Annotated in this window: 54 protein-coding genes and 1 riboswitch (1 of these 55 running past the window's edge); of the genes, 37 read left to right on the forward strand and 17 right to left on the reverse strand. The window is 57.8% G+C overall.

Translation table 11 applies throughout. The annotated features are described in order from the left end of the window. The first annotated feature begins 232 nt into the window (after nucleotides 1-232). Nucleotides 233-1120 (forward strand): threonine/homoserine exporter RhtA, encoded by an 888-nt coding sequence (rhtA, locus tag K3169_RS20165; RefSeq protein ID WP_099267201.1) that lies wholly within the window; start codon nucleotides 233-235, stop codon nucleotides 1118-1120. Between the two features lie 177 nt (nucleotides 1121-1297). Next, nucleotides 1298-1597 (forward strand): hypothetical protein, encoded by a 300-nt coding sequence (locus tag K3169_RS20170; protein WP_099267202.1) that lies wholly within the window; start codon nucleotides 1298-1300, stop codon nucleotides 1595-1597. 47 nt (nucleotides 1598-1644) lie between these two features. On the opposite strand, the gene K3169_RS20175 is transcribed toward K3169_RS20170, so the two are convergent. Together K3169_RS20175 and K3169_RS20180 are read right to left on the reverse strand one after the other, a co-directional pair. Further along, nucleotides 1645-3453: an aminopeptidase P family protein gene (locus tag K3169_RS20175; protein WP_263267672.1), complete on the reverse strand. Its 1809-nt coding sequence runs from the start codon at nucleotides 3451-3453 to the stop codon at nucleotides 1645-1647. A gap of 57 nt (nucleotides 3454-3510) precedes the next feature. Further along, a complete protein-coding gene (locus K3169_RS20180) occupies nucleotides 3511-4689 on the reverse strand; it encodes an aminotransferase class V-fold PLP-dependent enzyme (protein ID WP_122805435.1) in 1179 nt (392 codons plus the stop codon). A gap of 884 nt (nucleotides 4690-5573) precedes the next feature. Here K3169_RS20180 and K3169_RS20185 point away from each other — a divergent pair. From K3169_RS20185 to ssuE, 17 genes are all read left to right on the forward strand, one after another. Next, on the forward strand, nucleotides 5574-6368 hold the full coding sequence (locus K3169_RS20185) for a hypothetical protein (protein WP_231676781.1): 795 nt from the start codon (nucleotides 5574-5576) through the stop codon (nucleotides 6366-6368). Nucleotides 6369-6401: 33 nt separating this feature from the next. Next, on the forward strand, nucleotides 6402-7523 hold the full coding sequence (locus K3169_RS20190; protein ID WP_231676780.1) for a DegT/DnrJ/EryC1/StrS family aminotransferase: 1122 nt from the start codon (nucleotides 6402-6404) through the stop codon (nucleotides 7521-7523). A gap of 5 nt (nucleotides 7524-7528) precedes the next feature. After that, the gene (locus tag K3169_RS20195) at nucleotides 7529-9043 is read left to right on the forward strand and encodes a lipopolysaccharide biosynthesis protein (protein ID WP_263267675.1); all 1515 of its coding nucleotides are present in this window, start codon (nucleotides 7529-7531) and stop codon (nucleotides 9041-9043) included. 3 nt (nucleotides 9044-9046) lie between these two features. Next, nucleotides 9047-9973: a glycosyltransferase family 2 protein gene (locus tag K3169_RS20200; protein WP_027899253.1), complete on the forward strand. Its 927-nt coding sequence runs from the start codon at nucleotides 9047-9049 to the stop codon at nucleotides 9971-9973. Further along, entirely contained in the window at nucleotides 9963-10412 is a 450-nt protein-coding gene (locus K3169_RS20205; RefSeq protein WP_255883446.1) for a low molecular weight protein-tyrosine-phosphatase, read from the forward strand. Before K3169_RS20200 ends, K3169_RS20205 begins: the two co-directional genes overlap by 11 nt. Then, complete coding sequence (locus K3169_RS20210; protein WP_263267679.1) at nucleotides 10413-12623, forward strand: polysaccharide biosynthesis tyrosine autokinase; 2211 nt, start codon at nucleotides 10413-10415, stop codon at nucleotides 12621-12623. A gap of 46 nt (nucleotides 12624-12669) precedes the next feature. Then, on the forward strand, nucleotides 12670-13470 hold the full coding sequence (locus K3169_RS20215) for a WbqC family protein (protein WP_263267680.1): 801 nt from the start codon (nucleotides 12670-12672) through the stop codon (nucleotides 13468-13470). A 5-nt stretch (nucleotides 13471-13475) separates the two neighbouring features. Next, nucleotides 13476-13988 (forward strand): transcription/translation regulatory transformer protein RfaH, encoded by a 513-nt coding sequence (gene rfaH / locus K3169_RS20220; protein WP_255878600.1) that lies wholly within the window; start codon nucleotides 13476-13478, stop codon nucleotides 13986-13988. Between the two features lie 264 nt (nucleotides 13989-14252). Next, nucleotides 14253-15254, forward strand: coding sequence for a glycosyltransferase (locus K3169_RS20225; RefSeq protein WP_263267681.1), 1002 nt, complete (start codon nucleotides 14253-14255; stop codon nucleotides 15252-15254). Beyond that, complete coding sequence (locus K3169_RS20230) at nucleotides 15251-16495, forward strand: glycosyltransferase family 4 protein (protein WP_263267683.1); 1245 nt, start codon at nucleotides 15251-15253, stop codon at nucleotides 16493-16495. The genes K3169_RS20225 and K3169_RS20230 overlap by 4 nt, the downstream gene beginning before the upstream one ends. A gap of 165 nt (nucleotides 16496-16660) precedes the next feature. Continuing rightward, a complete protein-coding gene (locus K3169_RS20235; protein WP_263267685.1) occupies nucleotides 16661-17857 on the forward strand; it encodes a hypothetical protein in 1197 nt (398 codons plus the stop codon). Between the two features lie 186 nt (nucleotides 17858-18043). Further along, nucleotides 18044-19156 (forward strand): glycosyltransferase family 4 protein, encoded by a 1113-nt coding sequence (locus K3169_RS20240; RefSeq protein WP_263267687.1) that lies wholly within the window; start codon nucleotides 18044-18046, stop codon nucleotides 19154-19156. A 1-nt stretch (nucleotide 19157) separates the two neighbouring features. Next, nucleotides 19158-20195, forward strand: a complete 1038-nt coding sequence (locus K3169_RS20245) for an acyltransferase family protein (RefSeq protein WP_263267688.1) — start codon at nucleotides 19158-19160, stop codon at nucleotides 20193-20195. 32 nt (nucleotides 20196-20227) lie between these two features. After that, nucleotides 20228-21445 (forward strand): glycosyltransferase family 4 protein, encoded by a 1218-nt coding sequence (locus tag K3169_RS20250; RefSeq protein WP_231676772.1) that lies wholly within the window; start codon nucleotides 20228-20230, stop codon nucleotides 21443-21445. 12 nt (nucleotides 21446-21457) lie between these two features. Then, a complete protein-coding gene (locus K3169_RS20255) occupies nucleotides 21458-22882 on the forward strand; it encodes an undecaprenyl-phosphate glucose phosphotransferase (RefSeq protein WP_231676771.1) in 1425 nt (474 codons plus the stop codon). Nucleotides 22883-23039: 157 nt separating this feature from the next. Continuing rightward, entirely contained in the window at nucleotides 23040-24128 is a 1089-nt protein-coding gene (locus K3169_RS20260; protein WP_231676770.1) for a polysaccharide biosynthesis/export family protein, read from the forward strand. Nucleotides 24129-24367: 239 nt separating this feature from the next. Next, a complete protein-coding gene (gene ssuE, locus K3169_RS20265; RefSeq protein WP_263267692.1) occupies nucleotides 24368-24949 on the forward strand; it encodes an NADPH-dependent FMN reductase in 582 nt (193 codons plus the stop codon). Nucleotides 24950-25075: 126 nt separating this feature from the next. On the opposite strand, the gene K3169_RS20270 is transcribed toward ssuE, so the two are convergent. From K3169_RS20270 to K3169_RS20295, 6 genes are all read right to left on the reverse strand, one after another. After that, nucleotides 25076-25681: a LysE family translocator gene (locus K3169_RS20270; protein ID WP_027899240.1), complete on the reverse strand. Its 606-nt coding sequence runs from the start codon at nucleotides 25679-25681 to the stop codon at nucleotides 25076-25078. A gap of 135 nt (nucleotides 25682-25816) precedes the next feature. Next, entirely contained in the window at nucleotides 25817-26092 is a 276-nt protein-coding gene (locus tag K3169_RS20275; protein WP_099267216.1) for a hypothetical protein, read from the reverse strand. Nucleotides 26093-26279: 187 nt separating this feature from the next. Further along, nucleotides 26280-27080 carry an IS3 family transposase gene (locus K3169_RS20280; protein WP_231678248.1) on the reverse strand — a complete coding sequence of 267 codons (801 nt, stop codon included), beginning with the start codon at nucleotides 27078-27080 and terminating at the stop codon, nucleotides 26280-26282. 38 nt (nucleotides 27081-27118) lie between these two features. Beyond that, nucleotides 27119-27427 carry a transposase gene (locus tag K3169_RS20285; RefSeq protein ID WP_027902288.1) on the reverse strand — a complete coding sequence of 103 codons (309 nt, stop codon included), beginning with the start codon at nucleotides 27425-27427 and terminating at the stop codon, nucleotides 27119-27121. 140 nt (nucleotides 27428-27567) lie between these two features. After that, nucleotides 27568-28287 carry a phosphatidylcholine synthase gene (gene pcsA / locus K3169_RS20290; RefSeq protein ID WP_027898053.1) on the reverse strand — a complete coding sequence of 240 codons (720 nt, stop codon included), beginning with the start codon at nucleotides 28285-28287 and terminating at the stop codon, nucleotides 27568-27570. A gap of 211 nt (nucleotides 28288-28498) precedes the next feature. Next, a riboswitch (cobalamin riboswitch) is annotated at nucleotides 28499-28694 on the forward strand. Then, nucleotides 28659-28898 carry a hypothetical protein gene (locus K3169_RS20295; RefSeq protein WP_263267701.1) on the reverse strand — a complete coding sequence of 80 codons (240 nt, stop codon included), beginning with the start codon at nucleotides 28896-28898 and terminating at the stop codon, nucleotides 28659-28661. Its footprint overlaps the riboswitch before it by 36 nt. Between K3169_RS20295 and K3169_RS20300 the strand changes: the two genes are divergently transcribed. From K3169_RS20300 to K3169_RS20310, 3 genes are read left to right on the forward strand one after another with little or no spacing between them, the layout of a single operon-like run. Then, nucleotides 28897-29937, forward strand: a complete 1041-nt coding sequence (locus K3169_RS20300; protein WP_231676767.1) for an ABC transporter substrate-binding protein — start codon at nucleotides 28897-28899, stop codon at nucleotides 29935-29937. The two genes, K3169_RS20295 and K3169_RS20300, sit on opposite strands and share 2 nt — an antisense overlap. After that, entirely contained in the window at nucleotides 29934-30977 is a 1044-nt protein-coding gene (locus K3169_RS20305) for a FecCD family ABC transporter permease (protein ID WP_049826706.1), read from the forward strand. Before K3169_RS20300 ends, K3169_RS20305 begins: the two co-directional genes overlap by 4 nt. Next, complete coding sequence (locus K3169_RS20310; RefSeq protein ID WP_263267704.1) at nucleotides 30974-31771, forward strand: ABC transporter ATP-binding protein; 798 nt, start codon at nucleotides 30974-30976, stop codon at nucleotides 31769-31771. Before K3169_RS20305 ends, K3169_RS20310 begins: the two co-directional genes overlap by 4 nt. A 327-nt stretch (nucleotides 31772-32098) precedes the next feature. On the opposite strand, the gene K3169_RS20315 is transcribed toward K3169_RS20310, so the two are convergent. The 3 genes from K3169_RS20315 to K3169_RS20325 all read right to left on the reverse strand — a co-directional run bounded on the left by K3169_RS20315 (nucleotide 32099) and on the right by K3169_RS20325 (nucleotide 35455). Then, nucleotides 32099-33246 (reverse strand): IS3 family transposase gene (locus K3169_RS20315; protein WP_263267706.1). Its coding sequence is split into 2 segments (ribosomal slippage): nucleotides 32099-32991 and nucleotides 32991-33246, totalling 1149 coding nucleotides; the frame shifts between segments, so codons are not numbered across the junction. A 782-nt stretch (nucleotides 33247-34028) separates the two neighbouring features. Further along, nucleotides 34029-34529, reverse strand: coding sequence for a GNAT family N-acetyltransferase (locus K3169_RS20320; protein WP_231676765.1), 501 nt, complete (start codon nucleotides 34527-34529; stop codon nucleotides 34029-34031). A 41-nt stretch (nucleotides 34530-34570) separates the two neighbouring features. Then, a complete protein-coding gene (locus K3169_RS20325; protein ID WP_263267708.1) occupies nucleotides 34571-35455 on the reverse strand; it encodes a LysR family transcriptional regulator in 885 nt (294 codons plus the stop codon). 232 nt (nucleotides 35456-35687) lie between these two features. On the opposite strand from K3169_RS20325, the gene K3169_RS20330 reads away from it, so the two are divergent. Continuing rightward, a complete protein-coding gene (locus K3169_RS20330; RefSeq protein WP_263267709.1) occupies nucleotides 35688-36158 on the forward strand; it encodes a multidrug/biocide efflux PACE transporter in 471 nt (156 codons plus the stop codon). Here K3169_RS20330 and K3169_RS20335 read toward each other — a convergent pair. Continuing rightward, nucleotides 36094-37029, reverse strand: coding sequence for a LysR substrate-binding domain-containing protein (locus tag K3169_RS20335; RefSeq protein ID WP_263267711.1), 936 nt, complete (start codon nucleotides 37027-37029; stop codon nucleotides 36094-36096). The genes K3169_RS20330 and K3169_RS20335 overlap by 65 nt on opposite strands. 178 nt (nucleotides 37030-37207) lie before the next feature. Between K3169_RS20335 and K3169_RS20340 the strand changes: the two genes are divergently transcribed. The 10 genes from K3169_RS20340 (at nucleotide 37208) to K3169_RS20385 (ending at nucleotide 47817) form a co-directional block, all read left to right on the forward strand. Next, nucleotides 37208-38728: an ABC transporter substrate-binding protein gene (locus K3169_RS20340; protein ID WP_263267713.1), complete on the forward strand. Its 1521-nt coding sequence runs from the start codon at nucleotides 37208-37210 to the stop codon at nucleotides 38726-38728. Between the two features lie 86 nt (nucleotides 38729-38814). Beyond that, a complete protein-coding gene (locus K3169_RS20345; protein WP_027902510.1) occupies nucleotides 38815-39732 on the forward strand; it encodes an ABC transporter permease in 918 nt (305 codons plus the stop codon). Nucleotides 39733-39941: 209 nt separating this feature from the next. Next, nucleotides 39942-40847 (forward strand): ABC transporter permease, encoded by a 906-nt coding sequence (locus K3169_RS20350; protein ID WP_099267225.1) that lies wholly within the window; start codon nucleotides 39942-39944, stop codon nucleotides 40845-40847. 16 nt (nucleotides 40848-40863) lie between these two features. After that, nucleotides 40864-41880, forward strand: a complete 1017-nt coding sequence (locus K3169_RS20355) for an ABC transporter ATP-binding protein (protein ID WP_263267716.1) — start codon at nucleotides 40864-40866, stop codon at nucleotides 41878-41880. After that, nucleotides 41877-42866, forward strand: coding sequence for an ABC transporter ATP-binding protein (locus K3169_RS20360; RefSeq protein ID WP_099267227.1), 990 nt, complete (start codon nucleotides 41877-41879; stop codon nucleotides 42864-42866). Before K3169_RS20355 ends, K3169_RS20360 begins: the two co-directional genes overlap by 4 nt. Continuing rightward, nucleotides 42863-44287 carry a M20 family metallopeptidase gene (locus K3169_RS20365; protein ID WP_122395956.1) on the forward strand — a complete coding sequence of 475 codons (1425 nt, stop codon included), beginning with the start codon at nucleotides 42863-42865 and terminating at the stop codon, nucleotides 44285-44287. The genes K3169_RS20360 and K3169_RS20365 overlap by 4 nt, the downstream gene beginning before the upstream one ends. After that, nucleotides 44284-45438 carry a M20 family metallopeptidase gene (locus tag K3169_RS20370; protein ID WP_122395957.1) on the forward strand — a complete coding sequence of 385 codons (1155 nt, stop codon included), beginning with the start codon at nucleotides 44284-44286 and terminating at the stop codon, nucleotides 45436-45438. The genes K3169_RS20365 and K3169_RS20370 overlap by 4 nt, the downstream gene beginning before the upstream one ends. 109 nt (nucleotides 45439-45547) lie before the next feature. Further along, entirely contained in the window at nucleotides 45548-45985 is a 438-nt protein-coding gene (locus tag K3169_RS20375) for a carboxymuconolactone decarboxylase family protein (protein ID WP_231667509.1), read from the forward strand. A 527-nt stretch (nucleotides 45986-46512) separates the two neighbouring features. Continuing rightward, nucleotides 46513-46761, forward strand: a complete 249-nt coding sequence (locus K3169_RS20380) for a hypothetical protein (RefSeq protein ID WP_027898370.1) — start codon at nucleotides 46513-46515, stop codon at nucleotides 46759-46761. A 222-nt stretch (nucleotides 46762-46983) separates the two neighbouring features. Then, a complete protein-coding gene (locus K3169_RS20385) occupies nucleotides 46984-47817 on the forward strand; it encodes a PhzF family phenazine biosynthesis protein (protein WP_263267721.1) in 834 nt (277 codons plus the stop codon). A gap of 1 nt (nucleotide 47818) precedes the next feature. Here the strand turns inward: K3169_RS20385 and K3169_RS20390 are convergent, their stop codons facing one another. Next, nucleotides 47819-48970 (reverse strand): MFS transporter, encoded by a 1152-nt coding sequence (locus K3169_RS20390; RefSeq protein WP_263267722.1) that lies wholly within the window; start codon nucleotides 48968-48970, stop codon nucleotides 47819-47821. 296 nt (nucleotides 48971-49266) lie between these two features. Between K3169_RS20390 and rarD the strand changes: the two genes are divergently transcribed. Beyond that, complete coding sequence (gene rarD / locus K3169_RS20395) at nucleotides 49267-50145, forward strand: EamA family transporter RarD (RefSeq protein WP_122396716.1); 879 nt, start codon at nucleotides 49267-49269, stop codon at nucleotides 50143-50145. On the opposite strand, the gene zapE is transcribed toward rarD, so the two are convergent. Next, nucleotides 50146-51261, reverse strand: coding sequence for a cell division protein ZapE (gene zapE / locus K3169_RS20400; RefSeq protein ID WP_231676759.1), 1116 nt, complete (start codon nucleotides 51259-51261; stop codon nucleotides 50146-50148). A gap of 276 nt (nucleotides 51262-51537) precedes the next feature. Here zapE and K3169_RS20405 point away from each other — a divergent pair, with 276 nt between their 5' ends. Next, complete coding sequence (locus K3169_RS20405; protein WP_263267726.1) at nucleotides 51538-52983, forward strand: SulP family inorganic anion transporter; 1446 nt, start codon at nucleotides 51538-51540, stop codon at nucleotides 52981-52983. Nucleotides 52984-53186: 203 nt separating this feature from the next. Here K3169_RS20405 and K3169_RS20410 read toward each other — a convergent pair whose 3' ends face one another. From K3169_RS20410 to K3169_RS20420, 3 genes are all read right to left on the reverse strand, one after another. Beyond that, a complete protein-coding gene (locus K3169_RS20410; protein WP_263267728.1) occupies nucleotides 53187-53507 on the reverse strand; it encodes a hypothetical protein in 321 nt (106 codons plus the stop codon). Beyond that, on the reverse strand, nucleotides 53504-54859 hold the full coding sequence (locus tag K3169_RS20415) for an acyclic terpene utilization AtuA family protein (RefSeq protein ID WP_263267730.1): 1356 nt from the start codon (nucleotides 54857-54859) through the stop codon (nucleotides 53504-53506). The genes K3169_RS20410 and K3169_RS20415 overlap by 4 nt, the downstream gene beginning before the upstream one ends. Before the next feature lie 147 nt (nucleotides 54860-55006). Continuing rightward, nucleotides 55007-56299, reverse strand: coding sequence for a CitMHS family transporter (locus K3169_RS20420; RefSeq protein ID WP_027902475.1), 1293 nt, complete (start codon nucleotides 56297-56299; stop codon nucleotides 55007-55009). A gap of 158 nt (nucleotides 56300-56457) precedes the next feature. Here K3169_RS20420 and K3169_RS20425 point away from each other — a divergent pair, with 158 nt between their 5' ends. Then, nucleotides 56458-57339: a LysR family transcriptional regulator gene (locus K3169_RS20425; protein ID WP_122396721.1), complete on the forward strand. Its 882-nt coding sequence runs from the start codon at nucleotides 56458-56460 to the stop codon at nucleotides 57337-57339. A gap of 157 nt (nucleotides 57340-57496) precedes the next feature. Beyond that, on the forward strand, nucleotides 57497-57671 hold the 5' end (the start) of the coding sequence (ampC, locus tag K3169_RS20430) for a class C beta-lactamase (protein WP_411567010.1). 974 nt of this gene lie beyond the right edge of the window; the window shows 175 of its 1149 coding nt (coding positions 1-175); the start codon lies at nucleotides 57497-57499; the stop codon falls past the right edge of the window.

Below are 57671 nucleotides of genomic sequence, written 5' to 3' on the forward strand. Positions count from 1 at the left end.
CCAACTCATTGATTATCAACGAGTTTTTCGTTCTGTCTGCGCCAGAAGAGGTGCGAATTATAGAGAGATTAGAGAGGCCGTCAACCCCTAATTTCAGTTTTCCCAAAAAAGCTAAAAAGATACTGCTTATATAGAAGAACAACTCACCATGAGCATTATATTGCGCAGCAAGATCTTCTTACGCATCATATAGCCTTTGCACCAACTGCCCGCTGACTGGAACACCCTCCCCATGAGCAACAACCTGCGCCCTCTTTCCCACACGCTATTCCCTATCGGACTACTGCTCATTGCCATGGCATCCATCCAGACCGGGGCATCAATGGCGAAGACGCTGTTTCCTCTGGTGGGTGCGCAGGGCACGACTTCTTTAAGGTTGATCTTTGCCAGCGTTATTCTGCTGTTGGTACTCCGCCCATGGCGCGCCAGATTCACTGCGAAGTCGTTGAGAACAGTCCTGTTCTACGGCATCGCTCTGGGCGGCATGAATTTCCTCTTCTACATGTCTTTGCGCAGCGTCCCGCTAGGCATTGCCGTAGCCCTGGAATTCACAGGGCCGCTGGCTGTTGCTTTGTTTGGTTCACGCAGGCCACTCGACTTCGTCTGGATCGCGCTGGCCGTAACGGGGTTGTTGCTGCTCATTCCGACCGGCGCAGAAAGCGCGAGCCTGGATATGACCGGGGTGGCTTATGCCTTAGGCGCGGGGGTTTGCTGGGCAGGCTACATCCTGTTCGGACAGAAGGCGGGCGAAGATAACGGCATTCAGACGGCAGCGCTGGGCGTACTCATTGCTGCCCTCTTCATAGCGCCGATTGGTGCCGTGCATGCAGGATGGGCGCTTCTCGATATTGGCTTGATTCCTACCGCTATCGGCGTAGCCATCTTGTCCACTGCCCTCCCTTATAGCCTGGAGATGGTCGCACTGACCCGGATGCCTGCACGAACATTCGGGACCCTGGCCAGTCTGGAGCCGGCATTCGGAGCGCTATCAGGCATGCTTTTTCTTCACGAAAATCTGACCCTCACTCAATGGCTGGCCATTGGCGCAATTATCCTGGCCTCAGCGGGCGCAACCCTTACAGCACGGCGAGACACCGCGCGATTAGTCCCTGTCGATTGAGGACTCTTTTGCTCAAATATGAGATGTCACTGGCATTTGTAACGATGTTAAGCCATGTTTACGACATGGCGACGCTGAAGCTGTTTCTGGCTATCGGCAGAATGCCAAATCATCTGACTGAGTAATCGCATCCGGGCTGGGCACTGGCGCTCAATGAAGGCCAGAGTAAGGAAGGCAATGAAGTACATTTTTATAGCGCTGACGACACTTATAATTACAGGCTGCGCAGCCACCTCGGCCCCTATCAAGCAGACCAAGCGGGGAATCCATATCAACTGCTCAGGTCTGTCGTCTTCGTGGCAAAAGTGCTACGAAATGGCAACTGACTCCTGCATTTCGAAAAACTATCGAATCATCGCCAAGTCAGGCGACGGGGTTGAAGACCCCGGCGACTATCCTTTCGGTTTGAACCCCGCCGGCTACACCAGTCGCAGCATGATTATCATCTGCAAAAAACCTGCAAAAGCCGCTGACTAAAAGAAAGTATGGCGGCTGTATTCACCGCCATATAAACCTCGAGCAGATCAGACCGCCACAGTACGCATTCGCAGCCATTCAAGCGCTGCACCCTGCAACAGTGGGCTCAAACGCTGATTCACCTGAGCGTGATAGTCGTTCAACCATTCACGCTCATCCTGCGTCAGCAACCCGATCTCCAGGCATCGGGTATCGATCGGGCATAAGGTCAGGGTTTCGAACCTGAGGAAGTCGCCGAACTCCGTACTCTGTGCCTCACGATTGATCACCAGATTCTCGATTCGGACACCCCATCGACCCGGACGATAAGTACCCGGCTCGATCGACGTAATCATGCCTGGCAACATGGCGGTTTGAGGCGTAGCCGGAGCTTGGTAGGCAATAACCTGCGGTCCTTCGTGGACGTTGAGGAAATAGCCAACACCATGCCCGGTGCCGTGACCGTAGTTCACACCTTCAGACCATATTGGCGCCCGGGCGATGGAATCCAGCAGCGGCGACAGAATGCCTTTAGGGAAGTGTGTACGGGATAACGCGATCAGGCCTTTGAGTACTCTAGTGCAATCACGCTTCTGCTCTTCGCTTGGCGTACCAACAGGAACCATGCGCGTGATATCGGTCGTGCCCCCCAGATATTGCCCACCGGAATCAATGAGCAGCAGCCCGTCCCCCTCGATCTGCGAAAACTCTTCAGGGGTAGCACGATAATGCGGCATCGCTCCATTGCCATTGAACCCGGCAATGGTCGCAAAACTGGGCGATATGTAACCTGGACGGCGCTGGCGAGCCTGCCCCAGCTTTTCATCAACAGTCAGCTCGCTGACAGGGTCGTGACCCAATGCAGAATCAAGCCAGCAGAAGAATTCGCACAACGCCGCGCCGTCCTGCTCCATGGCCTGACGGATGTGAGCGGTATCGGCTTCACTCTTCTGGGACTTGAATAAGGTAGTCGGGTTGAGGCCCTCCACCAGCGTGACTTCTGCATCCAGGTAATCCAGCAGTCCACAGGTCACCCGGGCAGGATCAACCAGCAGGCGAGCTTCTTTAGGCACTTCACGCAAGGCTGCGCCAATCTGGGTGTACTCCAGCAACGTAACGCCGTCCTGCTCGAGACTCAGGCGTACGCCTGCGCTCAGCTTGTCCGAGTCAACAAACAGACTGATGCTGTTCGGCCCGATCAGAGCGAAGGAAATGAACACGGGATTGTAGGAGACATCTGAACCGCGAAGATTGAACAGCCAGGCAATGTCATCAAGCGTAGCGATGAAATGCCAGTCCGCACCACGCTCGGTAATGACCTGACGCAGAAGAGCGAGCTTTTCCCCTCGTTTGACAGAGGCCTGAGGCGGCAAATGCTCATAAACAGGGCTGACGGGTAACGCAGGTCGGTCTGTCCATAACTCAGTCAGCAAATCCAGGTCAGTACGCAACCTTGCTCCACGCTCATAGAGCTTGCTCGCCAGAGTCCGGGAAGAGGCAACCGCCAACACAGCACCATCGACTGCCACAACCGTTTCGGCCTTGGCCTGATCAGCCAGCCACTCCAAAGGCCCTTGCTGCCCTGGCTGGAGCTTGACCAGTTCAATGCCGCTGCCAGCCAGCTCTTTGGTGGCCTGCTCCCAGTAACGGCTGTCCGCCCATAGCCCGGCGAAATCCTGAGTAACGATCAGCGTTCCGACCGAACCATGAAACCCCGACAACCATTGTCGCCCCTGCCAATAGCCTGGCAGGTATTCGGAAAGATGCGGGTCGGCTGAAGGCACCAGATAAGCATCGATACGCTCGCGACTCATCAAGGCCCGTGCCTGCGCCAAACGTTGCGCGACGGCTGCGCTGGGTTTCGATTGCGTACTCATTGGTTCTCCTGCTGACCCGATAAATTAATCTCTTGCGGGCAGATAATGGAGCACCAATCAGGACTGAGCAACCGCCCAGAACGCAGGTTGTACCCTTGCAGCCTTGATCAGCGACGCCGCGCGCTCGATTTCTTCTTCAGTGGTAAAGCGTCCGAGGCTCAGACGGATGGTTTGGCTGGCCGCCTTGGCGTCATGACCCAGCGCCAGCAAAACATGTGACGGGGTGTTTTTTGCCGAGTTGCAGGCAGACGTCGAGGAGAAAGCCAGACCGTGGCCCAGGACCGCAACGTCCAGATCACTGTTGCCAAATGTCAGACTCAAGGTATGAGGAATGCGCTGAGCCGCGTCGCCATTGATACGCAAGCCGGAGACATCGGCCAGCCGAGCACATAAAAGCTCGTTCAAACGCTGAATATGAGCAGTCTCTTCGTCAAACAGCGCCTGCGCCAACGCAAAGGCTGCGCCCATACCGGCAATCTGATGCGTTGCCAGCGTGCCTGAACGCAGGCCACTCTCGTGTCCCCCACCATGAATCTGCGCTTCTACACGCTGTTCGGCTCGCGGCCCGACATACAGCGCACCAATACCTTTGGGACCATAGATCTTGTGCGCCGAGAACGACATCAGGTCCACCGCCAGTTCGGCCAGATCAATCCTGACCTTGCCAGCCCCTTGAGCAGCGTCAACATGGAACAGTGCCCCATGCTCGCGCACATGCCGACCGATCTGTGCAATATCGGTGAGCGTCCCCAGCTCGTTGTTGACCAGCATCAACGACACCAGAAAAGTATCTTCACGCAGAGCAGCGGTCACTGCCTCGGGAGCGATCAGGCCATTCGCATCAGGTGCCAGGTAAGTAACTTCAACACCCGCCAACTGCAGCTGATGCGCGGTATCCAGAATCGCCTTGTGTTCGATCAGGCTGGTAATAATGTGCCCGGCGCTACGCCCATGACGCTCTGCATAACCTTGTGCGACGCCCTTCAGCGCCAGATTGTTCGACTCGGTCGCACCCGAAGTCCAGATGACCTGCTCCGCCTGAGCCCCCACCAGATCAGCAACCTGCTGCCGCGCAATATCAACGGCAGATCGCGCTTCGCGGCCATAAGCATGTGAATTGGATGCCGGGTTACCAAACGTGCCAGACCTGCCCAGGCATTGCACCATGACCTCAATGACACGCTCATCAACGGGAGTGGTAGCAGCGTAGTCAAAATACAGCGCAAGATTTTTCATCAAACCACCTTCAAATGCGCAGCCCGGAACGCCGGACTGTTTGCGTAATACGAGTCGCGATTCCTGCGACGCTCAAACTGAACCTGTGGAGCATCATGCATGAACAGACATAGATCAAAAAATTATTAATTAATATTTGCTTATTCAAAAAAGACATATGCAAGCAACTGTCTCAAGAACTCCATGATACTCCACGCACATTCCATGCCCAACAGCAGGAGTAACAAGCCCCTGTCAGTACTGACCGGCACCCTTCTAACGTCTATAGATATATTCAAAGGGAGTGAATATCAATCATTACACTCGTTTGAATAATATTATGTTTCCTTTAAAGATTTATATAACCCTCTCTTTAGCCGACGAACTTCTGGCGTTATAAAAACGATAACGGCGTTTAGAGCCTTCAGTTTATGAAAATTGTAAGAGTGCCCAAAAACCGTCACTGCACCGAAGCAGTGAGCGTAATGTTTTTTTGACTCCTTATAAATCAACAACTTGAGATATATTTAAAACCACTTATCAAAAACTTAACAGAATGTTGACGAAATAATTTGACAGAAAGCCAGGCGAGAACGATATATACGCATGTCAGACATTTCCTTGTCAGTGCAGTGTTACCAAAGAGTAATGCGCAGGAAATATCGACCCAACACACTTCTTGAAATGCCTCACGTTAGTTATCTGCACGGCGCACTTTAGCGCCGGTGGTCGTCCTTTGATTAACAGAAAAGAGCCCAGCTGCTGAGAGCAGTCGGAATGGCGGTAGCGTGGCCCGGGAATCCGCGCCACGTGACGGGAAATACGCTCAAGACCTCCACGCACTGGATTAAAGGATTCGGGCGGTAGCGTGGACGAGCTCACCTTCAATATCAGGGATTGAATTGATGCCATCTTCATTTGCCATGGATCAGCCGCAGATAAAGCAGATTGCTGAGCAGATCAATGCTCAGGGGTTCTGCCAGATAAGCGGCGCACTCAACGCCAACGACCTGCAACTGCTGCGCACCTACACCCAAGCCGAGGCGACACTGCATCGGGGTGAGTACTTCGCTCACCACGGTAAGCAGTTACTGTCGCAAAGTTCGCTGTCATCGCTGTGGGAGTCTGCGGACTTCCAGCAAATGCTTGCCGGCCTTTATCGCTCGGCCACCGGCGTGGAGCCCGCCAGCACCGAAATTTTTCCGGTACTGCGCTGTGTTCAAGGCAACCAGGGGCGTCGTGAATCCAACTGTTTTCATTTCGATGCCAGCCTGGTTACCGTGCTGGTGCCTGTGTTCATCCCTACCGAAGGGGATGATCGCGGTGACCTCATGCTGTTTCCCAACCTGCGCAAAGTACGGCATAACGCGGTATTCAACGCCGTTGAAAAAGCGTTATTGCAGAACGCCTTCAGCCGCAAGTTACTGGTCATGGCCATCCAGCGAGGCTGGCTCAAGCCCGAAACACTGACGCTCAAACCGGGCGATATCTACGTGTTCTGGGGCTACCGGACACTGCATGCCAACAAGCCCTGCGGCCCCGCGATTACCCGGGCGACGGCAATCTTCCATTTCGGCGATCCCCATGCCGGCAGCCTGACCACGCGGCTGATCCTGAACATCAACCAACGTCGCGCCCGACGCGCCAGCATCAAAGCGGGCGCAGTCCCCACGGCAGTCACACCCGGCAAATCGCTCTGACACCTGCGTTAAACGTCAAACATGGAGGCTTCGATGATCAACGTGACCAAGACATACCTGGGCGATATCGGCAAGTTCAAGGCTTATGTAGAAGGCATTTATGCCCGGGGCTGGCTGACCAATCACGGACCTCTGCTGGGCGAACTGGAAGAACGCCTTAAAGAATATCTGGGCGTCAAACATATCATCCTGACCAACAACGGGACGCTGGCGTTGCAAGTGGCTTACCGTGCGCTGAACCTTGGTGGCAGCGCGGTCACTACTCCCTTCAGTTTTGTCGCAACCAGCAGCTCCTTGCAGTGGGAAGGTATACGGCCATTGTTTGCCGACATTGATCCCGCCACCTGGAACATCTCGCCGGACCACATCGAAAGCCGCATCGAGGCCGATACAACTGCTATCGTCGGCACCCATGTATTCGGCAATCCCTGTGCTGTCGAACGCATTGAACAGATTGCGCTCAAGCACAAACTCAAAGTGATCTATGACGGTGCCCATGCTTTTGCCGTGCGTCATGCGGGCCAGTCGGTGCTCAATTGGGGCGATGTCAGCACCTTGAGTTTCCATGCCACCAAACTTTTCCACACCATTGAGGGCGGCGCGATCATCACCAATGATGACGAAATAGCCAAACGTGCCTATCTGCTGTGTAACTTCGGTATCTCTGACGTAGACAAGATTGACAGTATTGGCATCAACGCCAAGCTCAACGAATTTTCTGCCGCCATGGGTCTTTGCATCCTGGATGACATCGAGAACATTCTTGAAGAGCGGGCTGAAATTGCTTACCGCTATACATCCCGACTGGAAAACTATCTGGATCTGCAGCAAACCGAGGCAGACAGCCAGCTCAATCACAGCTACTACCCGGTAGCCCTGCACAACGAACAACAATTGCTGCGCATACGCACTGCACTCAACCATCGGGACATCAATCCACGACGCTATTTCTATCCGTCGCTGGATACCCTTGAGTACCTGCAGCCTCAGGTTCCCCAGTGTGAATCCCGTGCGTTGAGCGAACGCGTACTGTGCCTGCCGATCTATCCCGGTCTGCAAAAAAGCGATCAGGAAAAAGTCATCAACACACTGCTCGAAGAGTGCAGCGTCAGTAGCGCGCGCTACCGCAGCCCGCTCATCGCCCGAGCGATGTAATCAACATGGCGCAGAGTCGCTCGGTCGTTCGCAATACCGCACTCAACTATGTCGGTCAGGCCTACGTTCTGCTGGTGGGAATTCTGATCATGCCGTTCTACCTCGGGCACCTGGGTGCCGAGGCTTATGGTTTGATCGGATTCTTCGCCGTTATGCAGACCTGGTTGCTGCTGCTCGATGCGGGTTTGTCACCCAGCCTGGTGCGTGCCGTCGCCCACCAGCAGGGTACGCTTGCCCGCGAATGCAGCTCGGGGCAGTTGCTGCGTTCGTTCGAAATCATTTTCCTGCCAATGGCGCTGCTGTGTTGCATCGGTATCTACCTCAGCAGCCCCTGGATTGCCCTGCAGTGGCTCAACGCTAAAGACCTGCGGCCCGAGACACTGATCAACTGCATCAGCCTAATGGGGTTGGTGGTTGGCCTGCGCCTGTATGCAACCTTATATAAAAGCGGCATTCAGGGCCTTGAACAACACGCGTGGCTGAATATCGCCAACATCATCATTGCGACACTGCGTTATTTCGGCGGCCTGGTGTTAGTCAGTACCTACTCTCAGGACCCCGAGGACTACTTCAGATTTCAAGTCCTGGTCGGGCTGATCGAGACCCTGATGTTTGCTGCCCGGGCGTATCAGCAAATGCCCACCCCGCACTTCCTCACGGGTTTCAACTGGCAACTGGTCAAGCCGATTATCCCGTTTGCCGCCAGCATGACCCTGACTTCAGTGCTGTGGATTGTGCTGACCCAGATGGACAAGGTGTTGCTGTCCGACCTGCTGCCGCTGGATCAATACGGCTATTTTTCGCTGGTGACCCTGACCACCACCGGCATCATGATGCTCACCAATCCACTGGTGCAGGCGTTATTACCGCGCATGACGGTGATGGTGGCCGAGGGTCGTCAGAGTGAGATGAACGTCCTGTTCCTGGCCGCAAACCGCTTTGCCTGCACGTTTCTGTTTCCGCTGGCCGCCCTGATCGGCTTGCATGGCAAGTACCTGATCTATGCCTGGACCGGCGACTGGGTCGCGGCGCAATGGAGCCATCAGATTCTGTGCTGGTATTCCCTGGGCAGCGCGATCATGGCCGTCAGCGCCTTTCAGTTTTACCTGCAGTACGCCTATGGGCAGATAAGTCTGCATATCTGGTACAGCGTGGTTTCCGCCATCGTCACGGTACCGGTGATGTTCTTCGCCATTCGTTACCAAGGCGCCTATGGCGCGGCCATCTCATGGTTTCTTCTGCGCGTGGTGTCGTTCGCCATCTGGCCGATGATCGTTCACCGCCGTCTGGCTCCCGGCATCCATGGCCAGTGGTTGCGAGACATTTTACGGATCAGCGTGATGACAGCAGTGGGTCTGACCCTCAGCGAACCCTTGTTCCTGCTGATCGCCGGGGATGATCGCCTCAGCGTGTTTCTAGGCTTGGCAGTCAGCGGCCTGATCACCCTGCTCATCGTGGCCGCCAGCTACAAACCGGTGGCAGCCAGAATTTTCGTCTTGTTCAGCAAACCGAGTACATGAGCCATGGATGAGATTACAAAAACTGACCCAAGCGCACCGCCATTACTGAGCATCGTGTGCCCGGCCTACAACCAGGAAGACTTCATCGCTCAGACACTGGACAGCTTTCTCGCTCAGCAGACGACCTTCAATTTCGAAATCCTGATCAATGACGATGCCTCTACAGATGGCACGGCACGGATCATCGCCGAGTACACCCAACGTTACCCGCACATCATTCGGCCCTTCTATGAGCAGGTGAACCAGTTCCAGCATGGTCGGCCTTGTGTGCCCGGTCTGTTTGCCAAGGCGCGCGGTCACTACATCGCCTATTGCGAAGCTGATGACTATTGGACCGACCCACACAAGCTGCAGATCCAGGTGGACTTCCTCGAAGCTAACCGGGACTACGTGATGACCTATCACGACGCCATGGCCTTCGATAAAAACGGTCTGCGAGGCATTCAGCTAAAAGGCAATCTGCGCAGCGATGCCAGTGCTCTGGACCTGCAGAAAGCACGACCGATTTCGACCCTGACGGTGTGCTTTCGTAATCTGCTGAGCACCCTGCCGCCCGAGCTAATGATGCCCGTCGCGCCGCTCAATGACATGTGCTGGTGGTCGCTGTTGGGCGCCTTTGGTAAAGGCAAGTTCATGGCCGAGATCAAACCGGCGGCGTACCGGGTGCACCCGGGCGGAATTTTTTCCATGCGCAGCAACAAACGCAAATTGCACATGAGCCTGCAGACCAGCAGCAGCCTGGCCAACTATTACCAGCGCATTGGCAATCAGGCCCTGTACGAACACTTCCTGAAACAGGTCTTCTGCCTGTCCCTGGCAGCACTCGGCCCGATGCACAAAGTCCAGGCGCTGCTGATGGCCATCCGCAACATGAGCGTCAATCTGCGCAGGCGTCTGCTGCCATCGATCAGCAAAGGCCATGTTCAGTAACGTGCTGGTGATCTGCGTCGGCAATATCTGCCGCAGCCCCATGGCTGAGGCGCTGTTGCTCCATCGCATTTCGCCGCATGTGCAGGTGACTTCGGCAGGAACACACGCGGTTCTCGGCTCGCCGATGGACCCGCTGGCGCAGGCGGTATTGCAAATGCATCAAGTCCGGACACCTCGACATCAAGCCCGTCAGGTAGAGAGAGCCATGCTGCACCGCGCCGAACTGATTCTGCTGATGGAGCCTTCGCAGTTGAACAGCGTGCTGAAGCTGGCTCCTGAAGTACGTGGCAAAACGTTTCTGATTGGCAAATGGCAACAACAGCTGGAAATCGCCGACCCCTACCGGCAACCCCAATTAGCCTTTGAACAGACCTACGAGCAGCTCTCGAGATGCGTCGACGACTGGCTACCTTTTCTTCAGTCAGGAGAAACAAGATAAATGACCGCTATGAACCGCTCTTCCCTGGACTACTACCAGGACTCCCGGATCGATCTGGCAACTATCTTGCGCACATTATTCGACCACAAGGGCCTTATCCTTTTGATCGTCGGGCTCTTCAGCCTGGCGGGCGTGGCCTATGCGTTGCTTTCCACACCGATCTATCAGGCCAACGCGATGATCCAGATCGAGCCGAAAAAAATCGGTATCGAGGGCACACCCGAGGTCTCCGGCAAACCCATGTCGGTGTCTCAAGCGACCACTGAAATCGAGCTGATCAAATCCCGCGCCGTCCTGGGCAAAGTGGTCGAAGACCTCAAGCTCAACATCGTGCAGCTTCCGAAACTGTTCCCGGTGATTGGCCCTTATTTGAACCGCACGTTCAAGCAGGAGACACCCAACGCACTGGCGGAGCCTCTGTTTGGCCAGACTGCCTACGCCTGGGGCGGAGAGAAGATCGACGTGTTTCAGCTCGACGTCCCGGAAGGCCTGCTCGGCGAAAGCCTGATTCTGGTTGCAGGAAAACCGGGGTTCTTTTCTCTTTATGACGAAGACCGTACGTTGATTCTGAGTGGTGCCATCAACCAGACCGTCGAGGGCAAAGGCGCAAAAATACAGGTGGCTGCGCTCAATGCACGACCAGGCACTGAGTTCATCGTCGCCAAACTGCGCACGCTGACGGCCGCACTGATTTATCAGGACCGCCTGAAAATCACCGAAGCAGGCAAGGATTCCGGGATCATCTACCTCGCCATTCAGGACCCCGATCCAGAGAAAGCCAATCACATCCTCAATGAAGTCAGCCGCCTATATGTGCGCCAGAACGTTGAGCGCAGCTCGGCTGAAGCTGCGCAACGCCTGGAATTCCTGCGCTCCCAACTGCCTGCCGTACGCAAGCAACTGGAAGAGTCGGAAATGGCCCTGAACGACTTTCAGACCAGCGCCAAATCCGTGGACCTGAGCATCGAAACCAAAGGCATCCTGGATCAGGTGGTCAAGCTGGATTCGATGCTGTCCGAACTCAAGCTCAAGCGCGTCGAGATAGAGCGTCTGTACACCCGCGAACACCCGACCTATCGCGGCCTGATGAATCAGATGAGCCAGCTGGAAGCGCAGAAAAAGGGCCTGCTGAAGAAGATCGAAGCGCTGCCCGTGACACAACAGGAACTGCTGCGCCTGACCCGCGACATGCAGGTCACCAGCCAGACTTACACCCTGATGCTCAACAAGAGCCAAGAGCAAGACATCCTGCGTGCAGGCAGTATCGGTAACGTCAGGATCATCGACAATGCCGACGCCAACGTCGAACAGCCGGTCAAACCGATGAAAAAACTCATCGTGCTGCTGGCTGCATTGCTCGGCGTTGTCGTGGCAGTTGGCACCGTCTTCGTCCGCCAAGCGTTCTATCGCGGCGTGGAAAACCCCGAAATCATCGAAAATATTGGCATGCCGGTCTACGCGTCGCTGCCCTACTCCCGCCAGCAAGACCGACTGGAAAAGAACAGTCAGGGACGCAGCAAGGAATCGAAACTGCTGAGTGTTTCTGCACCCACCGAGCTGGCCATCGAATCCTTGCGCAGCCTGCGTACCAGCCTGCACTTCGCGATGCTTGAGGCGCGTAACAACGTCCTGATGATTTCCAGCCCGTCGCCCGGCGCTGGCAAGTCCTTCGTATCCAGTAATCTGGCGGTGATCATTGCCCAGGCTGGAAGGCGCGTGCTGCTAATCGATGCCGATATGCGCAAAGGCTACCAGCACAAGATCTTCGGTCTGAACCCCAAGCACGGTTTGTCAGACACTCTGGCAGCTCGCGTGAAAAGCACGGACGCCATCAATCACACCGAGGTACGCAACCTCGACGTGATGGCCTGCGGCTTCGCAGCGCCGAATCCTTCTGAGCTGTTGATGCATGACAACTTCAACAAAATGCTCGCCGAGCTTTCCCCGCTCTACGACCTGATTCTGGTGGACACACCACCGATTCTGGCCGTCACCGACGCCACCCTGGTCGGGCGTCAGGCGGGCACGTGTCTGCTGGTGACCCGCTTCGGCCTGACCACGGTTAAAGAAATCGAAGCCTGCAAACGTCGGCTTGGCCAGAACGGCGTGCTGATCAAAGGCGCGATCTTCAACGGTGTGCTGCGCAAGGCATCCACCGCTGACTATGACTGCGCCGCTTATGGCTACAACTACAGCCCGGTCCGTAAATAGCGTCCAGACGCGCACCTTATTTCCCCGCATGCTCAAGGAGTTACACATGACACGGACGATCGCAATGATGCAGCCCTATCTCTTCCCCTATCTGGGCTACTTTCAGTTGATTGCAGCGGCGGACGTGTTTGTCCTCGGTGACGATCTGCAGTACATCCGCTCCGGGTGGGTCAATCGCAATCGCATCCTGAACAACGGTGAAGCAAAGCTGATGACCTTCCCGTTGAAGAAAGACAGCTTCGAACTGCCGATCATGAAACGCCAATTGTGCGACAACTTCAGCGATGAGGCTGATCGATTGGTCAACCTGATCTCCCAGAGTTATCGCAAGGCGCCGCACTTCGCGCAGGTGATGCCTTTTCTGGAGCGCTTGATTCGCTTCCCGCAGACAAACCTTGGCGTCTACACAGAGCACACGCTTCGCGAACTGTGCGCTTACCTGCATATCCTCACGCCCATTCTGCGCGGTTCGGACCTCGAACTCGTGTCCTGCCTCGACAAACAGGACCGTGTCATCAACGTCTCACGCGTCTTCGCGGCCACCACGTTTCTCAATCCAATCGGTGGCGTCGAGCTGTACGACCGCAGTCACTTCGCGCGTCAGGGGCTATTGGTTCGTTTCTTCAAAATGGACCCCATCGTCTACCCACAACTGAACCAGCCTTTTGTACCCAGCCTGTCGATCATCGACGTGTTGATGTTCAACAGCGTGGAGCAGATCCAGGCGATGCTGGCCTGTTACAGCGTCGGCGATGGCGTGCAGCCCGGCGAAACAAACCCAATGGCTGAACTGGTCAACCAGGGCGATGCCGACTCCATCAAACCTGCCCACGCTGCTGCGGAGTGATTGCCATGTCTTTGAGTAACCCAGCCCGCTGGTACCTGATTCAGACCAAACCCCGCCAGGAAGCACGCGCCGAAGAACACCTGCAGCGTCAGAATTTCGAGTGCTATCGCCCGTTCAAGCCTGGCGATACGAAAAAACGCAGTGCTCGATCTGTGAATCAGGAGGAACTGTTCCCCGGCTATCTATTCATTCGTATGGATCAGATCCATGACAACTGGTACCCGATCCGCTCAACTCGAGGTGTTGCCAGAATCGTAACGTTTGGTGGCCATCCGGTGCCGGTGCAAGACGAACTGATCGAGCAGATTCGCCTGCGCCTGAGCACTCCGGCCCCAAAAGCCGAGTTCAGGTACGGCGAACATGTGCTGATCAAGGCGGGCGAGCTGTGCGATATCGAAGCGATATTCCTCGCCTGCGATGGCACCGAGCGCGCCGTCATCCTGCTCAACCTGCTGCAACGCGAACAGAAAGTGGTGTTGCCGATGAGCAGCTTGCTACGGATGGAAGCACGGGTTTGACGCTCGCTGCGCCTGAGCCCACTTCTTGTTTCCCTGATCTGAAATGAGATCCCTGCCCACACCAGGGCAGCGCCTGTCAAACAAATGCAGTTACCTGATTTGCAATGCTTTTCTGTAGGAGCTCACGAGCACCGCGAGGCAGCGATGGCGTCTTTTCTGATACACCGCTATCGCGGCCTCGCGCTGCTCGTGCGCTCCTACAAGTCAGTGTTTGATAGCCACAAGACCGCTCCAGCTCTCTGACCTCATTTACCGGAACTCACCATGACCCAACTCACAACGCTGGTGACGCTGACCTATGGCGATCGCTACAACTACTTGCATACGCTGGTCAGCCGTTCGCTGGAGAGTCCGCTGATCAATCGGGTGATTATCGTCAGCAACGCCTCGGTTGCGCCGCTGGAAAACCTGCGCACAACCTGGCCGGGTCAGGTCGAGGTCATTTATCTGCAGAGCAACACCGGTTCAGCCAAAGGCTATTCAATAGGCATTCAGGCTGCGCTGGACGCTGGCGCTGAATACATCTGGCTGATGGATGACGACAACGCGCCGACGATCAACGCCATTGCGACCCTGCATCAGAGCCTGGCTCAGCGCCAGGCCATTGATGGTAAAGACAAGGCCGCCGTGCTGGGCTTTCGTCCTACTCACCAGGCCGACATCGCGGCCGGTGTACCGCGCCGCTTTGCTATCCAGCGTCGTTCCAGCTTCTTCGGTTTTCATATCGCGCAACTGCCCTACAAAATCTGGCGACGCTTGCCTTGGGGTCAGCCTCAGGGCAAATACAAAAAAATCGAAACGGTACAACTGCCCTTCGCTACTTACGGCGGTCTGCTCGCCCATCGCAGCCTTTACCAGCGCATCGGCCTGCCACTGGATGCGTTGATGCTGTACGCCGACGACAGTGAATACACCTGGCGCATTACCGCCACCGGCGGACGCATTTTTCTGGTGCCGGATGCACTGCTGGATGACCTTGAGGACTCATGGAACATCAAAGCGCGCACCAGCAATATCTATGAAAGTTTTCTGCTGGGCGGCTCGGATCTTCGCGCCTATTACGGTGCCCGTAATCAGGCCTGGTTCGACAAGAACATCTGGGCCTCGTCGGAATGTCTCTACAGCTTCAATCGCTGGGTATTCTTCCGCCTGTTGCGGCTGATTGCCAAGCGACGCGGTGCCGAGCAACGCTTGAGTCTGATCGAACGAGCCATCGCCGATGGCGAGTCCGGTGTGTTGGGCCTGCACAAGTCATATCCGCTATGAAGGCCCTGTTCATCAGCAGCCTGTATGCCCCGGACATTGGTGGCGGCGCAGAAATCATCCTGCAACGCACGGTCGAAGGCCTGCAGCAACGTGGCTACCAGGTCGCAGTACTTGCCACCGGCCCGCAGTCAGGTCTTGTCGAAGAGACCGTCAATCTGGTGAAGGTCTACCGCGCCGGATTGCGTAATTTCTATTGGCACTTCAGCGCCCAGCGCCCCGGTAAACTGGCGAGACTGGGCTGGCATCTGCGCGATCGCTACAACGCAGGCATGCGCGATTATGTGAAGCGAGTGATCGCCCAGGAAAAACCGGATCTGGTGGTGTGCCACAACCTGACCGGTTGGTCGGTTTCAGCCTGGGACGAGATCACCGCCGCCGGACTGCCCATCGTCCAGGTGCTTCATGATCTCTACCTGTTGTGTCCCGGCAGCACCATGTTCAGCAAAGGTCAAAGCTGCAAGACTCAATGTGGCCGCTGCGAGCACTTTCGCAAAGGCCACGAGGCCCGCTCGGCCCAGGTCAACACGGTCGTCGGCGTCAGCCGCTTCATGCTCGACACCCTGCAAGCCCAGGGTTATTTCAAAGGAGCCCGTGGCTACGTAGTGCACAACGCCAGTCCTCGTCCGGCCATACCGATCAAGGTCAAAAGCCTGGGGCCGCCGGCGAAAAATGCTCCGCTACGCTTCGGCTACATGGGCACCTTGTCCGAACCTAAAGGGCTGCGCTGGCTGATCGAACAATTCCAGCAACTGCCTATTGACGCCACTTTGCAGATTGCCGGCCGGGGTCAACTGGACGATGAAGAATGCTTCAAGGCACTGGCTCTCTCGCCAAAAATAAGCTTCGTGGGGTACCAGTCTCCTGAAGACTTCTACAAGCAAATCGATGTGGCCATCGTGCCGTCAATATGGAACGAGCCCTTCGGCATGGTCGCGGTTGAGGCCTGCTCCTGGTCGGTACCGGTGATAGCCAGTCGAATGGGCGGACTCCCGGAAATTATTCAGGATCAGTTCAATGGCCTGCTGTGCAGCCCCGACGATCCGGACTCGCTGGGTGTGGCGATGCTCAGGTTGCATCAGCAGCCTGAGCTGCTGGCACGTTTGAGCGCTCAGGCCCGAATCAGTGTCGGGGCCCTGACAGACCTGCAACTGATGCTCGACAGCTACGAAAGCATTCTCGAACAGACCTTGCTGGACGGCACGTCATACCAGGCAAAGCCTGGTGCGTCAGGTCCAACCTGACATACCGGGCTCCGTCTTTATAAGCAGTGTTATTTACCGGCCCGTGACCAACCAGAGCCTGGACGCTTACGCTCCGGACCGTGCCTCTTCATTGAGACAACCATGCGCAAGCCGCCTCGAAGACTGTCAAGAACGCCACTGACCCTTTGTCTCCTGAGCCTGTTATTGAGCGGTACTGCAACCGCTGACGAACGATTCATTATTGGTGTCGCAACTCACTTGATGAACAAAAACGGCCTGTCGGCCAAAGTGCTGCAACTGCTCGAAGCCGCTGGCGTCGATTCGGTTCGCGATGATGCCTGGTGGCCCATAGCAGAGCCCCATTACGGCCAGTTGCAGATCGATCCCGCCTGGCAGGCATATCTGAACAGGACACAGAAGTACAAACTCAGACCCCTGCTGGTATTGAATGATAGCAACGCGAGCTACGTCAGTTTCGTCAGCGGTAATCTGGCCGACCGCGTGGACTTTTACGAAATAGGGAATGAGTGGGACGAAGAGAACCCGGTCGACCTGGCCATTGCCCGGGACTACAGCAACCTGATTGAACAAACCGCCAACACACTGCGACAGCGAAAAAATCCTGTGACAATTCTGGCCAGCGCGGTAACAACCCAAGGGATGGAAGCGGGATTTGCCGACCGTCTGGTGACAGCCGGATTGCTCGATCATGTGGATGGCCTGTCTCTGCATCCTTATGAGTATTGCCGTCAGGACGGACAGCATACCCCGGAACGATGGATTGCCTGGTTGCGCTGGATCGATGCCGACCTCAGGGCTCGGGTTGCACGGCCTGTGGCGCTATACCTCACCGAAATCGGCTGGCCCGGCAACAGCGACAAATGCGGAGCCAGTGAACAGGCCAAGGCCGCTTGGCTGGCCCGGAGTTTTTTCCTGGCCCAGACCGTGCCGGATATCAAAGGTTTGTGGTGGTACGAGTTGATGGACGACGGCAAGGATCCCGGCAACCCGGAACAGAATTCCGGTTTTTTCAATCAGGACCTGACGGCCAAGCCGTCTTATCTGACCCTGAAAGCCATCAGCCCGTTTCTGCACGACTTTCGCTATGACGCAGAAAAGAGTCGGGAACTGGATAGCGTCTACCTGCTGCGCTTTGCCAAAGGATCGGAGCAGATTCTGGTGGCCTGGAGCACCGGGCCGCCGAGTTCAATTGCAATCGATGCCAGTAGTGTTCAGACAGGCAATGTACTGCTGACCGACAGCGGCCAACCGGAACGAGGCCAGCACGACAGCGGCGTCCCCTGGAACTGCAACGACAGCCGCTGCTCGGCCCAGGTGCCGATCAACGAGTTTCCGAAAATTATCCGCCTGGGCAGCAAGCCACCGTTGTTTGCCCGGTGATACACAGCTCCCGTCAATACATGTTTCCTGTAGGAGCTGCCGAAGGCTGCGAAATCATTTTTCCTGACACGACGCCATTCGCAGCCTTCGGCAGCTCCTACAGAAACCTGGGTTCATTGTGCAATAGCGCAATCATTCATCAAGCAGACCACCACCTACCCCCATCCTGCGCAGAGACCTTCGACCATGATTGTGATCAATGCCCGATTTCTTACCCAGGAAATGCGTGGGATTCAGCGCTTTGCCGAGCAGATCTGCCTGGCGCTCAAGCAACTGCGCAATGACCTGGTTTTTGTCGCCCCCCATGGCATAAAAATGAGCGAAAGCGCCAAGGCTCTGGACGTGCAATGCATCGGCCACAACAAAGGCCACGTGTGGGAGCAGCTGGATTTACCGCTGTACCTGATGCGTCACGGTCGGCCGCTACTGGTCTCACTGTCCAGCACCGCGCCCATGTTTTACGCCAATCAGATCGCCACTCACCACGACATCAATTACGTGCGCCACCCACAAAGTTACTCGCGAATGTTCCGCGCGGTTTACCGCACCGTAACGCCTGTCCTGTTATGGCGACTCAAGTCGTTGCTCACCGTCAGCAACTTTTCACGAAACGAAATTGCCCGGTTCTACGGCTACCCGGAACAACGTATTTTCGTCGTGCCCAATGCAACCAGCGATGACTTTCGCCCCGGTGTCGCACCTGCCGATAACCAACGCTATCTGCTGGCCGTTTCCTCACCCAGCGCACACAAGAACTTCAACCGCATGATTCAGGCATTCCTGACCTTGCGCGGTCATGACGACGTGCAATTACACATCGTCGGTGCCGCCAGTGAAATCTTCGCCGCGCCGGAACTGCAACGTCTGGCCTGTCGTGATCCGCGTATCCGCTTTCTAGGGCGCCTCAGCGATGCCGAACTGATCAAGCAGTATCAGGGTGCGACGGCGTTTGTCTTTCCATCGCTGTACGAAGGTTTCGGCATCCCGCCACTGGAGGCCCAGGCCTGCGGTTGCCCGGTACTGGCCGCCAATGCGGCGTCCATTCCGGAAGTGCTACAAGCCAGCACGCTGTATTTCGACCCCCTGGACGTTTCACACATGGCCTCAGCCATGGAGCGCATTCTCACAGACGAACCGCTGCGCCAGGCCTTGCGCCGCCGTGGGCTGCACAATGTCGAACGCTTTTCCTGGGAAGAGTCGGCTCGCCGCGTTTCTCAGCGTATCGACGCATTGATTCAAATCGATCCGCTGTCCAGTCCGCTACAGCACACCGCTGAAACCACGTCGGGCAAGTCTTGACATGAAACGCCTGGCTTATCTGGATGCATTGCGCGGCATCGCAGCATTGCTGGTGGTGTTCACTCACCTCTATGCCCCGCTGCTGGGTGATTTCTGGCTATTTCACGAACTGGATATCGGTAAATTCGGCGTGCTGTGGTTCTTCATGATCAGCGGTGTGGTCATTCCGTTCAGCCTGCGTCCCGGCCCTGAAGGTGCGCGACGTTTTGTGATTTCGCGGTTCATGCGTCTGTACCCGGCTTACTGGCTGTCGCTGCTGGTGTATCTGGTCCTGCTGCAACTGTCCGGCGGACTGTTCCCCTCCTGGCCGCAAATCGTTGCCAACATAAGCATGGTCCAGACGCTGATGGGTTTCGATGACGTAATCGGCCTGTACTGGACGCTGTTCATCGAACTGGTGTTCTACGGCCTGTGTTTGCTGCTGTTTCTCAGCGGTAAGCTTTATGACCTCGGCGTGCGAACCCGCTGTGCACTGGGCATGCTCGTGCTGGGCCTGCTACTGGCCGTTGTCCGCGAACTCACCGAGCGCAAAGTCCCTGTGGCCCTGCCCCTGGCTTTGTCGTTGATGTTCTTTGGCTCGATCTGGCGTCAATGGTTACTCGCCGAGCACAGCCGCCAACTGACCCGCTGTCTTGTGCTGATGCTGGGGGCTTACCTGCTGTTGTTACCGCCCACGTTGCTGTTGGCCTATGGCGAAAACCTTATCGAAGGAGAAGCCGGCGGACGTTACTTGCTCACTTACGCGCTGGCGATCGCCAGCTTTCTGTTGCTGACCCGTCGTGCCCGCCTTGATCACCCGCTGTTGGTCTGGCTCGGCAGCGTCAGTTACTCGTTGTACCTGCTGCATCCGTCAATGCTGATGCTGGCCGAATACTTGCTGCGCGGCCTGCAACTACCACCGCTATACGACGCCTTGCTGGCAACCGTACTGACCCTGGGCATCGGCCATTTGTCCTTTCGCTGCATCGAAACGCCATTTATCCAGTGGGGCAAACGCCTCAATAATCGCCACGCCAAGACGCAGACAGCCCGCGCCTGATGTAGAGCCTGTGCATACAGAAGGGAACCTCAATGAGAATCGCAATAGTCCACGACTGGCTGGTGACGTATGCCGGTGCCGAGCGCGTATTGGCATCGCTGATCAATATCTGGCCCCAGGCCGATCTGTTTTCAGTAATCGACTTTCTCAGCGATCAGGACCGCGCCCACTTGCAAGGCAAAGTGGCCAAGACCACTTTTATCCAGCGTTTGCCCAAGGCTAAAACCCACTACCAGCGTTACCTGCCTCTGATGCCGCTGGCCATCGAACAACTGGACCTCTCGGGTTACGACCTGATCATCAGCAGCAGCCACGCCGTGGCCAAAGGTGTGCTTAGCGGCCCGGATCAATTGCATGTCAGCTACGTGCACTCGCCGATCCGCTACGCCTGGGACCTGCAACACCAGTACTTGCTGGAGTCGGGCATGAGCAGCGGCTTCAAGAGCAAAGTGGCGCGGATGATCCTGCATTACATCCGCATGTGGGATCAGCGCACCTCGTCCGGTGTTGACGATTTCATTGCCAATTCGCACTTCATCGGCGGGCGTATTTCAAAAGCCTATCGCCGGGAGTCCACGGTCATTTACCCGCCAGTGGATACCGTCAACTTCACCCCGCAAGACACCAAACAGGACTATTACTTCACCGCCTCGCGCATGGTGCCTTACAAACGCATGCCGATGATTATCGAAGCGTTTGCGGCGATGCCGGACAAGCGCCTGATCGTGATCGGTGACGGTCCGGAAATGGCCAAGGCAAAGCTGATTCATGCACCTAACGTCACGCTGCTGGGCTTTCAGCCGTTTGCGGTGCTGCTGGAACACATGCGCAACGCCAAAGCCTTTGTTTTTGCCGCCGAAGAAGACTTCGGCATCAGCCCGGTAGAAGCTCAGGCCTGTGGCACGCCGGTGATCGCCTTTGGCAAGGGTGGCGTGCTGGAAACCGTCTGCGGTCTGGACCATCCACAACCGACCGGCGTGTTCTACGACCAGCAGACCGTGTCATCGCTGGTCGCCGCGGTGGGAGAGTTCGAAGCTGCTCATGCCCGTATCAGTGTCCAGGCCTGTCGCGCCAACGCAGAACGGTTTGGGGCGCAACGCTTCGAAGATGAAATGAGGAGCTTCGTCGAAAGTCGCCTCGCCGCTGCACGTCTGGCACGTCAGCCCGCCCGGCACAGAACGCTTCTGGCATCCCCGATTCTGGTCAGCAACGAACAGACCGCCCGGGTCATTCCGATCAAATCCGTCTGAGCGAGCACTGCCATGCGTAATCCCGTTCGCGGCATTCTTCACGCGCATCAATCCTTGTTATCGGTTGCCCACCGCCTGCTCGACCTGACGGTCATTGTGCTGGGCGGCTACTGGCAGAGTCAGTTGAATCCAGATACATCCAGCGCCGAAGCCTGGATCCAGATCCTGCTGGCAGTGCTGGTCTTCCACTGGCTCGGTGAATATCACCAGATGTACGGCTCGTGGCGTGGCGAGCGAATCCTGCGCGAGCTGATCAAGGTGTTCAATTACTGGGCGCTGACCTTCGTGGCTCTGCTGTCCATGGATTACCTGCTGCTCAACCATGCCGACATGCCGAACAACGCCCAGATGGCCTGGTTCGCCTCGGTGCTGGCCGTACTCTGCGGCTATCGCTTGCTGATTCGCAGCGTCCTGCATGGCTTGCGGCGACGCGGGTTCAATACCCGGCGAGTGGCGATTGTCGGGACCGGTCAGGTCGGCGTGCGGCTTGCCAAATCGATCTCCAGCGCACCGTGGATGGGGCTGCGAGTGTTGGGCTTCTATGATCTGGCAACCCCCTTGAATAAAAACCCCGAAACCGGTGCCGAGATCGCAGCGGACATCAGAATACTGGGTGATCTGGAACAGTTGATCGATGACGCTCGCGAAGGCCGCATCGACAAGGTTTACATCACCTTGGCACTCACCGCCCAACCCCACGTCCAGGAGCTGGTCAAGGGGCTCAGTGACACCACCGCTTCGGTGTACCTGATACCGGATGTGTTCATGTTCGAACTGCTGCATGCCCGCAGCGAAAGCATCAACGGCCTGGCAAGTATCAGTATTTTCGACTCGCCCATGGACGGTGCCTGGAGTCTGGTGAAGCGCGTCGAGGACATTGCGTTGTCCAGCGTGATCCTGAGCATGATCGCCCTGCCCCTGCTATTGATTGCCGTCGCGATCAAACTGACTTCCCCCGGGCCAGTGCTGTTTCGCCAGCGCCGTTACGGGCTGGACGGGCGACCGATCATGGTCTGGAAATTCCGCAGCATGAGCGTCCAGGAAAACGGCGAGGTAGTGAGTCAGGCGACCCGCAACGATGCACGCGTCACGCCGCTGGGCGGGTTCCTGCGACGAACCTCGCTGGACGAACTGCCGCAGTTCTTCAATGTATTACGTGGCGATATGTCCATCGTCGGCCCGCGTCCTCACGCGGTCGCGCACAACGAGCAATACCGTAAACAGGTGAGCGGCTACATGCTGCGGCACAAGGTCAAACCGGGCATCACCGGCTGGGCGCAGATCAACGGCTGGCGGGGCGAAACGGACACCCTGGACAAGATGCAGAAGCGCGTCGAGTACGACCTGGAATACATCGAACACTGGTCCCTGTGGCTGGACCTGAAAATCATTCTGCTGACGCTGTTCAAAGGCTTTCTGCACAAGAACGCCTTCTAGCTCCCCCTTCAAAACCTTTTCAAGACATCAACAACCGGCCCGAGAGGCGCTGGAGGAGGTGCGTGCATCCATCAAAAAAGCCCCGTAACACTCGGTGTTGGTAAGGGAAGCAATGAAATCACTGTGGTGCCAACGCACCTTTAGGAAGGAACACTATATGAAGCTAACCCTAGCTGTTGTGCTGCTCTCCAGTCTGATTTTGCAAGGCTGTGCTTTTGCACCCGGGCAGCACATGACCCCAGGAGATGTTGAAGCGAAAGATCCGGACGGTCCGGATGTTCAGTTGGTACAGATCACCCCGCAAACCCTCAAGCAGCAGAAGCAACAAGCCGCAGCCAGCTCCAGGCCGTTGCCCGCCGAACTGCTCAATTACAAAACGCCTGAATACATCGTCGGCCCCGGCGACACCTTGCTGGTCATCGTGTTTGAACACCCTGAGCTGACCGCACCTGGCTCGCAGGACCAACTCGACGCCAACAGCCGGGAAGTATTGAGCGACGGCACGCTCTATTTCCCTTACGTGGGCAGAATCCAGGCGGGAGGCAAAACCGTCGGGCAGATCCAGAAACAACTGAGCATGGGGCTATCGCCGCAGTACACTGAGGTCAAGGTCGACGTCAAAGTGCTGCGTTACAACAGCCAGCGCATCCTGCTCTCGGGTTCATTCAAAAGCCCCGGCCCGCAATCCATCACGAATATCCCGTTGAGTCTGGTCCAGGCCATCAGCACCGCCGGCCTTGACCTGGCCGACGCCAATCTTGCGGGGCTGACCTTGCGCCGCGACGGCAAGGATTACGTGATTGACGTCGACGCGTTGAACCGCAAAGACTCGCAATTGAGCAAGATCTTCCTCAAAGACGGCGACTATCTGCACTTGAACAGCAACTCCAAGAACAAGATCTACGTGCTGGGCGAAGTCCAGCGTCCGCAGGTCATTTCCTTTGGCACCACCAGCGTGACATTGCTCGAAGCTCTGGGTAATTCCGGCGGCCTGAATCCGGAAAGCGCCGACGGTGATGCGGTGTACGTGATCCGCGGTGCTGAAAATCAGGCCAACGCGCGCTCAACGGTTTATCACCTGCTGGCGAAAAAACCGACGGCTTACCTGCTGGCCAAAGAGTTTGAACTCCAGGCCCAGGACGTCATATTCGTCGGCCCGGCGGACATCACTCGCTGGAGCCGTTTCGTCAGCCAGTTGCTAGGCTCGGCCAACGTCATTCAGACAGGCGCCGCTTTCAGAAACTGACACGCAGAACAAACGTCCCCGCATCTGCCGATTGCGGGGATTTTTTTGCCTGCGATTTGCCTGCAAGTGTTGGTTCAGCAACAGTGAATCAACAGTTGGGGCCGGCATTGAGCACCTACGTCGTTGAGCCGCTCACCTGCGATCTGAATATTTACCTTTAATTTCAGTAACTTAAGTTATTAAACGGCGCTGGCATGCATGCTGCTTTGAAGTCCTTACGCTTTTAAAAGGAATTCAGCATGTTGGTAGTTTCACTGTCAGGCAGCCCCGCTCTCAAATCCCGTTCAGGCGTAGTCCTGGAACACGCCGGTCGCTGGCTTCGCGCCAAGGGCGTTGATGTGACGACCCTGCGTATTCGCGATTTCAACGCTGAAGATCTGATCTTCGCCCACTTCGACAGCCCGCAAGTGCTGGACTTCATCGAAGCCGTCAAACAGGCCGACGGCTTGCTGATTGGCACACCGGTTTATAAAGCATCGTTTTCCGGGGCGCTGAAAACCCTGCTGGACTTGCTGCCTGAGCGCTCGCTGCACGGCAAGGTGGTTTTACCGCTGGCAACCGGTGGCAGCATCGCTCACATGCTGGCCGTGGATTACGCGCTGAAGCCAGTGCTATCGGCGCTCAAATGTCAGGAAGTCCTGCACGGCATTTTCGCCATCGACAGCCAGATCAGCTATGCCGAAAACGAACAAGGCGGCGAACTGGACGAGATTCTTCAGGAGCGTTTGCAGGAAGGGCTGGAGCATTTTTACCTGGGCCTGCAGCATCGCGTACAAGCGCGGCAGAAACAGGCTGGCGGGCATTTGCGGTTGGCGTTGTGAATGCACGATCCCTGTGGGAGCAAGCTTGCTCGCGATAAGAGCGCTGCGGTTTAACGAAGAGACTGCAGCGCCTGAATCGCGAGCAAGCTCGGCTCCCACACTTGAGTAGGCGTAAAGCTCAGGCGATCACCCCTTCAACATCGGATACAGCGACACCACCAACAGCACCGCCATCCCTACGTTAAACACCCGCAACCAGAAGGGATCGCGCAACGCGTTGCGCAGCAGGCTGCCGAACCCTGCCCAGATACTGACAGTGGGCAGGTTGATCAGCGCAAACACCGCCGAGATGATCATTACATTGGTGAAGTAACCCTGCAGTGGTGTGTAGGTGCTGATCGCACCCACGGCCATCACCCAGGCTTTGGGGTTGACCCACTGAAACAGCGCGGCTTGCATCAATGTCTGTGGCTTGCCCTCTTCACCCACTGCGTCCGACGCCGGGCCTGATGTGGCAATCTTCCACGCCAGATACAACAAATAGGCAGCGCCGACATAGCGCAGGATGGTGTAAAGCAGCGGGTACGCCTGGAAGGCGGCCCCTAACCCCAGCCCGACTGCCAGCACCAGGCTGAAAAAACCGCAGCAGATGCCCAACATGTGCGGCACCGTCCGGTTGAACCCGAAGTTCACCCCAGAGGCCAGTAGCATCATATTATTCGGGCCCGGTGTCACTGACGTGACGAACGCAAACAGGGCAAAGGCAAGTAGCAGATCGAGAGAGAGCGACATGGTGCGATCCAGACATCTAAAGGGCAGGCCTTCACCCTATCGAATCGGCAACCAGAAACACACGAACAGTCAGGAGAAAATACAACCGGTACAGTTCTAATCGACTACGAATTTTACGAGACTGTACTTAAGCACTTAACCTTGACGATCTTTGCTGACTTCAGCGTTATCAGCACTGATCTCACCGCGATTATCAAATGCTCGAACAGCCTGCATCTGTGGCTCAGCCAGCAGTTTGGCCTTGGCGATCTGATACTCATCGAAGGGCAAACCGCGACGATTCAGATCTTCCAGCGCTAGCTGATGAGTTTCCTGAGCGGTGTAGGGACGTAATTCAACGGCATGGTGAGTCGAGCAGCCGGAGACAACAGCAACGGTCAATAACAGGGCAAATGCGTAAATGCGGTTCATGAGAGCCTCCGGATCGGGTTCATTTCGGGAATGAACCAAGGTTACGCCCGGAGCCGTTTACGCAAAAATCACTGCTCTTGATAGTCGGTATTGGTGGGGGGGAATCGTTGGAAATCCAGTGCCTGCTAAACCGCTATCGCGAGCAAGCTTGTTCTGGTCAAGTTTTTCCGGACACCGATTACGGTGATCAAGCCGCCTGCTGCTCCATAGCTATTGGCGACAAGTAGTTGTTGTAGCTGTGGAGTCTGATTCTGTTGTAGCGCATGAAGAAGCTGGTCATATCCTGCCTGGCTTCTTCAACTGTCGTGTAGCCCTTGGCGGGCACCCACTCTGATTTGAGCGTTCCGAAGAAACGCTCTGTTGGTGCGTTGTCCCAGCACTGCCCCCTGCGGCTCATGCTTTGCGTTATCCCATGCTCCAGTAGCTCGGACTGAAAGCGCTGGCTGGTGTATTGGCAGCCTTGATCTGAATGGAACATCAAGCCTGCATGTTTGCCTCGAACCTCCACCGCCATTCTCAGCGCCTTGCTAACCAGGTTGGCGTCATTGATCAGAGAAAACCCCCAGCCCACGACTCTGCGGGCGAACAGGTCAATAACTACTGCCAAGTGATACCAGCGCTTCCCAACCATCAGGCTGGTGACGTCGCCGCACCAGACCTGATTGATTGCGGTTGGCTCGAAGTTACGTTCGAGCAGGTTCTTGGCCACAAATGCTTCGACGCCTCTGGAGCGGTACTGATGGCGGCGGCGCTGCCTGCTGGCCAGATTTGCCTCCGCCATCAGCTTTCCAGCCAAATACCTTCCGACCTGGATATGCTGGGCCTTCAAGTGCTGAGAGATCATCCGCGCGCCTGCACTTCCCCGGCTTTCAACATGCAATTGCACGACTTTCGCTCTGAGCGCGTCACGGTTGGCTATCGGCGCTGAACGTCGCTTAATCCAGTCATAGAACGCGCTGCGGGAAACGCCCATCACACTGCAAAGCAAGCTGGTCGGATATGAACTCGACTCCCTCAGCTCCTCGATCAGGAAAAACGATCGGGATCCGACATCAAGAGAGCCGTAGCCTTTTTTAATATTTCAGCTTCAGTTTCCAAGCGCTTGACCTTGGCTCGCAGCTGTTGAAGCTCTCGCTGTTCGTCGCTGATTGCCTTGGTACCTGCTACTGGCTGCCCTTTCTGACGCTCTTTACGAACCTGATCAACCCAGCGGCGCAGAGCCGTACGGCCAACCTCCATCGATGCACAGACATCGGGAACTGAGCAGTTGTCATCAAGAACCATGCTCGCAGCACGTTGCTTGAACTCGCGGGTGTAGGTCTTTCGCTCTTGCATGGAACCTCCTGATTGGGCGAATCATATCGCCCTTAAGAGGTGTCCGGGATCATTAAGCCAGTTCAGCTCGGCTCCTACAGGTTTAGCGCGATCCTGTAGGAGCCGAGCTTGCTCGCGATGAAGACTGTGTGGCTAGCCCGTCAAGCCCGCCACTTACCCCAATATTCCAGCGACGTACGCCACAGGCAGATGCCGATAAAGTAAGCCGACATCGTGAACCATATGCCCATGACCACTGGCCCGTTATGCGGGTGGTTGATGATCAGCAACGCACTGGTGATCAACCAGATCGTAGTGACCAGGATGTTCAGCGGCATGAAACGACGCACTCTGAATGGGTGTAGAAACTTCATTCTGGTCACGGTCAGCAATGCCAGACCGATAATCGTCAGGAAGGTCACCCAAGGTGTCGGCTGAATGATGTACAGACACAGCGCCACCACGTTCCAGGCCGCAGGGAAGCCTTGGAAGTAATTGTCCTTGCTCTTCATTTCCAGATTGCAGAAACAGAACAGCGACGAGACCAGAATGATCGCCGTGCTCAGTAACAGCGTATAAGGCGGCAACGGAATGTAGCTATAAATGAACAACGCAGGAATAAACACATACGTCAGGTAGTCAATGACCAGGTCCAGTACCGAACCGTCAAAGCCCGGCAACACGGATTGCACGTTGAATTTGCGTGCGAGCGAGCCATCGACGCCGTCTACCGCCAGTGCCAGGCCTAGCCACAACAGGCAGGCTTTGGCCTGATCATCGAACAGGGCAATGGTCGCCAGGAATGCGATGACCACGCCGGTGGCGGTAAAACCGTGGGCACCCCAGGCTTTAAGCCAGGCCACTCGTTGAGTCGATATCACAGGAAAATGTCTCCAAAAGGTGAAGCGGACCAGTGTAAACCTGGTTGGACGGACTATCGACCGGCTATCGGTCGATAAGGTTCACCGCCGGACGGTGTTAACACCCGGCCATTAAAGGCTTGCATCATGCGCCGAGCAAGCGAAACGTACGATAAAAAACTGTCTGCCAACGGCTGATACAGGAAAAATCCCCACTCTTTTAAGCATATCCATTACCATGCCGCCCGTCGGTTTCCAAACGGGATTAATAGGGAATCCGTGATGACCTCAAGGTCGTCAACCGGAACTGCCCCCGCAACTGTAGGCGCTGAGCCCTGCTCCATCGATGCCACTGGGTCACTCCGGGAAGGCCCGAGCACGGCGATGATGCGTCAGTCAGGAGACCTGCCGACATCAGGAAGCTGCATCGCCGTTGCGGGACAACCCGTCAAGCGGTCGCGCTTTCTGGCAACTGACCCACCGGCGGGGTGTCCGGGGAGTACATCCGTCAGCACGGCGAAATAGCCGTGACTGATTGACCCTGCCGGACCTATGCCAGCAGCAAGTCGTGATGTGTATCCAGCCAGAACACCATCGTGCGGATAACCGTTCGAATGGAGATCGTTTTTCATGTCTTTGCCTCGTTTTGCTGTGCTGCTTGCCGGTCTGGGTTTTTCTGCGCTGACGCTGGCGGCCAACCCTGCCCCACAAATCTCCGCCACACAGACAACCTACCCGTTGACCCTCGATAACTGCGGCGTGCCGCTGACCTTCGCCAAAGCACCCGGCAAAGCGGTGACCATTGGCCAGTCGGCCACTGAAATCCTTTACTCCCTCGGGCTGGGCGACAAAGTGGTCGGTACGTCACTGTGGTTCAACAACGTGCTGCCCCGGTTCAAGGACCTCAACGACAAAATCCCGCGTCTGGCCGATAACGATCCCAGCTTCGAAGCGGTGATCAACAAGCGTCCGGAACTGGTCGCAGTACAATTCGAATGGATGGTGGGTCCCCAAGGCGTGGTCGGCACCCGACAGCAATTCAACGAAATGAAAATCCCCACCTACCTCATGCCGTCGGACTGCGAAGGCAAGGACAATCTGGTGGGGGCGGACGGCACGCGCCTGCGTCCGTTCTCGATTGACAGCCTGTACAAGACCGTCACGCAACTGGCACAAATCTTCGATGTCCAGGCTCGCGGTGCCGAGTTGAACGCCGACCTGCAGGCGCGCCTTGCCAAGGCTCAGGCCAGCGTCAAAGGCAAACACCTGAAAGACGCCTCGGCAGTGTTCTGGTTTTCCAGCGCCGACCTGAATGTTGACCCTTATGTCGCCGGACGCAAGGGCATTCCGGCGTTCATGATGGACACCCTGGGCATCCGCAACATCGTGCAGTCCGATGAGGAATGGCCGACGGTCGGCTGGGAAACCATCGCCAAGGCCAACCCGACCATTCTGGTACTGGCACGCATGGACCGCCGCCGCTTTCCGGCCGATGACTTCCAGAAAAAACTGGAATTCCTCAAGACCGATCCAGTCACCAAAAACATGGACGCGGTGAAGCACAACCGGATCGTGATTCTCGACGCACAAGCCATGGAAGCGACGATTCGCACGTTCGACGGCATCGATGAACTGGCGGACGCCATCGACAAATTCGATCTGCACCCATGACAGCTCAGTTCGCCGGTCGCTTGTTGCGCAAGATTTGCCTGCACGGGGCCTGGGTGCTGGCCGTTTTGCTGGTGGCGATCGTCGCGGGCATTGCGATTGGTGAGACGCCAATCAGCCTGTCACTGGTGTTTCAGGTGCTGGCCAACAAATTGTGGGGGGCTGGTTTCGTGCTGGACCCTATCGATGAAGGCATCGTCTGGAATTACCGACTGACCCGTGCCCTGGTTGCCGCAGCATGCGGCGCAGGGCTGGCTATCTCAGGTGTGGTCCTGCAATCACTGCTGCGCAACCCACTGGCCGATCCTTACTTGCTGGGCATCTCCGCCGGGGCCTCGACCGGCGCGGTGCTGGTGGCGATCATCGGCGTTGGCGCAGGTGCCATCTCTTTGTCAGCCGGAGCCTTTGCCGGGGCCATGGCGGCGTTTGTACTGGTCGCCCTGCTCGCTCGCAGTACTGGCGCGGTCAGTGGCAGCGGGCAGATCATTCTCGCGGGCATCGCCGGTTCGCAACTGTTCAACGCCCTGACCTCCTTCCTGATCACCAAGTCGGCCAACTCCGAACAGGCACGCGGCATCATGTTCTGGCTATTGGGCAACCTCAGCGGCGTGCGTTGGCAATCGGTCACGCTGGCCGTGCCCGTGGTGTTGATCGGTCTGGCGGTCTGCCTCTGGCATCGGCGTTCGCTGGATGCGTTCATGTTCGGCAGCGATTCTGCCGCCGCCCTGGGTATTCCGGTAAGGCGGGTTCAAGTGATCTTGATCGCGACGGTTGCGCTGGTCACGGCGGTGATGGTCTCGCTGGTGGGCTCCATTGGTTTTGTCGGCCTGGTCGTGCCCCATGCGGCACGCTTGCTGGTCGGGGTACGCCACGGTCGTTTGATTCCGGTCAGCGCCCTGGCCGGCGCGGTGTTTCTGATCACCGCCGATGTGCTGTCCCGCACGGCGATCAAGGGCCAGGTATTGCCCGTCGGGGTGATTACTGCGCTGATCGGCGCACCGGTGTTCGCCGTGATTCTGATAAAGGCCAAGGGGGGTCGATGAGCATTCTGAAACAGCCAACGACCGACATCGACCGCGACGTGTTGTCGTGCTCCGGTCTGAACTGGTCGATCAAGGGCGTGCCCATTGTTCGAGACGTCGCGTTGCAGTTACGGCGCGGTGAAACCCTGGGGTTGATCGGCCCCAACGGCTCCGGAAAATCCAGCCTGCTGAAGTTGCTGTCCGGCATCCGCACTCCGGCCAGCGGTGAGATTCACCTCAACGGCGTTGCCCTGGCCGAAATGAAACGCCGCGATGTCGCGCAGATGATTGCGGTCGTGGAGCAGCAAGCGGAAACCTCGGACGCGATTACGGTGCTGGACGCTGTGGAACTGGGCCGCACGCCATGGCTTTCCGCCCTGGAACCCTGGTCAGCCGCAGACGATGGGATTGTTCGACAGGCTTTGCACGATGTCGACATGGCCGACAAAACCAGGCGCGCCTGGCACAGTCTGTCAGGGGGCGAACGACAACGCGTCCACATCGCCCGCGCCCTGGCTCAACGACCGCAGATCCTGTTACTGGATGAACCCACCAACCACCTGGATATCCAGCATCAGTTGAGCATTCTGGGTCTGGTCAGGTCGCTGTCAGTCACCACCCTGATCGCCCTCCACGACCTGAATCAGGCACTGGCCTGCGACCGGCTGGCCGTGATGGACAACGGCGCACTGATCGCCATTGGTGAGCCGTCCGAGGTGCTGACCTGCGAATTGCTGCGTGAGACGTTTGGTGTAGAGGCGCACTACCTGACAGATCCGTACGACGGCACGCGGATATTGCGGTTTCGGTCATAAACTGAAGGTGTAAAAGCATCTCAAGAGGGTCACGGTCCTGTAGGAACCGAGCTTGCTCGCGATAAGCCCGGCACGTAGGCAGGTATATCGCGTTATCGTTCTTCGCGGGCAAGCCCGGCTCCCACAGGGTTGTGGCCATTCTGGGAGTCACTTACGCCACACCTCTATGTGGATGTGGGAGCAGAGCTTGCCCGCGATAAGCCGGACACGTAGGCAGGTATACCGCGTTATCGTTCTTCGCGGGGAAGCCAGGCTCCCACAGGGTTATGGCCATTCTGGGAATCACTGCAGTGGTCAACTTTTTCCGGACACCTCAATCGGTGATTGTCAGGCTGCTTGCCGCTCATATTGATTGGGCGGCACATAGCCCAGTTTCGAGTGCAATCGCCCCTCGTTGTAGAACCGCACGATGTAGTCCGTGATGTCCTTTATCGCTTCGGCGTGGTTGGCGTAATCCTTCCTCCAGGTACGCTCCATTTTCAGGTTCAAAAAGAAGCGCTCCATAACCGCGTTGTCCCAGCAGTTACCCTTGCGGCTCATACTGCAACGCATTCCATTGCGGGTCAGCAGCGCCTGATAAGCCGCTCCTGCGTACTGACTGCCTCGATCCGAGTGGACGATCAAACCTGGCTCAGGTTGGCGTTGAGCGATAGCCAATTGCATGGCGCTGATTACCAGCTCGGCTCGCATATGAGGGGCCATGGCCCAGCCCACGATCTTGCGCGAGAAAAGGTCCATGACCACTGCCAGGTACACCCAGCCGCCGCGTGTGCGGATATAAGTAATGTCTGCAACCCAGGATTGATTGATCGCCGCAGGGTTGAACTGGCGATTTAGAAGGTTTTCAGCCACCGGCAAGTTGTGATTGCTGTTGGTTGTGTGAACAAACTTACGCTTCCAGACCGGGCGCAGACCTTGTTGTTTCATAAGGCTGCGCACCTTGAAGCGACCAATCGACAGGCCTTCTTTACGCAATGCGCTCACCACACGACGACTACCATAGCAACGCTCCGACGCTTCAAAGGCTGCCTTGATCCTGGCCGCTGCCGGACAGGCGGGCTTGGGTTTCAAACGACGCTGTTGGGCCTCATAAAGACCGGAGCGACTGATCCGCAGTACCCGACAGAGACGAGCCACCGGGTAGGCCTTACGTTGTAATTGGTGAACCAGTTGATGGATCACTTCAATTCGCGGGCAAAGAAGGCCGTAGCTTTTTTTAGGATGTCATTATCCATTTTCAGCTCACGAATCTGCTGCTCCAGTTGGCGAATACGCTGTTGCTCGCTGGTCAACGGGTTGCCAATTCCCGGGCCACCTAACAGCTCGGCCTTGTATTGCTCAACCCAGCGACGCACTGCCGTATCGCTCAGGTTCATATCAAGGCAGACAGAGTTCACACTCTGGCCTTGATCGACGATGAGCTTGCAAACATCAAGCTTGAAAGCGGCATCGAATTTTCTGTATTTCTTGGTCATGGTGACTCCTCAATGGATATAGTTTCCCCTATTGAGGTGTCCGGGGTCATTAGACCAGCGCACACTTACGCCACGCCTCTGTCTGGATGTGGGAGCAGGGCTTGCCCGCGATAAGCCCGGCACGTAGGCAGGTATATCGCGTTACCGTTCTTCGCGGGCAAGCCCGGCTCCCACAGGGTTGTGGCCATTCTGGGAATCACTTACGCCACACCTCTATGTGGATGTGGGAGCAGGGCTTGCCCGCGATAAGCCGGACACGTAGGCAGGTATATCGCGTTACCGTTCTTCGCGGGCAAGCCCGGCTCCCACAGGGTTGTGGCCATTCTGGGAATCACTTACGCCACGCCTCTGTCTGGATGTGGGAGCAGGGCTTGCCCGCGATAAGCCCGGCACGTAGGCAGGTATATCGCGTTATCGTTCTTCGCGGGCAAGCCCGGCTCCCACAGGGTTGTGGCCATTCTGGGAATCACTTACGCCACACCTCTATGTGGATGTGGGAGCAGGGCTTGCCCGCGATAAGCCGGACACGTAGGCAGGTATATCGCGTTATCGTTCTTCGCGGGCAAGCCCGGCTCTTATCAAACAAACTACAACCATCTGGTTTGGAATGCTTTTCTGTAGGAGTGAGCTTGCTCACGATGGCGTCAGGACAGGCCATATCTTCATCGAATGACAGACCGAATCGCGAGCAAGCTCACGCCGACAAGGTCCGTGTTTGCTACGCGACAGCGCGTTGCCAGGAACAGGGCGGCTCCTACAGCGGAAACGCGCAAGCCTCAAACCTAAACCAACCCGCACTCCATATGCGTCGTCTGCCAAACCGGATCGCTTTCCACGTCCACGACCCGGAAACCCTGTCGCTCCCAGAAGCCAATCGCCCCCGGTAAAAACGGATGGGTGTGCAGGTAAAGCACATCCACACCCTGTTCAACGGCACGCGCCTTGAGGGCAAGGAAGATCGTGGTCGCCAGCCCTGAACGACGGAACTCCGGGATCACAAACAACCGGACGATTTCCACCACCTTGCGCTGCCCGTAATCCAACTGCGGGAATCGACCGTCGTACGGCAAGTAACCAATTGCCGCAACAATTTCCCCGCGGCTCCGGGCGATCAGAAACCGGCCACCGCCCTCCTCGCTGTAAACCTGAGCAAACTGCGCCAGATCTGCGGGCATGCCTGCCAGGTCGAGCTTCGGGAAGATTTCCGCACGGGCTTGCAGGACAAAATCCACGACGGCGGGGATGTCTTGAGGTTCTACAGAAACAATTTCTACGGCAGCCATATTCAGCGTTCGATCTGCGAATGGAGCGTCATCCTAGCTGATCACTCGCCGCGATGCCGGGTGAACGTTTCCAGTAACCAGGCGCCCGCTGGCCCGAGGCTGCGTTGTCGTGACCAGATGATGTCCACCGCAGAACTGCGTGGCCAACCCGGTACGTCGAGTTCCTTGAGCTTGCCGCTGGCATAGCCCGACACCAGCCAGCGGGGCAGCGCCGCCCAACCGAAGCCGAATGCAGCCATGTCCATCAGCAACAAATAGTTGGGTGCCGACCAAGGACGATGGCCGCTGATGGGCAAATCATCAGTGGGGACGCTTTGGTCCACCAACGTATTCAAGCGCAACGCCCGGTACTGGGCCAGATGCTGATAGTCGACCTGCGCCTGCTGAGCCAAGGGATGCTTGTGCGCCACGAACAAGCCGAAGTCGGCACGCTCGGCAATCGTCGCGTAACCGACTTCAGGCGGGTAGCTGGCCTGTGCCGACAGCAGTCCAAGGGACGCGCGCCCTGATTGAATCAGGCTAATGGCGTCACCGTGCTCGGCGAAGACGCACTCCAGTTCCAGCTCGGGGAAGCGCTGGTCGAGCTCAGCCATGCGGATTTCGAAATCGGCAAACTGATTGGCGTCGGACAGCACCAGCGTCAGCCGCGGCTCCATGCCATCGGCCAGACGTCCGGCAGCGCGGCGCAGTTTGTCGGAAGCGGCCAACACATCTTCGATGCGCCCGAGCATGGCCCTGCCCGCTTCGGTCAAGACTGGATGCTTCGAAGAGCGATCAAACAGCTCGAGACCCAAGTCGATTTCCAGACGGGCGATGGCCTCGCTGATGGTTGACTGACTCTTGCCCAAACGCCGCGCCGATGCGCTGAAAGAACCCAATGCGACCGTCTGGGCAAACGCTTCCAGGGCTTCCGGGGAATAACTCATGCGAACCTCGTATCGGTTTTACCGATGGAAACGATTTTCACTTTAACGCACGGGCCGATGACAATGCACGTTATCGGAAGCAAACACCCATCCCCTGTGGGAGCAGAGCTTGCTCGCGATGAGCCCACCGCAGATCTCAGGCCTATCGCGTCCAGCCTTATCGCGAGCAAGCTCTGCTCCCACAGGGAATGCATTTCAAGTCGAAAACTGTCAGCTACCCAAAGGCCAACCTATGCCAACCAAATCCATCAAGGAACGCGCCTTCCACGCGCTTCTTTTCGAAATCATCGGCGTCCTGCTGTTTGCGCCCCTGCTCGCCTGGGCCATGGGTCACTCGCTGGCGAAAATGGGCGCGATGACCGTCATGATCTCCACCGTGGCCATGCTCTGGAACATGCTGTTCAATGCCATGTTCGATAGGCTGCGCCGCAAATGGGGCTTCAAACTGTCATTCGGTACGCGCATGTTGCATGCGTTGGGTTTCGAGAGCGGCCTGATTCTGGTGATCGTGCCGCTGGCGGCGTGGTGGCTGTCGATCAGCCTGCTGGAAGCATTCCTGCTGGATATCGGCCTGTTGTTGCTGTTTTTGCCTTACACCCTGATCTTCAACTGGGCATACGATGCGCTTCGGGAACGTGTCATCCAGCGCCGCCAGTCTGATCGCCAGCGGTTTTCGCCAACTCGGCGATCAGAAAATCCCTGAAGGCAGACACGGCAGCCGGCAGGTTACGACCGGCCATGCTTTGCATCTCGATTCGCCGTGCCTGCATGCCTTCGTCGAGAATCGGCAGGCATCGCAACTCTTTGCCCACCACCTGCTTGTGCAGGGTCATCTCACTGGAAAGGCTGATACCGCCCTCCTCACGCACAAAGCTGTACAGCGCGCCGATGTAATTGCTGGTCAGCACCGGCTCGAACATCAGGCCCTGCACCCCGCAGCAGATATCGAACAGTTGTCGCAGGGTCGTGTCAGGTCTGGGCAGTGCAATCGGGTAAGGCTGCAGTTCGGCAAGACTGACAGCGTCGCGTTCGGCCAGGGGATGGGAGTTGGCAACTACCGCAAAAATCGCCCCGCTCATCACGTGCTCGACGCAGATTTCCTTTTGCGGCGTCAGGCTGAACGTCAGCGCCAGATCAGCCTCGCCGGAACGCACTTTCTCTGTGGCTTCAGCCGGTGCGCACACCTCCAGCGTGAAGTGAATGCCCTGATACTCGCGCCGAAATGCAGCGATGCTATGGGGCATGTAATCCAGCGCAAAGCCTTCCGAACAGGCGATGTGTACGTGCCCGCGTTGCAGGCCGTGCAGTTCGGTAATCTCCAACACCACCTGCTCGGCTTCCAGTTGCGATTTGCGCGCATACGCCGCGAGTCGCGTGCCTGCCTCACTTAGCACCATGCCTCGGGCGCGGCGCTCGAACAGCGTGGCGTCCAGGGCGAGTTCAAGCTTGGTGATCTGCCGACTCACCGCAGAGGCTGCGACGTTCAGGCGCATGGACGCTTCGCTGATGGAACCGCAACGCGACACTTCAAGGAAATAGCGCAGGGCTGTGGATTGCACGCCATACAACTGCATCAGTACCTCCATGTATTGCCTTTTCGGCAAAGCAAGTATCGAAAGATTGTGCTTGTGGCATTGGTAAACCATCGCCTACATTCGTGTCCACACCAAAAAGAACATTGCCTGATTTCCTTTCCGCATTTGCGAACAGCTGCCCTTTGATTCAACCACTCTCGCCAACGGAGACGACGGCATGGGCATCAAAGGTTTCGCTTTCAGTATTGCGCTGCTGGGCTTCATCAGCAGCTTCCCGGCCCACGCCGGTAAAGCCAACGACACACTGGTTTACGCTTCCGACAGCGAAGCTGAAAACATCAGCCCTTATCACAACGACCTGCGCGAAGGCGTGATTCTCGGCCGACTGATCTGGGACAACCTGGTGTACCGCGATCCCAAAAGCGGCGAATACAAACCCATGCTGGCCACCAGCTGGAAACAGGTCGATGACACCACCATCGATTTCGAACTGCGCAAAGGCGTCAAATTTCACAACGGTGACGCGTTCACCGCCGACGACGTGGTGTTCACCCTCAACTACGTCGTGTCGCCCGAAGCCAAAGTCGTTACTGTGCAAAACGTCGACTGGATCAAGAGCGCCGAAAAAACCGGTGATTACAGCGTCCGTCTTCACCTGAAAAAACCTTTCCCGCCCGCCCTCGAATACCTGTCCAACGCCGTCCCGATGTTTCCGAAAAACTATTTCGAGAAAGTCGGCATGGCTGAATTCAGCCGTAAACCGATTGGCACCGGTCCTTATAAAGCCGTATCCGTGGTGGCCGGTGAAGGTGTAACCATGGACATCAACAAGGACTACTTCAAAGACAGCCCGCAGGGCCTGCCGCACATCGGCCACATCAAGTTCCGCGTCATCCCGGACGCCGAGACTCGTCTGGCGGAGCTGATGACCGGCGGTGTCGACTGGGTGTGGCGCGTGGCACCGGATCAGTCGGAGAACCTCAAAGGCATGCCGAACCTGACCGTGACCAGCGGCGAGACCATGCGTATCGGTTTCCTGATTCTCGATGCTCGCGGCACTTCCAGCGAAAACTCGCCGATGAAGAACCTCAAGGTGCGTCAGGCGATCAACCACGCCATCAACCGTGACGGGCTGGCTTCGCAACTGGTGGGCGGTGAAGCCAAACCGTTGCAGGTGGCGTGCTACCCAGGGCAATTCGGCTGCGATACCACGGCGGCGACGGTCTACAACTATGACCCGGCCAAAGCCAAGGCGCTGCTTGCTGAAGCCGGTTACCCGAACGGTTTCGAGACAGAGATCTTCGCCTACCGCGACCGTGATTACGTCGAAGCCATCATCGGTAACCTGCGCGCTGTGGGCATCAACGCCAAGCTGCGCTACCTGAAGTACGCCGCTCTGCGCGATCAGCAACGTGGTGGCAAAGTCCCGATGTCGTTCCAGGCCTGGGGCTCGTTCTCGATCCTCGACACCTCGGCCTCGGCCGGTACCTGGTTCAAAGGCAACCCGGACGACAATATCAAGGACCCGCAAGTCCAGGGCTGGCTGCAAACCGCCGACAACGCCCTCGACCCGCAAGTGCGCAAGGACAACTACCGCAAGGCGTTGCAGCGCATCAGCGAGCAGGCCTACTGGGCGCCGCTGTTCAACTACTCGATGAACTACGCCTACACCTCGGAACTTGAGTTCACGCCGTACCCGGACGAGTTGCCGCGCTTCGTGCTGTCCAGCTGGAAATAACCCGCAACCATCGTTGCCGTGGCGCTACGTGATCGCGCCACGGCATACCTCCACTTTTTCAGCCAATGGATACGAGGAAACTTGCCATGCTTGGGTTCCTTCTGCGTCGTCTGGGCATCGCCGTGTGCGTTGCGATTACCGTGTCGATCATCAGTTTTTCTCTTCTGCACCTGTCCGGTGACCTGGCCACTGCCATTGGCGGGCCGGAAGCCAGCAGCGAACAAATCGAGCAGATCCGCGTGCAGTACGGTTTGGACAAGCCTTTGCCAACCCAGTACTTCAACTGGCTGGGCGACTTGCTGCGGCTTGATCTGGGCGATTCTTTTTTCTTTCAGGAATCTGTCTATAACCTGATCGCCAGCCGTTTGCCGATCACCTTGAGTCTGGGTGCCATGGCGCTGGGCATTGCGTTGGTGGTGGCCATTCCGCTGGGTGTTCTGGCTGCGGTCAAACGTGACACCTGGATTGACCGTCTGGCGTTGAGCATCGCCGTACTCGGTCAGGCCATGCCGAGTTTCTGGTTTGCGCTGATGCTGATCGTGGTGTTCGCCGTCACCCTGAAATGGCTACCGGTGTCAGGCAACTCGACGTTCCTGCACTTCGTGATGCCGGCCATTGCGCTGGGTTACTACGCAACGCCGGCCATCATGCGCCTGACCCGGGCGGGCATGCTGGATGTGCTCAATTCCGACTACATCCGCACCGCCCGCGCCAAAGGCTTGCGCCCGGCACGGGTGCTATTCAAGCACGCGTTGCGCAATGCGCTGATTCCGGTGGTGGCGCTGGCCGCTGTGGAGTTCGGCTTCATGCTCGGCGGCTCGGTGGTGATCGAAACCGTGTTCTCCCTGCAAGGCGTCGGGCAACTCGCCTGGGACGCCATCGCCCGCGACGACTTCCCCGTGGTGCAAGCCGTGGTCCTGCTGATCGCAGTGATCTACATCATCCTCACCTTGCTGGCCGACGTGCTCAACGCACTGCTCGACCCGCGCATTCGTGTGCGCTAAGGAGGCTTTGCCATGTTCTTGACGACACGCCATTCAAATCCTGACGACCCAATGCCCATGTCGAACACAAAACCTGTGGGAGCGGTGCTTGCCCGCGATAAGGCTGGACGCGATAGGCCTGATATCTACGGTGCTCTTATCGCGGGCAAGCACCGCTCCCACAGGGGATCTCCATTCCTGCCGAATTCCCGCGCTGCCCGGAGGCTCCCATGAGCACACCCGCCGCCCCTCTCGCCATCAACGACTACCTGCCGCCCCCCAGCAGTCTCAGCCGGGTACTGGGCAAAAGCTTTCGCCATCGCGGTTTTGCGATTGGCATGGTGTTACTGATGATCATCTTCATCGGTGCACTGTTCGCGCCGTGGCTGGCGCCTTACGACCCTTACGTCCAGGACGTGATGCTGCGCATGAAACCGCCAGTCTGGATGGCCAACGGCACGTGGGAATACCCGCTGGGTACCGACAAGCTGGGCCGTGATTATCTGTCGCGGCTGCTCTACGGCGCGCGTATCTCGCTGTTCATCGGCGTCGCCGCAGCACTGATCTCCGGTTTCATCGGCACGGTCATGGGTCTGCTCGCCGGTTACTACGGCGGCAAGGTCGATGCCTTCATCAGCTACCTGATTACTACGCGCCTGGCGATGCCGGTGGTGATGGTTGCACTGGCTTCGGCTTCACTGATGGGCGGGTCATTGAAAGTCGTGATCGTGCTGCTGGGTTGCCTTTTGTGGGATCGCTTTGCGGTGGTGGTCCGGGCGTCGGTGCAGCAGATTCGCGATGCTGAATACGTTGCGTCGGCCCAGGCACTGGGCTGCTCGACCCTGCGCATTCTGGCCAGTGAAATCCTCCCCAATCTGGTCGGCGCGCTGATCGTGGTCGCCACCCTGGAAATGGCCCACGCGATCCTTCTGGAGTCAGCGCTGTCGTTCCTCGGTGTCGGCGTGCAACCGCCCACCCCGTCGTGGGGGCTGATGATCGCCGAAGGCAAACCCTACATGTTCTTTTCCCCGTGGGTCATCGCCATTCCCGGCGTCGCCCTGATGATTCTGGTGCTGGGCATCAACCTGGTCGGCGACGGTCTGCGCGACCTTATCCTGCCCGACGGCCGCAACTGATAGAGGAGCCACGAACATGGCACTACTCCACGTTGAAAACCTGCGCGTCGACATCCCCATGGGCAACAGCCCGACGCCGGATGACATGCTGCACGCCGTGCGCGGCCTGGACTTTGAAGTCGAGCGCGGCGAGATGCTGTGCATCGTCGGCGAGTCCGGTTGTGGCAAATCCCTGACGTCGCTGGCGCTGATGGACCTGCTGCCACGCAAGGCCAAACGCACCGCAACCCGCCTGACCCTGGACGGCATCGACATGCTCACCCAGAGCGAGCGGCGCATGTGCGACCTGCGCGGCAACCGGCTGGCGATGATCTTTCAGGAGCCCATGACCTCGCTGAACCCGGCCTACAGCATTGGCGATCAGCTCAGTGAAGTACTGACCCAGCACCGCAAGGTGTCACGCAAAGACGCTCTGGCCCGCGCCGCGCAAATGCTGGAAAAAGTCGGCATCAGCAACGCCACCGAACGGCTCGGTCAGTACCCGCACCAGCTTTCCGGTGGTTTGCGCCAGCGGGTGATCATCGCCATGGCCTTGATGTGCGAACCGGACCTGATCATCGCCGACGAACCGACGACGGCGCTGGACGTGACGATTCAGGCGCAAATCCTGCGGCTGATCCGCGACATTCAGAAAGAATTCGGTCTGGCGGTGATTTTCATCACCCATGACCTCGGTCTGGTGGCGCGGATCGCCGACCGTGTTGCGGTGATGTACGCCGGGGAAATCGTCGAAACCGCTCCTGCCCTGCAACTCTTCGAAAACCCGCAACACCCTTACACCAAGGGCTTGCTGGCGAGTATCCCGATCCCCGGCAAGACCAAACCGGGTGAAGCATTGGGTTCGATCCCAGGCTTGGTGCCCAGTCTGGTCGGTGAACAACAAGGCTGCGCGTTCCGTAACCGTTGCGGTCAGGCCATTGATGCCTGCGCGCAGAACATTCCCGAAATAATGCGAGATGGCCACATGGCTCGCTGTCTGTTTGCAGCGCCGGGTCCGGAGCCGATTCGGCAGATGGAGAGTGAACGGTCATGAAAAAGGACATCGCTCTTGAGCTGTGCGACATCCGTCGCGAGTTCCGCATGAACAAAGGCTTCTTCAAAGCCCCCGCCACCCTCAAGGCTGTCGACGGCGTATCGCTGCGGCTTATGCGCGGTGAAACCCTCGGGCTGGTGGGCGAATCCGGGTGCGGTAAAAGCACCCTGGCGAAGATGCTACTCGGCCTGCTGCCGCCCACCAGTGGTGATGTACTGGTCAATGGCAAACATCTGGCCGCCACCGATCGCAAGGAAATGTCCCGGCACATCCAGCCAATTTTCCAGGACCCGTATTCGTCGCTGAACCCGCGCAAAACACTGCGGGAAATCGTCACCCTGCCGCTGATCGTTCACGGCATCGGCACCACTGCCGAGCGCCGCAAAAAAACTGAAGAGATGCTCGACGTAGTGGGCCTGCCCAAGCGCGTCATCGACAGCTACCCGAGCCAGCTGTCCGGTGGCCAACGTCAGCGGGTGGCGATTGCCCGGGCCTTGATCATGCGTCCGGACGTGCTGATCTGCGACGAACCCACTTCCGCGCTGGACGTTTCAGTGCAGGCGCAGATCCTCAACCTGCTGCAGGATCTCAAGCGCGAATTCGGCCTGACCTACCTGCTGATCAGCCACAACCTGGCGGTCATCGAACATCTGGCTGATCGCGTGGCGGTGATGTATCTGGGGCGTATCGTCGAAGAACGCACCCGTGAGTCCTTGTTCGCTGAACCCGGCCACCCTTACACCCGTGCTCTGCTGGATTCGGTGCTCACGCCCGATGCGCGTTTGGGCATACCCGACATCGGCCTGCACGGTACTTTCCCCAACCCAATGTCGCCGCCGTCCGGTTGCGCGTTTCACCCGCGCTGCCCCAGCTGTTTCGCACCCTGCAAGACGGCCTACCCGGCCAATGATTCGATCATCGGCGGCAAAGTGCGCTGCCACCTCCACGACAGTCCTGCCCAAACTTTGGAGCTCGTCCACTCATGAGTCGTTCACAGGCCATCAGCTACACCACCGAGCAGTTCGACAACGGCGCATTCCTGTCCCTGCTCGAACGCAGCGTCGCTCTGCACACTGAAAGCCAGATCCCGGATCAGTTGCCGGAGCTCTATCGCTACCTCAAGGAGTTCATCACGCCCCACGTCGAAGCGCTGGGCTTCAGTGTGCAGATCTACGACAACCCGCTGCCCAAGCGCGGCCCACTGCTGATCGCCACTCGCATTGAAGACCCGGCATTGCCGACGGTGCTCAGCTATGGCCACGGCGATGTAGTCAACGGCTATGACGCACAGTGGCGTGAAGGCCTGTCGCCGTGGGAGGTCAAGGTCGATGGCGAGCGGTGGTACGGTCGCGGCACCGCGGACAACAAGGGTCAGCACTTGATCAACCTGACGGCACTGGAGCAGACACTCAAGGCTCGCGACGGCAAGCTGGGTTTCAACGTCAAACTGCTGCTGGAAATGGGCGAAGAGGACGGCTCGCCGGGATTGCGCGCGTTCTGCGAAGCGCATCCTGAAGAACTCAAGGCTGACGTGTTCATCGCCTCCGACGGCCCGCGTCTGGCGGCTTCGCGCCCGACGATCTTTCTCGGTTCCAGGGGCGTGTTCAACTTCGAACTGAGCGTCAACCTTCGTGAAGGCGCACACCATTCCGGCAACTGGGGCGGCCTGCTGTCCAACCCCGGCATCATCCTGGCCAACGCCATTGCCAGCATGGTCGATCAACAGGGCCGGGTGAAAATCCCTGCGTTGATGCCCAAGGAAGTGCCCGAAGCCGTGCGCCTGGCGCTGGCGGATATTGAAGTCGGTGGCGGTCCCGGCGACCCGGAAATCGACCCGAACTGGGGCAACCCAGAGTTGACCCTGAGCGAGAAAGTCTTCGGCTGGAACACCCTCGACGTCATCGCCTTCAAGACTGGCAACCCCGATGCGCCGGTGCATGCGATCCCCGGTAAAGCTAACGCCCACTGCCACATCCGTTTTGTGGTGGACAGCGACTACAGCACCTTCATCCCCGCGGTGCGCGCTCACCTGGATGCCCACGGCTTCACTCAGGTGGAAGTCAAACAAGGCCGCATCGACATGATGAACGCCACCCGTCTTGACCCGCAAAGCCCGTGGGTTGGCTGGGCGCTGAACTCCCTGGCTGAAACCACCGGCAAAAAACCGGCCCTGCTGCCTAACCTTGGCGGCTCGCTGCCCAATGACGTGTTCGCTGACGTGCTCGGCTTGCCAACGCTCTGGGTGCCGCATTCGTACCCCGCCTGCTCGCAACATGCGCCCAATGAACATTTGCTCGCCCCCGTGGTGAAAGAGAGCCTGCAAATCATGGCCGGGCTTTTCTGGGATCTCGGCAACGACGCTTCGAGATTGACGCAGGAGCATCAACAGCGGGAGCAAGCCAAATGAGCGACGCTCGACAACAGGCGCTGGACTGGCTCGCGGGCCAGGGCGAGGCGATGGAGTCATTGCTGCAACGCATCGTCGACACAGATTCCAACAGCTATGACAAGGCGGGTGTCGATGCCGTGGGCGCACTGCTCGCGGCCGAACTGGAAGCAGACGGCATCCTGCTCGAACGCATGCCGGTGGAGGGATTTGGCGATGTGATGCTCGCCGAAGTCTCCGGCGCAGCGGGCAAGCCGGTCTTGCTGCTGGGCCATCGCGACACGGTCTTTCCCAAAGGCACCACCGCAACCCGGGGTTACAGCCGGGACGCCACCCTTGCTTACGGGCCGGGCGTGGCGGACATGAAAGGCGGTCTGGTCCTCAACTGCTTTGCCCTCAAAGCGCTGAAACGTGCCGGTCAACTGCCCTACCCGGTTCAGGTGCTGTACACCGGTGACGAAGAGATCGGCTCCGGCAGTGCTCGCGGCCATATCGAAACCGCCGCGCGTGCGGCTCGCGCTGTGCTCAACACTGAACCCGGCAGAGCCAGCGGCAACGTCGTCAGCGCTCGTAAAGGCGGCGCTACGTTGATCATCGAAGTCAGCGGCCGCGCGGCGCATTCGGGGGTCAACCATGCCGACGGCGCCAGCGCCATCGAGGCCCTTGCGCGCAAGATCGTCAAGCTGCATGCACTGACCGATTACCCGGCGGGCATCACCACCAACGTCGGTCTGATGTCCGGCGGCACGTCGAGCAACACTGTCGCGCCCAGTGCCACGGCGAAGCTGGATGTACGCTTTATCGAACTCAAACATTGGGATCAGATATTCACGGCGATTCAGAAGATCGTCGGCGAAGAAGAATTGCCCGGTACCACTACCGTCCTGAAAGAAGCCACAACATTCCTGCCCATGGAAGCGCAGCACAGCACCCGCTTGCTGGCGCTGTATCAGCAGCAGGCGCAGACGTTAGGTTTCAGTGTCGAAGGCGAATTCACCGGTGGTTGTGCCGATTCAGGTTTTACCGCCAGCCTCGGTATTCCCACGCTGTGCGGCCTCGGCCCGGTGGGCGGCAAGGTGCATACCGATCGCGAATACCTGGAACTGGACACCCTGGTGCCCCGCGCACAGGCATTGGTGGCGACCATTCTGGCCGTGGGTGAAGCCTACTGAGGTAATTGGTCTCTTCGAAACGCCGGGGATTGGCTATCCACACCGCCCGCCCCCGACGTTAAGGTTGGCGCCATCGCCCGATGGGCATTCAACCTAAGAGAACGCCAGCATGAACGAACGCATCCAATGGGCCACCGTCGCCCCTGAAGCCTACCGCGCCATGGCCGCCCTTGAGGCTGCCGTATGTAAATCCGGGCTGGAAAACTCACTGCTGGAACTGGTCCGGTTGCGCGCCTCGCAAATCAATGGCTGCGCCTTCTGCATCAACAAACACGCCAACGACGCCCGCCGTGCTGGGGAAAAAGAATCGCGCCTGCAAACCGTCAGCGTCTGGCGCGAAACCGCCTTTTTCACCCCTCGGGAAAAAGCCGCACTGGCCTGGGTGGAAAGCATGACCCTGCTGCCCAACCAGCAAGCGTCGCAGGAGCAATACCTTGCCTTGCAGGAACACTTCACCGACAGCGAAGTGGTCAACCTCACCCTCGCGATTGCCACCATCAATGCCTGGAACCGTTTTGGTGTCGGGTTCGCGATGGTGCCTGCGTAAAGCTCAAGCTGAATGCTGCTTCTTCCGGGTGAGATTCTATGGCTGCCCGCTAGTTAACGTGGGACCGGCTAAAGCCGGTCCACAGGTCAATCATGAACTTGAGATCAAGGCAAATCTGTGGGAGCCGGGCTTGCCCGCGATAAGGGCGCACCACGGCATCTGACATAGCGCGGTGTCAGCATCGTCGGAATGCTGCCCAGACCAAGCCCGGCTCCCACAGGGACAGCATTTCCAATCAAAGACATCACCCCGCCATCGGTTGCACCCAACAGCCCTCCCCCCTATGATTCGCCCCGTCGCTGCACATCAGCGACCGGATTTGGCGATCCGGACTACATATACGCAACAGCTCCAATGCTTGGTTGTCTTCACCTGTGTGGGCAATAGTTATGGCGGCTGTGCGTGGGAGACCTCCGGGTCTGCCGGGTATATGTGACCGGTTCGCCAACCTGCGTACAGCTGCCACCTGATTTCGTTTGGCGACGAAACCGGGGGCAGGCTTTAAATCACATAGATGGAATAACCGAATGACTCAATACACCCCGCTTTCCCAATCCCCCAACACCGTTCTGTTCATCAACCCCGACGCCCCACTGCCCGACCTGCACCACTTCGCCGTGCAACGCCTGCGCGCGGTGAAAGAGTTGATGAGCAGCCTCAGCGACGCCAAAGAGCCCGACACTGCCAGCCTTGCCAGTGCTGCTTGCCTGTTGCTGCAAGACAGTTGCGATGTGCTTGAGGTAATGGAAGTCAGGCTGGACAAGCTCAAAGCCTGATTCAACACAATTCCTGTAGGAGCTGCCGAAGGCTGCGAAGCGGTGTGTCATATAAAACGCACTTGAAGCCTTCGGCAGGTCCTACATGGATTGTGCGCTGTTCATCCATCGATCAAATTTGCAGATGCTTCACATAAGGACTATTGGTTGGAGTACTCATCCGGCTTTGATGAAACTCGCCGTCGCTCTCATTACAGGCTCTCACTACAGGCTCTTACCAACATGACCGACAACGTTATTAAACTGGCTGCATTCAGCGATGGCGACCAAGGCGGCAACCCCGCAGGGGTGTGGCTCGGGGACTTTTTGCCGGATGAGGCGACGATGCAGCGCATCGCGGCCGAAGTAGGGTTTTCCGAAACCGTGTTTGCTGCACCCATCGCCGAAGGATTTCGGGTGCGGTATTTCTCGCCTGAAGCCGAGGTGCCGTTCTGCGGTCACGCGACGATTGCCCTCGGTGCAGCGCTGGCAGGTCACTATGGCGACGGTGTTTTTAACCTGACGCTGAACCAGGCGCAGATCAGCGTCGAAGGTCATGCTCAGGGCGATTTGATTTCAGCGGCCCTGCAATCACCGCCCACTCAAAGCGGGCCCATAGATGAGGCCTTGCTTCATGAAGCGCTGGAGTTGTTCGGCTATGCCCAACACGATCTGGACGCGCGTATTCCACCGGCATTGATCAACGGCGGCGCGCAGCATCTGGTGCTGGTGTTGAACAGTCGGGAAAAACTGCGGGCCATGGAGTATGACCAACAGGCCGGGCATGAGCTGATGGCCCGTGCCGGATGGGTCACGATATTGCTGGCGTATGCGGAAAATCTGCAGCTATTCCACACACGCAATCCGTTCGCCTGGGGCGGCGTGTACGAAGACCCCGCCACTGGCGCTGCAACGGCCGCATTCGCCGGTTACCTGCGCGATCTTGAATGGCCTCACGGTGGGCACATCGACATTGTGCAGGGCGAGGACATGGGCAGTCGCTCGCGGATTCGCGCTGAGATTACTGATCTGAAAGGCAGTTCGATCCGGGTTTCCGGCATGGCCCGCAAACTTTAAGTCAGACCTTGAGCCGTGAGCCGCCAATCGCCACGCCGATCAGCATCACGGCGACAACCATGAACGCAACTTCCAGGCTGCTGGCGTGGGCGATAAAGCCAATCGCTGCCGGGCCGATCAAAATCCCGGCATAACCCAGGGTGGTTAACGCCGGAACGGCGACGTTCTCGGGCATGCTCTTTTGTCGACCCAACGCGCTGTAGCAGACCGGAACGATATTTGAGCAGCCCGCCCCCACCAATGCGTAGCCGAGCAGTGCCGCTTGCCATGACGGTACGAGGGTGGCCAATGCCAACCCGGCCGCCGCACACAAGCCGCCAAGAATCACTATTTGCCGTGGGCCGACACGTCGCACTACCGCATCACCGAACAACCGGCCTGCGGTCATGGTCAAGGCAAACACCGCGTAACCCAGCCCCGCATAAGAAGTTTCAACTCCGCGCAGCTCGCTGAGGAACACCGCGCTCCAGTCCAGCATCGCCCCTTCAGACAGAAAGACCGTGAAGCACAGCAGGCCGAGGAACAACACCACGCCTCTCGGGATGGCAAACGGCGGACCATCGGTTTCGCTGCCGTAATCAAGGAAATGCGGTGCGGCCTTGAGCAACGCGATCAGTAAAACCGCGACGACGACAAACATCGAGACCAAAGGCGATGCGCCTACGCTTAATAACCCTGCAACACCCGCAGCCCCGGCGATACCGCCCAGGCTGAACAGGCCGTGAAAGCCGGACATCATGGTTTTGCCACTGGCTCGCTCGACGATGATTGCCTGAATATTCACGGCACAATCCAGTGCGCCCATCGCCGCGCCAAAAATGAACAGCACAGCAATCAGCGACGGCAAATGCGAAACCGTGGCCAACAATGGCAGACACAGGCAAATGATCGCCGAGGAAATCAACAGCACCCGACGACAGCCAATCCGCGCAGCCAGCGCACCGGCAAGGGGCATCGCGACAATCGAGCCGACACCCAGACAAAGCAGCAACAGCCCCAGGGTGCCTTCATCCAGCCCAACCCGGGCCTTGGCATACGGCACCAGTGGCGCCCAGGCGGCAATGGCAAAACCGGCAATGAAAAAAGCTACACGGGTGGAGAATTGTTCCTTTCGTCCCGGCACAACCGGCGCCGGGGTGCTGATGGAAGTCATGCAGGCTCCTTGAAAACGGCGGACCAAAAGGTCCGGTAACCGGCGCAGCCTAGCAGATGCTGTCAGTTTTTTTGCAGGAGATCGCCCTGTCGTGCAGCAAACACTGGACCTGTAGGAGCTCACCGAGGTTACGAGGCCAGCGATGCGGTTTGTCTGACACACCGCCATCGCTGGCCTCGTAACCTCGGTGAGCTCCTACAGGATTTGGGTCAACTCATAAATTCGCAAAGCAGCTAAACTACGCACCATTTTGAACCGGGCCGCCCTGCAACTGCCCACAACGTGAAGAGGCTGCTGTGTATAAAGGTGTGGTGCTGTCGGTTCTGGCTTCGGTGCTGTTTGGGGTGATGTATTTTTATACATCGCTGCTCACACCACTGGGCGGGGAAGAGATCTTCGGTTGGCGAATGCTGCTGACGGTGCCGTGCGTGACGGTCTTTCTGTTGTTCAGTGACGATTGGCATCTGGTCAAAAAAATCGCCGGGCGTATCCGCCAGCAACCGACACTGCTGATCGGCATCGCCCTCTGTTCGTTATTGCTGGGCGCGCAATTGCTGGTGTTCATGTGGGCACCGCTGCATGGCCGAAGCCTTCAGGTGTCCATGGGCTATTTCCTGCTGCCGCTGACGATGGTCGTCACCGGGCGTATCGTCTATGGCGAGCGGTTGTCGCGGTTGCAAAAGATCGCGGCCTTCTGCGCCATGGTCGGTGTCGCCAACGAGTTGCTCAATCGCGGCAGTTTCGCCTGGGAGACCCTGCTGGTCGCGGTAGGTTACCCGCTGTACTTCGTACTCCGGCGCAAACTGGCTACCGATAATCTTGGCGGCTTGTGGTTCGACATGGCATTCATGTTGCCGATCAGCGTCTGGTTCATCGTCAACGGCGATGCGTCCGTGGTTGAGCAATTCCCGATGCTGTATCTGCTGATTCCAGTGCTGGGTCTGATCAGCGCCTCGGCACTGGTCAGCTACATCGTTGCCAGCCGTCTGCTGCCGTTCAGCCTGTTTGGCCTGCTCAGCTACGTCGAGCCGGTATTACTGGTGGGCGTCGCATTGCTGTTGGGCGAGAGCATCGGCCGCGACGAGTGGATGACCTACCTGCCGATCTGGCTGGCGGTGCTGGTGCTGATTTTCGAAGGCTGCAAACACGTGCTGGTACAGCGACGCCGAACCTGATTACTGAATGAAGCGTTCCAGTTGCATTTCCTGCAAGCGGCTCAAGGTGCGGCGGAAGGCAAACGACAGATAGCCCTGGGTGTACAGCTCATGCATGGGCACCGCGGCATCGACATATAAAGGCACGCGACGGTCGTAGCATTCGTCCACCAGCGCAATGAAGCGCCGAACACCGTCGTCGTGGGGCGACAGCTGCGGCAGTTCACGATCTCCAGCCACTACCTGCTCGACTGCGTCCTCAGTGCCACGGGCGATTTTGGCTTCGCGCTGTGGCGCACTCAGGGCCGGAACTTCGCTGAGCAATATCGTCGAGAACTGGTCGCACAGCTCAATGAAATCCATGGCGGCCAACGGTTGTTCGCACAAATCAACGTAGCGGCACCACAACACGGAATCGCTGTGCTTGATGCTGGTGATGTTGCGATGTCCCACGGACACCGCGCCACTGGAGACTGCCTCATCACCCTTGAGCGTCTCGAATACAGCAGCCAGCGCACTGTTCTGCCCCGGCTCGGTAACGAAATAACGCTGATGCAGCAACCCTGGATGCAAGCGGTGATCTTCGCCGCCATCCACCGTGACAACCTCCATGTAACGCTGAATGGCTGCGATGGCAGGCAGAAATCGCTCACGGTTATGACCATGGCTGTACAACTGCTCGGGCGGCTGGTTGGAGGTGCAGACCAGCACGACGCCTGCTTCGAACATCGCTTGCAGCAGACCGCCAAGGATGACCGCGTCGCCAATATCCGTGACGAACAGCTCGTCAAAACACATCACCCGCACATCACGCCCCAGCTCTTGCGCCACGACTTTGAGGGGGTTGGAGGTACCGATCAGTTCGAACATGCGCTTGTGCACCCAGCGCATGAAGTGATGAAAATGCTGACGCCGTGCCGGAACGCTCAGGCTCTCGAAAAAGCGATCCATCAACCAGGTTTTGCCCCGCCCCACCGGGCCCCACAGGTACACGCCCTGCGCCGATTTCGGGTTGTCATTCAGCGCCTGAAAACAGGCCTGCAGCTGTTGAACGGCATGCAACTGCGCGGCGTCCGGCTGAAAACCCAACTGCTCGACGGCCCGCTCGTAGGCCTGCAACGGTGAAACGGCATTCATGGGTAGCGCATCGCTCGGTTGAGTGAGGGGGTGCAAGCATATATGAGCAAGTGAACTGATTGCGATCTGTTGGCTGACATGAAATCGTGTGGGAGCAGAGCTTGCTCGCGATAATGCTGGATGCGATCTAAAGTGAACCGCGTCCAGCCTTATCGCGAGCAAGCTCTGCTCCCACAGAATCTATGCAAAGCCGGTCCTGCGTGTAGCACCCACCAGCCACATTCAGTAACATCCCCTCTTTTTGCTTTCCCGGCATTGCCCCCTTTCAGGTACCCCATGAAACCAGCCCGTATACGCGCCGATGTCTTGGCCGGACTCACCACATCCTTTGCTCTGGTGCCCGAGTGCATCGCCTTTGCTTTGGTTGCCCACCTCAACCCGCTGATGGGCCTTTATGGCGCGTTCATCATCTGCACCCTGACTGCCTTGTTCGGTGGGCGGCCAGGAATGATTTCCGGGGCAGCGGGTTCCATGGCAGTTGTGATCGTCGCGCTGGTGGTGCAACAGGGGGTGCAATATCTGCTGGCGACGGTGCTACTCGGCGGATTGATCATGATCCTGTTCGGCGTGCTGCGCCTGGGCAAGCTGGTGCGCATGGTGCCGTATTCGGTGATGCTCGGGTTCGTCAACGGCCTGGCGATTGTGATTGCCATGGCTCAGCTCGAACATTTCAAAGTCGGTGACGCCTGGCTCACTGGCCAACCGTTGTACCTGATGATGGGCCTGGTGGCGCTGACCATGGCGATTGTTTACCTGCTGCCCCGCCTGACCAAAGCGATACCGCCCGCGCTCATCGCGATTCTGGGCGTTGGTTTGCTGGTCTATCTGCTCGATCTGCCGACCCACACTTTGGGTGATATGGCGCACATTGCCGGTGGTCTGCCGAGCCTGGCCTTGCCGGAAGTGCCGTGGGATCTGGAGACCCTGCGGATCATCGCGCCTTACGCGATTCTGATGGCGCTGGTGGGCCTGCTGGAAACCCTGCTAACCCTCAACCTGACCGATGAAATCACCGAGAGCCGAGGCTTTCCGGACCGTGAATGCGTGGCGCTGGGCGTGGCCAATATGGCGTCTGGCGTGTGCGGCGGCATGGGCGGTTGCGCGATGATCGGCCAGACCGTGATCAACCTCAGCTCCGGTGGCCGGGGTCGTTTGTCCGGCGTGGTAGCGGGCTTGATGATTCTGATGTTCGTGCTGTTTCTGTCGCCTTTGATTGAGGAAATCCCGCTGGCCGCGCTGGTCGGCGTGATGTTTGTAGTGGCTCAACAAACCTTTGCCTGGGCGTCGTTGCGGGTACTGCACAAAGTGCCGGTCAACGATGTGCTGGCGATCATTGCGGTAACCATCGTGACGGTGTTGACCGATCTGGCCACCGCGGTGATGTTCGGCATTGTTATCGCAGCGCTGAACTTTGCCTGGCAACAGGCCCGAGAGCTGTACGCCGACACGCACCTGGAGGCTGACGGAAGCAAGGTTTACACCCTGCACGGCACGTTGTTTTTTGCTTCTACTACGCGCTTTCTCAACCAGTTCAACCCGGCTGAAGACCCTACTCAAGTAACCCTGGACTGCCAACATCTGAGCTTTGTCGATTACTCGGCGGTGTCGGCGTTGCAGACCTTGCGCGAGCGCTATACCAAGGCGGGCAAGCATTTGCGGGTGGTGCATTTGTCGAACCGTTGCAAGCAGTTGCTCAAGCGGACCGATGTGCAGCATGGGTGAGGCTGGCTGAACGCGGATGCTGTGTTCGGTGCTCGTGTCTGAGTTCCATGTTGACCTGCAAGCACAAACCCTGTGGGAGCGAGGCTTGCCCGCGATATAGGCGCATCGGTTAATCAGGCAGACCGTGTCATCGTTTATCGCGAGCAAGCTCGGCTCCCACAGAGGTGACATTCCAGTTCAATTCACTCATGGCACCCAATCCGCTAAAGCTCAATATCCAGCAACGCCGCGCCGAGCGCCTTGCCGTGGGCATCCAGCGCCAGCGAACGGGTGACGCCGCCACGCAGGATGCCGGGCAGGACGAAGTTCAGGGCATGAACATTGGGCAATTCATAACGGCGCACGGGGCCTGCATTCGGGTCCAGCAGCTCAGCGAAATACGCGGCGACACGCTGCGCGGTTAACACTTCACACAAGCGTGAGAAGTCTTCAGCACGATAGGCAATCACCGAGATGTTTGACGTGTCGCCCTTGTCGCCGGTTCGGGAATGGGCGAGTTCGCGCAGTTTTACAGGCCGGCTCATGATGCATCCTCCAGATGTACAACAGCTGTCACCGCAGAACGCGGAACAAACAAAGACGCGACCGCCACAACCTGACGTAAACCTTTGGTAGCCCCACCCCCGCCATATGGGCCGTTGGTGTAGAGGGTTTCCACTTCGTTACCGACCCGCACCGCCTGAGCCTTGTCAGTACAACGTGCCGCCACGCGCAATCGGACTTCCCAAGGTTCAGCCGCAGTGCGTGAACCCAGCTCGTCGCCGTGCAGCGAGTCCACCCCCATCAGTTCGGCGCGGATGTCCTCATAGCTGACGCCGGTCAGTTTCAGACGCTCCAGCACCACATCCCGTGCCAGCCTGGCTCGCGCCAAAGCGCCCGGGCCGCCATACGAAATCTGTCCTTCGCCAATCCAGCCATCGAGAAAGCCCACCGAGACCTTCAAAGTTTCGGGTCGTAGTTTGCCCTGCGCGCCCATGACCCGAACCCGGTTCGGCCCATCAGCGTGGAAGGCTACCGCAGAGAAATCAGCGCAGACGTCCGGCGTCAGGTACGCCGCAGGATCATGCACTTCATAGATAAGCTGCTCGGTGCAGGTCGCGGTATCGATACGGCCACCCGAACCTGCCACTTTGCTGATTACCGCCGAACCAGAAGCATCCACCTCGGCCAGCGGAAAGCCCAGACGCGCCAGATCCGGCACGTCTTTATAACCGGGGTCAGCGAAATACCCGCCGCTGATCTGCCCCGCGCATTCAAGCAAGTGACCTGTAACCGTGCCACGCCCCAGCAACGACCAGTCATCTGCCGCCCAGCCAAACTCGAATAGCTGAGGCGCGAGGAATAACGACGGATCCGCAACCCGACCGGTGATCACTACATCGGCATCGGCCCGCAATGCCTCGACAATCCCTTCGACGCCCATGTAAGCGTTGGCAGAAATCAGCCGTTCACCCAAAGAACCAAGCGTTGCGCCGTTGTCCAGCAACTGTTGCGGGTCGGCCTGCAACGCAGCCAGCACGTCATCCCCGGTTACAGCCGCGACTTTCAAACCATGCAACCCCAGCTCGGCAGCAATCCGCCGCACCTCACGTGCCGCCGCCAACGGGTTGGCCGCGCCCATATTCGTGATCACTCTCAAGCGCCGTACAGAACCGTCCCCTACGAACGGCAGTACACGGCGCATGCGCTCACTCAGCAACGGGTCGTAGCCGGTCTCGGGATCTGCCAACCGGGCCTGTTGCGCCAAAGCGATGGTGCGCTCGGCCAGACATTCAAAGACCAGATAATCCAGATCGCCGTGTTCAGCCAGTTCAACGGCAGGCTCTACACGGTCACCGGAATAACCGGCGCCGGAGCCAATGCGTAAGGTTTTCATGTTGATACTCCTCTCAAACAAAAGCTGATTGTTTGAATTGAAATGCATTTCTGTAGGAGCTGCCGAAGGCTGCGAAGCATTCATCCAGACACACCGCTATCGCAGCCTTCGGCAGCTCCTACAAATTCTGTGTTTGCTGTTCGGCAGTCAGAACACACCCAGCAGCATCGCCGTCAGGGTCATCAACACCGAGGCGGCAAACAGGAAAGGAATGGTGAAACGCTGGTGGTCGGCCAGCTCGATTTTGCACAGGCCTACCAGCAGGAAGGTCGCCGGGGTCAACGGGCTGACCGGGAAGCCGGTGGTGTGTACGCCCAGCAGCGAGGCCTGAGCCACTTGCAACGGATCGACGCCCAACGCCTTGCCGACTTCGGCAATCACCGGCATGACGCCGAAATAGAACGAGTCGGGATCAAACAGCAGGCTCAACGGCATGGAGATGAAGCCCACCACCATCGGAATCAACTTGCCGTGCCCCGCAGGAATCTGCGCAACCGCTACCTCGGCCATTGCCTTGAGCATGCCCGTGCCTTGCATGATGCCGGTAAATACCCCGGCCGCCAGGAGGATGCTGGCCATGGTCAGGGCCGTTTTTGCATGCGCATCGATGCGAGCGCGCTGAGCGTCGACATTCGGGTAGTTGATGCACAGTGCCACGACGGTGCCGAGCATGAACATCACCACTGGATCAACCAGACCGGAAATCATCACGCCCATGACCGCAATGGTCAGGATCAGATTGAGCCAGAAAAGACGCGGCCGACGCAGCACCTCTTCGTGATCTGCCAGCACCCGCTTCGGCACAACGTCCACATTGGCGCCAGCCCCCAGACCGAGGCGTTTTTCTTCACGACGACCGAGCATAAAGGCACAGAAAAATACGAAGGCCAGACCGACCAGTTGCACCGGAATCAGCGGCTGGAACAAGTCTGCCACGGGCACATGCAACGCTGCCGAAGAGCGCAGTACAGGGCCGGTCCACGGTAGAAAGTTGACCCCGGCTGCCATGGCCGTCACGCAGGCCAGAATACGTTTGTCCATGCCGAGCCGCGTATACAGCGGCAGCATCGCCGGGATGGTCACCAGAAAAGTCACCGCTCCAGAGCCGTCCAGATGGACCAGCAGCGCCAACAACGCGGTGCCCATCACAATGCGCGTCGGGCGAGTACCGACAGTACGCAGGATGCGGTCTATGATCGGGTCCAGCATGCCCGCGTCGGTCATCACCCCGAAGAACAGAATGGCGAACACGAACATGCCTACCACAGGGGCGACGTTCTTGATTCCGGTAATGATGAAGCCACTGGTTTGCAGACCGAAACCACCGATCAGGGCGGCAATGATCGGTAAGGCAATCAGTGCGACGAGGGGTGAGAGGCGTTTGCTCATGACGGCAGCGAGCAGACAGAGAATCGTAATGACACCGAGAGTGGCGAGCATAGGTACTTCCCTTTCGTCATCCTTCCCGCTGGCGCGGCGGATGAGCTGTTGTTGTTTTCAACGAGTATTGAAAACACAGGTAAGCTTTGTAAATTGAAATGTTCGGCATGCTGCATTCGAAAAAACAAAACCATACGAATAAAAACAGGCACACGACTATGAAGAATTCGATTCAGCACATCCGAGCCTTTCTCGCCGTCGCCCACAGCGGCAGCTTTGCCAAAGCCGCTGTGGAGTTGAGCCTGAGCCCGTCGGCTCTCACCGTGCAGATCCAACAACTTGAAGACTGGCTCGGCGTACCTTTACTGGAGCGCAGCCCGCGCCACGTAAGCCTGACCGCAGCTGGCCAGAGCAACCTGATGCCGATGGAGAAACTGCTGCTGGACCTCGATAACATCGTCAGCGGTTCCCGGGATCTGGCGGCGCTAAGGCGCGGCGTGGTGACTATCGCCGCCCTGCCCTCGATGTGCTCCAGCACTATGCCGCCCGTGCTGCGCCGGTTTCGGGAACAATTCCCCGGCGTCGAAGTGCGTTTGCGCGACGTGGTAGCCCAACGTATCGACGCACTGGTACGCGAAGGCGAAGTGGATTTCGGTCTGGGCGTACGCGCGCGAATGGCGCACGGTCTGGAGTTCGAAGTGGTGCTGACCGACCGTTTGTGTCTCTTCGTGCCGAGCAGTCATCCGCTGTCCAGGAAGACATCAATCAGACTTGAGGAGATGACCGATCAACCGATTATTCTGACCGGTCGGGACAGCAGCGTGCGTGAGCGGGTCGAACAATTGTTCGCCGATGAAAACCTGACGCTGCAACCCGGACTGGAGGCCAATTACATGTCCACGGTGCTCGCACTCGTTCGCCAGGGGCTGGGCATGACGCTGCTGCCGGAGTCGGCTGACGAGGGTCGGGATGATATGGTTTGTGTGCCCGTCGACCACCCCGGCGTGAGTCGCGACATCGGTTTGATCACCCGAAGCGGTCAGGGTTTGAGCCCGGCGGCACGGCAGTTCATTGAGTTGTTGCAGAATAGTGTTGGTTGAGGATGGGCCAGACCTGGAATGCTTTTTCCGTGTGGGAGAGAGGCCTGCCTGCGATGCATGAGACGCAGCTTGCAGTCATACCGCGTCATCGTCTATCGCGGGCAAGCCCGGCTCCTAGACAGTCTGCACAGGACCCATTACATATTCGAGAACAAGGATGAATCACACGATGCATAACCTTCCACAGCGTGTGCTGCTGACCTGCTGCATGTCGTTAGCCTGCATCACTGAAGCCGCAGCCAGCAATTTCGATGTGCAGACGGCTGCCACCCGGATCATGCAGCAGTACAACATTCCCGGCATGAGCATCGCTGTGACAGTCGATGGTCAGC

Origin of the sequence: Pseudomonas phytophila, assembly GCF_025643095.1 — a bacterium.
GTDB lineage: Bacteria > Pseudomonadota > Gammaproteobacteria > Pseudomonadales > Pseudomonadaceae > Aquipseudomonas > Aquipseudomonas quasicaspiana.

What these genes read in the sequence shown, in the direction of transcription:
- K3169_RS20205 (WP_255883446.1), top strand. Translation starts at nt 9,963, where the DNA reads ATGTTCAGTAACGTGCTGGTGATCTGCGTCGGCAATATCTGCCGCAGC.
- K3169_RS20410 (WP_263267728.1), bottom strand. Translation starts at nt 53,507, where the DNA reads ATGAGCCGGCCTGTAAAACTGCGCGAACTCGCCCATTCCCGAACCGGC.
- rfaH (WP_255878600.1), top strand. Translation starts at nt 13,476, where the DNA reads ATGTCTTTGAGTAACCCAGCCCGCTGGTACCTGATTCAGACCAAACCC.
- K3169_RS20305 (WP_049826706.1), top strand. Translation starts at nt 29,934, where the DNA reads ATGACAGCTCAGTTCGCCGGTCGCTTGTTGCGCAAGATTTGCCTGCAC.
- K3169_RS20345 (WP_027902510.1), top strand. Translation starts at nt 38,815, where the DNA reads ATGCTTGGGTTCCTTCTGCGTCGTCTGGGCATCGCCGTGTGCGTTGCG.
- K3169_RS20185 (WP_231676781.1), top strand. Translation starts at nt 5,574, where the DNA reads ATGCCATCTTCATTTGCCATGGATCAGCCGCAGATAAAGCAGATTGCT.
- K3169_RS20275 (WP_099267216.1), bottom strand. Translation starts at nt 26,092, where the DNA reads ATGAACCGCATTTACGCATTTGCCCTGTTATTGACCGTTGCTGTTGTC.
- K3169_RS20380 (WP_027898370.1), top strand. Translation starts at nt 46,513, where the DNA reads ATGACTCAATACACCCCGCTTTCCCAATCCCCCAACACCGTTCTGTTC.
- rhtA (WP_099267201.1), top strand. Translation starts at nt 233, where the DNA reads ATGAGCAACAACCTGCGCCCTCTTTCCCACACGCTATTCCCTATCGGA.
- K3169_RS20365 (WP_122395956.1), top strand. Translation starts at nt 42,863, where the DNA reads ATGAGTCGTTCACAGGCCATCAGCTACACCACCGAGCAGTTCGACAAC.
- K3169_RS20385 (WP_263267721.1), top strand. Translation starts at nt 46,984, where the DNA reads ATGACCGACAACGTTATTAAACTGGCTGCATTCAGCGATGGCGACCAA.
- K3169_RS20240 (WP_263267687.1), top strand. Translation starts at nt 18,044, where the DNA reads ATGATTGTGATCAATGCCCGATTTCTTACCCAGGAAATGCGTGGGATT.
- K3169_RS20405 (WP_263267726.1), top strand. Translation starts at nt 51,538, where the DNA reads ATGAAACCAGCCCGTATACGCGCCGATGTCTTGGCCGGACTCACCACA.
- K3169_RS20260 (WP_231676770.1), top strand. Translation starts at nt 23,040, where the DNA reads ATGAAGCTAACCCTAGCTGTTGTGCTGCTCTCCAGTCTGATTTTGCAA.
- K3169_RS20295 (WP_263267701.1), bottom strand. Translation starts at nt 28,898, where the DNA reads ATGAAAAACGATCTCCATTCGAACGGTTATCCGCACGATGGTGTTCTG.
- K3169_RS20415 (WP_263267730.1), bottom strand. Translation starts at nt 54,859, where the DNA reads ATGAAAACCTTACGCATTGGCTCCGGCGCCGGTTATTCCGGTGACCGT.
- K3169_RS20255 (WP_231676771.1), top strand. Translation starts at nt 21,458, where the DNA reads ATGCGTAATCCCGTTCGCGGCATTCTTCACGCGCATCAATCCTTGTTA.
- K3169_RS20355 (WP_263267716.1), top strand. Translation starts at nt 40,864, where the DNA reads ATGGCACTACTCCACGTTGAAAACCTGCGCGTCGACATCCCCATGGGC.
- K3169_RS20335 (WP_263267711.1), bottom strand. Translation starts at nt 37,029, where the DNA reads ATGCAGTTGTATGGCGTGCAATCCACAGCCCTGCGCTATTTCCTTGAA.
- K3169_RS20425 (WP_122396721.1), top strand. Translation starts at nt 56,458, where the DNA reads ATGAAGAATTCGATTCAGCACATCCGAGCCTTTCTCGCCGTCGCCCAC.
- K3169_RS20330 (WP_263267709.1), top strand. Translation starts at nt 35,688, where the DNA reads ATGCCAACCAAATCCATCAAGGAACGCGCCTTCCACGCGCTTCTTTTC.
- K3169_RS20190 (WP_231676780.1), top strand. Translation starts at nt 6,402, where the DNA reads ATGATCAACGTGACCAAGACATACCTGGGCGATATCGGCAAGTTCAAG.
- K3169_RS20285 (WP_027902288.1), bottom strand. Translation starts at nt 27,427, where the DNA reads ATGCAAGAGCGAAAGACCTACACCCGCGAGTTCAAGCAACGTGCTGCG.
- zapE (WP_231676759.1), bottom strand. Translation starts at nt 51,261, where the DNA reads ATGAATGCCGTTTCACCGTTGCAGGCCTACGAGCGGGCCGTCGAGCAG.
- K3169_RS20390 (WP_263267722.1), bottom strand. Translation starts at nt 48,970, where the DNA reads ATGACTTCCATCAGCACCCCGGCGCCGGTTGTGCCGGGACGAAAGGAA.
- K3169_RS20310 (WP_263267704.1), top strand. Translation starts at nt 30,974, where the DNA reads ATGAGCATTCTGAAACAGCCAACGACCGACATCGACCGCGACGTGTTG.
- K3169_RS20230 (WP_263267683.1), top strand. Translation starts at nt 15,251, where the DNA reads ATGAAGGCCCTGTTCATCAGCAGCCTGTATGCCCCGGACATTGGTGGC.
- K3169_RS20360 (WP_099267227.1), top strand. Translation starts at nt 41,877, where the DNA reads ATGAAAAAGGACATCGCTCTTGAGCTGTGCGACATCCGTCGCGAGTTC.
- K3169_RS20340 (WP_263267713.1), top strand. Translation starts at nt 37,208, where the DNA reads ATGGGCATCAAAGGTTTCGCTTTCAGTATTGCGCTGCTGGGCTTCATC.
- K3169_RS20210 (WP_263267679.1), top strand. Translation starts at nt 10,413, where the DNA reads ATGACCGCTATGAACCGCTCTTCCCTGGACTACTACCAGGACTCCCGG.
- K3169_RS20375 (WP_231667509.1), top strand. Translation starts at nt 45,548, where the DNA reads ATGAACGAACGCATCCAATGGGCCACCGTCGCCCCTGAAGCCTACCGC.
- K3169_RS20320 (WP_231676765.1), bottom strand. Translation starts at nt 34,529, where the DNA reads ATGGCTGCCGTAGAAATTGTTTCTGTAGAACCTCAAGACATCCCCGCC.
- K3169_RS20300 (WP_231676767.1), top strand. Translation starts at nt 28,897, where the DNA reads ATGTCTTTGCCTCGTTTTGCTGTGCTGCTTGCCGGTCTGGGTTTTTCT.
- K3169_RS20200 (WP_027899253.1), top strand. Translation starts at nt 9,047, where the DNA reads ATGGATGAGATTACAAAAACTGACCCAAGCGCACCGCCATTACTGAGC.
- K3169_RS20250 (WP_231676772.1), top strand. Translation starts at nt 20,228, where the DNA reads ATGAGAATCGCAATAGTCCACGACTGGCTGGTGACGTATGCCGGTGCC.
- K3169_RS20180 (WP_122805435.1), bottom strand. Translation starts at nt 4,689, where the DNA reads ATGAAAAATCTTGCGCTGTATTTTGACTACGCTGCTACCACTCCCGTT.
- K3169_RS20170 (WP_099267202.1), top strand. Translation starts at nt 1,298, where the DNA reads ATGAAGTACATTTTTATAGCGCTGACGACACTTATAATTACAGGCTGC.
- K3169_RS20195 (WP_263267675.1), top strand. Translation starts at nt 7,529, where the DNA reads ATGGCGCAGAGTCGCTCGGTCGTTCGCAATACCGCACTCAACTATGTC.
- K3169_RS20370 (WP_122395957.1), top strand. Translation starts at nt 44,284, where the DNA reads ATGAGCGACGCTCGACAACAGGCGCTGGACTGGCTCGCGGGCCAGGGC.
- ssuE (WP_263267692.1), top strand. Translation starts at nt 24,368, where the DNA reads ATGTTGGTAGTTTCACTGTCAGGCAGCCCCGCTCTCAAATCCCGTTCA.
- K3169_RS20225 (WP_263267681.1), top strand. Translation starts at nt 14,253, where the DNA reads ATGACCCAACTCACAACGCTGGTGACGCTGACCTATGGCGATCGCTAC.
- K3169_RS20245 (WP_263267688.1), top strand. Translation starts at nt 19,158, where the DNA reads ATGAAACGCCTGGCTTATCTGGATGCATTGCGCGGCATCGCAGCATTG.
- K3169_RS20175 (WP_263267672.1), bottom strand. Translation starts at nt 3,453, where the DNA reads ATGAGTACGCAATCGAAACCCAGCGCAGCCGTCGCGCAACGTTTGGCG.
- K3169_RS20420 (WP_027902475.1), bottom strand. Translation starts at nt 56,299, where the DNA reads ATGCTCGCCACTCTCGGTGTCATTACGATTCTCTGTCTGCTCGCTGCC.
- K3169_RS20270 (WP_027899240.1), bottom strand. Translation starts at nt 25,681, where the DNA reads ATGTCGCTCTCTCTCGATCTGCTACTTGCCTTTGCCCTGTTTGCGTTC.
- K3169_RS20215 (WP_263267680.1), top strand. Translation starts at nt 12,670, where the DNA reads ATGACACGGACGATCGCAATGATGCAGCCCTATCTCTTCCCCTATCTG.
- K3169_RS20350 (WP_099267225.1), top strand. Translation starts at nt 39,942, where the DNA reads ATGAGCACACCCGCCGCCCCTCTCGCCATCAACGACTACCTGCCGCCC.
- K3169_RS20325 (WP_263267708.1), bottom strand. Translation starts at nt 35,455, where the DNA reads ATGAGTTATTCCCCGGAAGCCCTGGAAGCGTTTGCCCAGACGGTCGCA.